The following is a 57,671-nucleotide window of genomic DNA, read 5'->3' as shown; positions in this document are numbered from 1 at the left end:
AACTACCAGGAGTGGGTCTTCCGGCTCGCCAACGCGATCGGCACACCCAACGTGGTCGGTCCCGCCCACGTGTGCTTCTACCCCCGCGTCATGGCCTCCGTCCTGACGTACGGCGGATTCACCTTCTGCGACTACGAAGGCGACCCGCACGTCATCCTGCTCTGGGGGAGCAACAAGCCCACCACCCACTCCGACGGCGTCATCGGGATCAAGCTCCTGCGCGCCGTCGAGCGCGGCAGCCGCGTCATCACCATCGACCCGCGGCGGACCCGGACGGCCGCCCGGTCGAGCCTCCACCTCGCCGTCCGCCCCGGCACCGACGGCGCCCTGGCGCTCGGCATGATCAAAATCGTCATCGACGAGGGCTGGTACGACCGCGACTTCGTGGCCGCGCACACCACGGGGTTCGACGCACTCGCCGACCACGTCCGCGCCTACGACATCGACACCGTGGCACGCGTCACCGGCCTCGCCCCGGACCACATCCTCCAGGCGACACGCGCCTACGCCCGCGCGGAACGCGCGTGCATCGAAGCGGGCACCGGCGTCTCGCAGAACGAGAACTGCTTCGACACCTACCGCTCGATCGCCATCCTCTCCGCCCTCTGCGGCAACCTCGACGCCCCCGGCGGAGACCTCATCTGGGACCCGATGCCGATCGAGGGCCGCCGCGCCTTCCCGCGCACCGACCTCCTGACGGACGACCAGGCGAAGAAGCGGATCGGGGGAGACAAGCACAAGGTCCTTTCGATGTCCGGCTGGGTCGCCCCCGGAGACCTCCACGAGGCCGTCCTCAGCGAATCCCCGTACCGGATCAGCTCCCTGGTGCTCTTCGGCAGCAACGTCCTGGCCTCGTACGAGAACACCGAGGCGGTCCTGAAGGCGATGGCGAAGCTCGACCTCATCGTCGTCTGCGACCTCTTCATGACACCGACGGCCAGGTTCGCCGACGTGGTGCTGCCCGTGTCGAGCTGGCTGGAGCGCGACCAGATCGTCGAGTTCAACTCCTACCTCGCGGCCAGGCGCAAGGTGGTGTCCGTCGAAGGCTGCCGTTCCGACGAGGAGATCATCCTCGCTCTCGCCGCGCGGCTCGGCCTCGGCCGGCACTTCTTTCCGACCGTGGAAGCCGCCCTCGACGCCAAGCTGGCGGGCATCGGACTCACCTGGGACCAGTTCAAAGAAGTCGGCTACATCCGCAATGAGAAGCGCTACTTCAAATACCGGGCCGACGGCTTCCGCACCCGTTCGAAGCGAGTTGACCTTGTCAACAACGCATTGCGTTCTATGGGTTACCAGGAACTGCCGGGATTCAAGGATCCGCCGGCCCCGAGCCCCGATCTGCCGTACATCATGACGAGCGCGCACGCGCGCCAGTTCTACAACAGCGAGTACCACCAGCTGCCGACCACGTCCCGCAGTCAGACCGCGCCCCGGCTGACCGTGAATCCGCGGACGGCGGAGCGCGAAGGCCTCAAGGACGGCGACGAGGCGGAACTGTTCGCACGGCCCGGGGGACGCGGGGTACGCATGGCGGTCAAGGTCTCTGACGACGTCGAACCGCACGTGGTAATGGCGGATGCCTGCTGGTGGTATCCCGAAGAATCCTCGATCGAAGCGTCCCTGACGTCCTCCGTCAATCTGGTGACGAGCAACGATCGAACCGACGAGCACATGGGGAGCGCGACGATGAGAGGCGTACCCGTAGGAATTCGGCGAGTCGGCGAACCGTCCGGCCGGACGACGCGAGCCGACCATGAATAGCGCGCGAGGCAGCGTCGCAGGCCGCGTTCCGGAGACCGACGAAGGGCTGCAGGGCGACGACATCGCCCTCAAGTACGACGAGATGCAGCGGCACATCCGCGACCAGGGCTGGCTCCAGGAGAAGGTCGACGACGTCCTGCGGGCGGACATCACCTCCGGGTCGGTCCTGGAGGTCGGCTGCGGCCCGGGCTACCTGGGCCTGGAGTGGATCAAGCAGGTCACCGGGACCGTCCGCCTCACCGGCGTCGACATCTCCCCGGCCATGCTCCGCCGCGCGCGCGGGAACGCCGACGACTACGGCGTGGCCGACCGCTGCGCCTACGCCTGCGGCGACGTACTGGCGCTGCCGTACGAGGACGGCAGGTTCGACCACGCGTTCAGCGCCAGCTCGCTGCACGAATGGTCGGATCCGGTGCGTGCCCTGTCCGAGATCCACCGCGTTCTCAGGCCCGGCGGCCGGTATTGCGTCATGGATCTCCGCCGGGACATCGACCGGACGACCTTTCAATTCATGAAGGCGAACATCGCGGCCGACATGCGGCCGGGTTTTCGCTCGTCGATCCGCTCGTCCTACATCAGGAGCGAGGTCGAATCGGTGCTCCGGGAAGCGGCCCTCCCGACGGCCGCCGTGACGGAAGTCCAGATGGGCATCGTCATCGCCGGAAGGAAGGAAGCGTGATGGGATCGATCACGGAGAGCTGGCCGACGATCTCCGCCAGCCGCGACGGGCGCTTCCCCAAGCGCCCGAGCTTCGACACGGCCTGGAAGCAAATCCTGGCGGCGTCCGAAGCATGGCAGCAGGCGGACTGCGCGGAATACATCAGGGGCTGGTGCGGACACGCACCGGACCACATCATCGACAAAGTCGCAGGCGTCAACCACGTCGGCATCTACATGGGCGACTACGAACGCGACGAACAGATCCTGGACTGGAACGCCTATCTGAGGGTCCTGCAGAAGTCCGCGCACATCGCCACCTTGGAGATGGGCCCCTCGTACATCTCCCCGCGGCAGTACGGCACACCGGGCTGGTGGAACGCGCTGGTCCTCCCGGACGGCCGCTCCATCGAAACGTTCGCCTGCATGGAATTCGGCCCCTGGGCCGACCGGGCCGTGGACGAGCGACGGCGCCTCATGTCCCACGTCGCCGTCGACACCCGGACCGAGGACGGCGTCCGCTACGTCCTGGACGCCCTCGAACGGGACGTCGAGAGCCTCGAAGTCATCGCGTTCACCGAGGCCGACGAACTCGGCCACACGTACGGCCACGTGCGGAACAACGCCGACATGTCCGTGCTCGAAATCGTGTACCAGGCGCCGCGCGACGAGAGTGAACAGCCCCATGGGAGTCATTGACATCACGCCGTTCTCCGGCGACCACTGCGAGTCCACGGCCCTGGTGAACATGCTCCGCAACCGCGGCATCGACCTCAGCGAGCCCATGGTCTTCGGCCTGGGCCAGGGCCTGTCGTTCCTCTACTGGCACTCCAAGCAGATGCCCGCCCCGTTCCTCGCCGGGCGCGTCAAGCCGGACCAGCTGATGCGCAACGCGGCGCGGGCCCTGGGGCTCGACCTGCGGGAACGGCGGACGGCGTCCCGGACGAAGGCCGAGTCGCAGCTCGTCGACGCCCTCGACAACGGCGACGTGGTGGGCCTCAAGCTGGACCGCTACCACCTCGACTACGCGCACGAGGACCACCACTTCGCCGCCCACTACGTGGCCTGCGTCGGATACGAGGACGACAGGTTCGTCGTCGTCGAGACCTCCTCGCTCGGCATCCGGTCGACGTCGCGGCAGAGCATGGCCGAGGCCCGCGCAGCCAAGGGACCCATGAGCTCCCGCAACCTCTCGTTCGTCGTGGGGCCGGACGGATACGACGCCACGACACTGGCGGACAGCTGCCGGTCCTCGATCCGCACCACCGCGCGGGAGTTCCTGCGGCCGCCGATCTCGAACCTGGGCTTCAAGGGCATCGCGAAGACCGGCTCGGTGATGCGCAAGGGATGGGACCGCCTGGACAACCCCGGCCACGTCCTGACCCTCGTCGGCAACAGCATGGAGGACGGCGGCACGGGCGGCGGCCTCTTCCGGACGCTGTGGGCCCGGTTCCTCGAAGAGGCACACGGCCTCACCGGCGTCGCGGCCTACGCACACGGCGCGAGCGAGTACCACCGCATCTCGGAGCGGTGGACGGAGGTCGCGAACCTCCTGCGCGACGCCGACGACTCCACCGCGCCCGCGGCACTGGACGAGGCGGCGGCCATCGTCGACGAGCTCGCGACCGAGGAGCAGAAGGCGATGGCCGAGCTGGAGGAGGCGTCCCGATGACCACTCTGGCCCGCCCCTCCGGCCACGACGCGCGCGACCGGCTGCGCGACGTGCTGCGCTCCCGCGTCGACGTCGCACACCACGTGGCGGAGGTGACGTCGTTCGACAGGCAGGCTCTCGACTCCTGGGTGCGCGAGGCCCTCGCGGCGACCGTGGCGCACGCCTGCCGCAACTCCCCGTTCTACGCCGCCTTCGTCCCGGCGCACCTCGCGGGGGCGGCCGCGGACGGCGACCCCGGGGCGTTCGGCGCGATCCCCTTCACCACGCGCGAGCACCTCTCCGCCGCCTACCCCCTCGGCATGCTGGCCGTCCCGCGCAGGGACGTCATCCGGTTCGACGAGAGCTCCGGCACGGGCGACGGGCGGCCGATCGCCGCGTTCTTCACGATGGCCGACTGGCTGGAGAACAACCTGACGGTCGCCACCCTGCTCTCCTCCGTGCTGGACGAACGCGACGTCGCGGCCATCGCCGTGCCCTACGAACTCGCCGGTGTGGGGCAGGACCTCGACCGCGCCATCGAGATCCTGGGCTGCACCATCGTGCCGCTGGGAGCGGCCTCGCCGTCCTGCACGCCCGACCGCATGGTCGACGCGCTGCACCGCTCGGGCGCCACCACGCTCGTGTGCTCGGGAACGCGCGCCCTGTACCTCGGCGAGATCGCCCGGCGCGGCGGGCTCGACCCACGCGTCGACCTCCAGGTCTCGAAGATCCTCATGGCCGGTGAGGGGGCGTCGCCCGCCAAGAAGCGGCGCCTCGCCGACCAGTGGGACGCCACCGCCTACTCGATGTTCGGCATGACCGAGACCAACACGCTCGCCATGTTCTGCACAAGGCGGGAGCTGCACCTCGTCGAGACGCGCACGTACTTCGAGATCGTGGACCCGGCGTCCGGCGAACCCCTGCCGGACGGCGCCGTCGGTGAGCTCGCCCTGACGACGCTCGCGAGCAGGGCCATGCCCCTGCTGCGCTACAAGACCGGGGACGTCTGCCAGATCGAGGCCGCGCCGTGCGGCTGCGGCTCGCCGCTGCGGCGGCTGCGCCACCGCGGCCGGATCGGCGACCGGATCCGGATCGGCGAGCGGGGGACGTCCCAGCTGGAGATCGAGGACATCGTCCTCGGCGGCATGAGCAGTCCTCCGTACTACTTCGCCTTCCGCGTCGACGGCGGCGAACTGGAGGTGGCCCTGCCTCCGTCGAGCGTCGACGACGACGCCACCAGGGCGGCCGTCGCCGACGGCGTCCGGGACCGCCTCGGTGCGCGGACCGGCTTCCGCCGGCTCGACGTCTCCCGGTTCGAAACCGCGCTGCGCACCTCGGCCAAGCCGACCATGCGCAATTTCAGCGCGTACCAGGAAGGGGGCTGAGGCGTGCCGACCGAACTGCCGCTTCCCACCCGCCTCCCGCTCGCGGGGCGGTTCGCGATCGATCAGACCTGCATCGACTGCCGTCTCTGCCAGGACCTCGCACCAGAGAACTTCGAATGCGACGTCGACAACGACGTCCACTACGTCTGCAAACAGCCCGAGACGATGGCTGAGCTCGAATGCGTGATCGACGCGCTGGAATCGTGCCCGACCGAATCGATCCGGTATCTGGCTGGGGCTACGGAGGAGTGATGGCGGAATGTCAAGCCTAGAACATCCGGGGCGGGCCGAAGCGGGTGCTGAAGGCGCCGCCGACGGGCGGCGGACGACCGCACTCGGACCGGTGGCCGAGAGCTACGACCAACTGCACCGCATCGACCTCCTGGCCCTGGCGAGGGAGTCGCGCGGTGTGCCCCAGGCGTCGTACGACTCGTTGGTGTGCGCCGTCTTCCAGGCCGCGGAGGTGTGCCTGCTCAACCTGGTGCGGATGGCGGCGCGGACACAGGCGTGCGTCGAGGCCGCGGACATCGCGGGCGCGTCCCGCCACGTCCAGTGGAGCAACGGGTTCCACCGGTTGCTGCGCAAGCTCGGCTCGGTGATGTTCGACCTGCGCAGCATCTTCGGCGCGAGCAGCACCGCCGGGACCACGAACATCAGCATCGCGGATTCCGCCGGGTACGCGGCGTACGCCGACGCGCTGCGCGGCCTCGAAGAGACCGTGAAAGAATCGCTTCTGCTCGGGGCGCCGGACGTGGCCCGCGCGACGATCGCGTCCAAGAGCATCGACGACTCCCTGTACCGCGTGCTGCACGGCATCAGGATCGGCTGTCACGACGCGACGAAGTGGGAGGGCGACCTCACCGGGATCCCGGTGGAGACCCGCAGCAGTGTCGACGAACTCCTGTCCACCGAGATCCTCGCGAGGGCGGTCGCCGCGACCGAGCTGAACGCGCGCACGCTGCACGGCGAGTTCGTCGCGCTCCACCAGATCCCGGAGATCCTGTGCGCCGAGACCAATGACCACCTCGAAGTCGCCGTCCGGCAGCTGCGCGCGGCGTCCCTGAGCGAGTCGGCGCAGCACCTCGCGGCCTGCCGGACGATGCTGGAGCCGATCGTCGAGGCGCAGCGCGTCATGGCCGAACACCTGGCGACCGGCGAGTACCACGAGTTCCGGACCAACCTCGGCCCGGCGAGCGGCACGCACTCGCTGGCCATCAAACAGCACATGTTCAAGGACCTGTTCAAGCACCTGTGGAACGACCTGGAGACGTGGCTGGGGTCGCTCGGCGCGCCCTCCCTCGACGAGGCCGTCCGGGACATCGACGAGCGCCGGCACGAGGACTCCGCGGCCTGGCTGCGGCACAGCGTGGTCGACCAGGCCTTCCAACTGCACTTCGCCCACCAGGAGTGGCGGCACGAGCATCTGCACATGCCGCGGAACTGCCTGGGCAGCGGCGGGACGAAGTCGATGATCGGCATCCCGGACGGGCCGCAGGCGGTCTACAAGATGCGGGAGGCGGCGAACTCCCAGAGCGCGCTCGCCGCGATCCACCGCGCCCGGCGCGTGAGCCTGTCGAACTCCGCGCCGGACTCCCCGCTCGCCAAGCTCATCGCGGATCCGGCGTCGGTCGACTCCGAGCTGATGCGCGTGGTGGGCGAGGCGACGCGCGAGTACTTCCCGCAGGTGCAGGAGCAGAGCTACCAGCCGTTCCGCTCGGGTGCGGCCGAGCGCAACCCCTAGGAGTGCTGACGGTGACGACGGCAGAACCGAGGGCCTCCGACGCCGCGGGGCCGGGCAACGACATCGAGATCCTGCCGGGCTCCCCCGGGGGCGCGTGGCGAGGGTCGGACTACACGGCCAGCCTCCGCGACAAGCGGGAGGTCTGGTCCGACGGACGCAGGGTCGACGTGACCGCTGAACCGCGGTTCCGGCCGATGCTGTCCACCCTTGCGGGCCTCTACGACGACCAGCACGCGCCGGGACGCGCGGACGAGATGCTCTACCGGTCCGACACCACGGGCAGACTGGTCAGCCGCTCCTACCTCGCACCGTCAAGCCGCGAGGAGCTCACCTGGAAGTGGCGCAACTCCCACCGCTGGGCGGAGAGTTCGGGCGGTCAGCTCTCCCGGGTGCCCGACTTCATGGCGAACGTCGTGGTCGGGCTCTACGACTACCGCTTCGAGCTCGCCAACGTGGATCCGGAGTTCGGCCGCAACGCGGAGAACTACTACCACTACTGCCGGGAGAACGACCTGTCGCTCACCCACGGCCTGGGCGATCCGCAGATCGACCGGTCGTCGAGCCCCGTCGAGCGTCCCGAACTCGGACTGCGCGTGGTGCGGCGCGGCGCGGACGGCATCGTCGTACGGGGCGCGAAGCAGATCGCGACCCTGGCCCCCTATGCCCACGAGGTGCTCATCTACCTCTCACCGGCGAACTACCTCCGACAGGATCCGAGCTACGTCTGCTGGTTCGGGATCCCCATCGGCACCCCGGGCCTCCGCGTCCTGTGCCGGAAGTCGTACGTCGACGAATCCGGCGGCCTGGCCTCGCGGTACGACGAGCAGGACGCCATGCTGGTGTTCGACGACGTGTTCGTGCCGATGTCGCGGGTGTTCCTGCTCGACGACTCCGGCGTGGCCGCCCGCGGGTTCCACGAGCTGAACAAGTGGTCGCTCTACACCGGCCAGCTCCGCTTCTACTACCGCCTGCGGACCATGCTCGGCGTGGCGTCGCTCCTCGCCCAGGCGATCGGCGTCGACAAGTTCCGCGAAGTCAGCAATCTGCTGGGTGAGTTGACGTCGTACGTCGAGGTCGTGCGGCTCGGGCTCGCCGCGGTGGACGCCGAGTGCGCACAGACCGCGTCCGGACTCGTCGCCCCCGGCTCCACGGCCGCGCTCGACGCCGTCGCGGGCGGCTTCTCGACCCGGGCGTCGGCGATCGTCCGGCAGATCGGGGCGTCGGGACTGATCATGCAGCCCACGCACGGCGACCTGGGCGCGGCCGAACTGCGCGGCGTCCTGGACACCTACATGTGCGGGCGCGACATCGGCGTGGACGAGAAGGCCCGGATCTTCGGCCTCGCCGCGGATCTCGTCGTGGACCGCTTCGGGATGCGCCAGGAGCTGTACGAGTCCTGGAACCGCGGCGACCCGGCCCGGGTCCGCTCGATGCTGTACGCCACGTATCCGGACCTGGAGCGGTGCGAGAGCCAGGTCCGCAAGCTCATCGCAGGACGGAACGGCAGTCATGAGTGTTGACAGCATTGTTCTCGAGGGAGTGTCCACCCACAATCTGAAGTCCGTCGACGTCTCCTTCCCGAAGGGAAAGCTCGTCGTCGCCGTCGGAGTCTCGGGTTCGGGGAAGTCGTCCCTCGTCATCGACACCCTCTTCGAGCACTCGAAGTCGCTGTACTTGGGTGCCCTGTCGAGCAAGTCCCTCGACATGGGGGACGGGGACTACCAATTCGACCGGATAGCGGGCACGCAGCCGCCCGTGGCGTTGCGCCAGCGGGACGGCGGCCTGTCGAATCCGCGCTCGACCGTCGGCACGCTCACCGGTCTCGACGGGCTCTACCGCCTGCTGTTCGGGGCGGGATCCAGGCCCGTCTGCCCGGCCTGTCTGGGTGCGACGAAGCCCGACCTGTTCTGCGACGACTGCGGCTGTTTCGCCGAGCCGCACACGGCGAGGCACTTCAGTCCCAACAGGAAAGAGGGCAAGTGCCTGCACTGCGACGGGGTCGGTGAGATCGTCGACTTCTCACTGGAGAAAATCATCCCCGACCACTCGAAGACGCTCAGGGAGATCTGGGACAACGCGGATCCGGGCACCTTCGCGATTCCCAATGTCCGCAAGGTCTTCGAGGCGATGGCGGCGGACATCGGCCTCGACCTCGACACACCGTATGAATCATTGAATTCGGAACAGCTGGAGCGGGTGCTCCACGGCTCGGACACGGTGTACACGATCAAGGTCCGCAAGGTCACGAACGACTTCCGCTTCGAAGGCATCCTGGGATTCCTCCAGCGTTCCTACAAGAACACGACGTCCGCGTCGCGGCGCAACGCGTTCACGAACTACCTCGGAAAGGAACCGTGCTCCGCGTGCGCCGGCGGACGGCTCCGGCCCGAGTCGCTCAAGGCGACGGTCGCGGGGCACGCCTTCCACGACTTCCAGAGCGACGAGCTGTCGAACTCGGTCGTCCGGTTGCGCGCGAGCCTGTCGTCGGGCGGTCTGCCGCCGCAGGTCCGCGAGCTCGCGGCCGCGATCGTCAAACAGAGCGCAAACATCGTGGAGGTCGGCCTCGGCCATCTGCACCTGCAACGGCCGGTGGCGACGCTGTCCGGCGGCGAGCTCCAGCGGCTGCTCCTCGCCCAGCACCTCGCCAGCGATCTGACCGGCGTCATGTACGTCCTGGACGAGCCGACCGCCGGTCTCCACGAGAGCGACACCGGCAAGCTCCTCACCTCGCTGCGCCGGCTCAGGGACCTCGGGAACACCGTCATCGTCATCGAGCACGACGAGACCGTGATCAGAGCCGCCGACTGGATCGTCGAGCTGGGCCCGGGCGCGGGTGCGCGCGGCGGCGAAGTCGTCTTCGAAGGCCGCTTCGCCGACCTCCTCGACGCCGTCCAGTCGCCGACGGCGGCCGCCCTGCTCTCGTCCGCGCCGACCCGCACCAAGGCCGACCTGGGCGACGGGGGCTGGCTCGAGGTGCGCGACGTCTCGCGCAACAACGTCGTACGGCAGACCGCGAGGTTCCCGCTCGGCGGCCTCACCTGCGTCTCCGGGGTGTCGGGCGCGGGCAAGAGCTCACTGGTGGCGGGAGTCCACGACGCCGTGTCGCGCGCCATCGCCCGGCGCGTGGCGGGGGTGGCGGACGACAGCGCCGACGTCGCGGGCGCGGACGCCCTGGACGAGGTCATCCACGTCGAGCAGCGCGCCATCGGCAGGTCGAGCCGCAGCACCCTCGTCACCTGCATCGGCATCAGCGACCACCTCCGGGACGCCTTCGCCGCCAGCGCCGACGCGGCCGAACGCGGCCTGGGCCGCGCGCAGTTCAGCCCGAACGTGCCCGGCGGCCGCTGCGAGGCCTGCAAGGGGCTCGGCCTCTCCGAGATCGAGATGACCCTCTTCAAGAGCGAGTTCGTCGTGTGCCCGGAGTGCGAAGGGCGCAAGTTCCAGGACCACGTCCTCGACGTGCGGCTCGGCGGCAGCAACATCCACGACGTCCTGTCGATGACCGTCGAGGACGCGCTCGACTGGTTCGAGGCGCAGAGCCGCCCCAAGGCCGTGCAGGCCCTCACCGTCCTGAACGAATTCGGCCTGGGCTACCTGCAACTGGGGTGCGCGACGACCACCCTCTCCGGCGGCGAGGCGCAGCGGCTCAACCTCGCAGGCGAGCTCCTCAAGCAGCGCCGCAGCCGCACGCTGTTCATCTTCGACGAGCCGACGCGCGGACTGCACGCCGCCGACATCCGCCACCTCCTGACGCTGTTCGAGCGGCTCCTGTCCACGGGCAACACGATCATCGTCATCGAGCACGACACGAAGGTCATCTCGATCTCGGACTGGGTCGTCGACCTCGGCCCCGGCGCGGGCGGCGACGGCGGACGCGTCATCCACTGCGGCACCCCGGAGACCCTCGCCGACAACCCGGACAGCAGCACGGGCCAGTACGTACGCCGACTGCGGGACGACGTCGGCGCACCGGTCCCGCGGGCGGCCGATGCCGACCTCACGGCCGGGCGGGCGGAGCACGCCCCGCAGGGCGCCGCGCCCGACCTGCGGGGCCTCGCCGAGCTCCTTCCGCTGGCCATCACGGTGGTCGCGGGGACGAAGCGGCACTCCGAGCAGAACGGGTCGACGCCCTACGGCCTCGTGATCGGCTCGCTCACCGTCGTCTCCGAGGAACTCGCCCTCATCGGCTTCCTGGTGAGGGCGCGCAGCACCAGCTGGTCGGCGATCGCGGGCGAAGGGCGGTTCTGCGTCAACGTCCTCGACGAGCACCAGACGGACGTGGCAGCCGCGCTCTCCCAGGGCAGGCCCGACAGCCGCTTCGAGGACCTGTCGTGGACCCCGTCGTCGAACGGGTGCCCCCGGCTCTCCGGAGCCTTCGGGACCATCGACTGCAGCTTGGAGTCCGCGTACCAACTCGGCGATCACGAATTCGTCCTGGCGAAGGCCGTGAGCGTCGACATGAACCCCAAGGAGGACCAGCGGCCGCTGCTGCGCCCGGGCCCGGCCGACAGCGCCCTCGACGCCTACGGATGGCGCAGGTACGACGACGAAGCAGGGGTGAGGTGACCATGTCCGAGCCCACATCGCGGCTCTACGAGCGCTTCCTGGAGCTCCTGACACCGGGTGCAGGACCGGACGGGCCGGCCCACCGGGCCGGCGGCCGCGAACCGGCCCGCGCGCGCTACGGCGAACGGGTCGACGGCGAGGGGCGCACGCACCCCGTCCTCATCACCCGGGACGCGTGGATCCTCGACCAGATCGACCTGGCCCTGGCGTTCGACCAGCTCCTGACCGCGGACGACGTCGTGGTGGTGGCGGCCCCGTACGAACTGTCCTTCGTCGGCGCCGGAGTGGACCGCGCCATCGAGATGATCGGCGCGTCCGTCATCTCCGTCGGCACCAGCAACACCATCTGCCCGATGCCCCGGCTCCTCGGACTGATCGAGGAGTACGGCGCGACGGCCCTGGTGTGCTCGCCGAGCCTGGCCGCGGAACTGGCGAGCCTCGCGGGCGCGTCGGAGCGGCCGCTCGACCGGTCGTCCGTCCGCTCCGTGATCTGCGTGGGGGAGGCCTGTTCGCGCGAGCGCCTCGACCGGATCGGCGCCGCGTGGGCGGCGCGGGCCCGCGCGCTCTACGGGACGCCGTCGGCTCCGACCGTCGCCGTTCCCTGCGCGCACGGCGCGCTGCACGTGTGCGACCACCGGCTGCGGGCGTCCGTACGGGACGTACCGGGCGGCCGGACCGCCCCCGAAGGGCCCCGCGACGGCGCGCACCCGGGTGCCGTCGCCCGCGGCGAACTGCTGCTGACCGCCCCGGACACGGACCCGGCGGGCGACGGGCCCGGCGCGACCGGCGAGCTCGTCGAGCTGGGCGGGGCGGACCGCCCGTGCCCCTGCGGCGAGAAGAGTGCCGTCCTGACACCGCTCGGCCGCGTGACCGAGGCGGTCCCCGCCCGCCGCGGGCCCGTCTCCGCGGTCGACGTGGAGCGCGTCGTCTTCGACCGCCCCGACCTGGCGCCGCACTTCGCCTGCCAGGTCCGGAACGGCGGATTCGACGTGACGTGCGCCGTCACGGACGGGGACGCGGTCCGCGACGGCGAGGTGAAGCGGTCGCTGGAGAAGCGCGTGCGCGAAGAGCTGGACGTCGACGTCGAGGTCAGGATCGTCGCCGTGGACGACTGGAACACCGCCGTGTCCTGACCTTCTCCCGACGGCGGCGAAGCCCTCGCCGCGGTCGGTCCACCGGTGGCATCTCGAGGAGACGAGACGTATGAGGGTAGCGGTAGTACAGACCCGCTGGGCCGACGATCACGACGAAGGCCTGCAGAGCGCGTACAAGGCGATCGAGGAAGTCTGCGCCGGCGGCGACGTCGACATGGTCTGCTTCCCCGAGTTCCTGCTCGGCCCGCCGTGGTACATGCCGGGCCAGGACGGCTTGAAGGGGCGCACCGACACACCGATCCCCGGGCCCGTCGTCGACGGCTTCCAGTCCCTGGCCCGCAAGGCCGACACGAACATCGTCCTCGGCTCGATCGTGGAGGACCTCCAGGACGGGATGTACCGGAACACCTCGCTCGTCATCGGCAGGCAGGGAGCCGTCACCGACCGCGCCGTCAAGGCGCACGCGTTCGGCAACGAGATGGTGGTGTGCCGCCAGGCGGAGTCGCTCGGCGTCATGGACACCGAGTTCGGCCTGATCGGCGTGGCCGTGTGCTCGGACTTCTGGATCCCGGAAGTCATCCGGCTCCTCGCCGTCGCCGGAGCGCGCACGATCTTCGTCCCGGGCGGAACGCTCCGCCAGAACCAGGCCCTGATGGTGAACGCGCTGCGCACCGCGGCGTACCTGAACGACGTCAACATCGTCTACGCCAGCTCGGTCGGGGTCGTCAGGGGCGTGCGCGGGGACCGTCTCGTCGAGATCCACTTCGCGGGCACGAGCCTCGTCACCACCCCGGGCGGCATCGTCGCCCAGGCGGGCAGCGACGAGCCGGAGGTGCTGGTCGTCGACCTCGACGCCCCGGCCGACGGCACCGCGCCCGCCGCGGGCGACGGCCGGCGCTGGCAGGAGCTGCGCAGGCCCGGCGCGTACGGGGCGCTCCTGAAGCCCTACGTCGGAGCGCGCCGCGACCTCGCCGCCGAACTGCGGTCGACCATGGCCGAGGCGCGCGGCGCGGGAGCGGCGGAGCGGGGCCGCCCGGTCGGGTCGGCCCCGGCGAGTGAGGGGACGGGCTCGTGACCATCTTCGTAGCGCAGCACGCGCGGCGCCCGAGCGTCGAGGCGACGGCCGAGGTCGTCCTGGACGACCTGGACAGCTGGGTGACCCCCGAGGCGCAGTTCGTCGTCCTGCCGGAGAACGTGTTCGGCGACGACGGCTCCGCACTGCCGCCGCGGCTGCGGGAGCGGTGCCTGGAGCGCCTGACGGGCCTCGCGCGCAGGCGCGGCACGTACGTGCTCACCGGCTCCTGGACGGAGGAGCACCCCGACGGCAAACCCGTGCGGGTGACCCGTCTGCTGGACCCGGGCGGAACCCTCCGCGCGCAGGTGGAGCGGGCGATCCTGCCGGACGGGACGACGGGCACCGGGGACGACTTCCCCGTCGTCGAGACCGAGTTCGGCCACGTCGGGGTGTTGCTCGGCCCCGACTTCTGGCTGGTCGAGCCGCCGCGCATCGAGTGTCTGGCCGGTGCGGAGCTGCTCCTCGTGGCGGGCTCCCTCGACGGCGCGGAGCAGGCCGCGCAGCGGGCGGCCGTCTGGGGCATCGCGACGCTCAACACCGTCGCGGTGGCCTTCGCCAGCTCGCTCGGCGACCGGTCCGGCGGCGGCAGCGCCGTGGCGATGCCCGAGGGGTTCGTCGCCGAGGGGGACACGCACGAGTGCGTCCTCGAAGCGCCCTGGGACCTCGCACGCGTCCGGCACCTGAGGGAACCCGACCTCCGCTTCCAGCAGACGCTGTGGTTCGGACTGTGGGCACGCCGACCTGACCTGTACGCCGCGCTCGTGGACGGCCAGGAGCCGATCGCGCGGACGAGCAAGGCGCGGGTGAGCTGACATGCGAACCGACGGCATTCCCGCAGCCGACGTCCGGCGCCTGATCGCGGCGGAGCTGGCGGACGACGTCCCGTGGAACCGCGTGCTCAACTCCATCTGCACCGAACCGCACCCCCTGGGCGTGGAGATGTCGGCCGCCGCGGCCCACACCAACCTCGGTGACGTTCGCATCTTCCGCGGCGCCAAGCGGATCGAGCGGAAGGCCGTCCAGCTGCTCCTCGACCTGCTCGGCAACCCCGGAGGATCCGGCAACCTGGTGTCCGGCGGCACCGAGGCGAACCTCATCGCGATGCTGGTGGCCCGCGAGTCGGCACGCGCCCGCGGGCGGCTCACGGACCGACCCGAGGTCGTCGTCAGCAGCACCGTGCACTTCTCGTTCACCAAGGTCTTCGGGCTCCTGGGCCTGACCCCGGTCGTCGTACCGGTCGACGAGGCGCTGCGCCTTCCGGCCGACGAGGTGGCACGGCGCGTCAACGAGCACACCATCGCGGTCGTCGCCACCGCGGGCAGCAGCGAGTTCGGCGTGGTCGACGCCGTCGACGAGATCAGCCGCGCGGTGGCCCCGTACGCGGTCCATCTGCACGTCGACGCGGCCACGGGCGGCTTCATCATTCCCTTCGCCCGTGAACTCGGCCGCGATCTGCCGCAGTTCGACTTCACGGTCGAAGGCGTGGACTCGATCACGATCGACCCGCACAAGTACGGGCTCGTCAGCGTCCCCGCGGGCGCCCTTCTCTTCCGGGGAGCCGAGGACGCCGGGAAATTCGCCTTCGACTCGTTCTTCATCGACACACCGACCCACCACACGTTCCTAGGTACGCGCCCCGGCGGCGCCGCGGTGGCGACCTGTGCCGTTCTCGAACACCTGGGACATTCGGGATTCCTGGAGATCACGCGCACCAACTACGACGTCACGAGCCATCTCGTGACCGGACTCCGGGCGGCCGGGTACGAAATATTCATCGAGCCGGAGCTGAACATCGTCGTCGTGACGCTCCCGAACGCCTCGAAGATTTCGGAACGGCTCGAATCGTGGGGCTGGATCGTCTCCACGTCGAAGCGATTCGTCGAGACCCTGCGCCTCGTCGTCGCCCGGCACGTTACCCGGGAAATGGTCGACGAATTCATTCCGGTGCTCGACCGGGCCCGGAAAGAAGTAGAGGCAGAGGTGGCGGCGCGGTGATGTCAGCGATCCACGCGGCCGCCGGGCGGACGGGAGTCGTGCGATGAGCCTGTTCCGCGGCCCCGCCACGCGCCTCGCCGCGATCCAGATGTGGATCGAGCCCGGAATGCGCGAGGAGAACCAGGCGCGCGCGGCCAAGTTGCTCTCGGTCGCGGCGGAACGGAAGGCGGACCTCGCCTGCCTTCCGGGCGCGTTCGCGACCGGAGTCAACTTCCCCACGCTGCGTGCGGACGCCACCCCGAGCGACGGCCCCGTGGTGCGGTTCCTGGCGGACCAGGCCCGCGCCCTGGGCATCCACATCGCCGCGGGCGTCCTGGTGTCCAGCGGCCGCGACGTCTTCGACGCGGCCGTGCTCGTCGGACCCTCCGGCGACACGCTCGGCTGGTACCACCGCGCGTGCGTCTGGGCGGGCGAGGCGGAGTACGTGACCGCCGGGGCGCCGGGCACGGCCATCGACACGCCCGTCGGACGCATCGGACTCCTCGTCGGCTACGACATCCGCTTCCCCGAGGCCAGCAGGCAGTACCTGCTCCAGGACGTCGACCTCGTCGTCTGCGCGGCGAACCTGTTCGCGCCGTACTCGCACCCGGTCCGGTCGATCTGCCGGGCGCGGGCCGCGGACAACGAGTGCGCGCTCGTCCTCGCCAGCGGCATCGGCGAGAACCGGTTCGCGATGATGCCCTACCTCGGCCGCAGCATGATCGTCGACGGTCTCGTGCAGGACGCCCGCGAGGACCCCGAGGCGGACGTCCTGGCCGAGGCCGGCGCGGGCACGCGGGACACCGTGATCGACGCGGTCGTGCACCTGCGGCAGCGGCGGAAGCTGCGCGCGGGCCTGCCGTTCCACGACGACGCCCGCGCGACCTGGGCCACCGTCTACGGAGGGCGGGACCGATGAGGACAGGCCGCATGCGACCGCACCGCGTGCGATCCGAACGGTCCGGCTGGCTCGCGGACGTGACCGGGCTCGTCGCCATGGACCTCCGGCAGTTCGTCGACAACCGCCTCTTCGCGGTGTCGACGCTCCTGACGTCCGTGTCGATGGTCCTCGCCTTCGGCGCGGCGACCGACCAGATGGTGAGCCCCTCCGACTCGGCCACCAACTACTTCGGGTTCGTCTTCCCGGGCATCGTCGCCTCCGGCATCATGTTCAGCTGCACGTACACCGTCGGCTACACGATGATCATCGATCGGAACCGGAGGACGATCGAGGACCTCATCCTGTCCCCCCTGTCGTACTCGGGATTCCTGCTCGCCCGGCTCGTCGGCGTCGTGCTGAAGTGCCTCTTCCAGTTCATCCTGGTCCTCGTTCTCGGCGTCTGGGTATTCGACGCCCGGATCGAGTCGATGCCGCTCTTCGTCCTGGGATTCCTCGCCACCTGCATGGCGTTCGCCGGACTCGGAATCATGGTCGCGACGTACACGAACGAGATTTCCTTTCCGGGGGTCGTGAACATCATCGTGATCCCCCTCATGTATTTCGCCGGCATCTTCTTTCCCCTGCGGAATCTCGGAACGCTCGGATCCGTCTTCGAAAGGCTGCCGCTCGCGGTGCATGTCGAGGTCTTCCGCGCGGCCACAGGAGAAGGCCCTTCGGTATCGGTCTTGTCCCTCGTTCTGGCCGTCACCTATGCTCTTCTGGCGGTCGGTATCGCCTCGTTCGCATTCCGCTGGAGGATCGGCCATGGCTGATACGGGAAGGGGCGCCGCGCCGCCCGTGCTTTCGGTCTCGAAGCTCGAATACCGCGTCAGTCCGAGCTTCGCACTCCGCCGCATCGCATTCTCGGTCACCGCCGGTGAAGGCGTCGCCGTCATCGGCACCAACGGTTCCGGAAAGACCACGCTCATCCGGCTCATCGCGGGTCTGCTGCGCCCGGGCGACGGCACGGTGGAGATCTGCGGCACCCCGCCGCGCCGCTGGGGACAGGTCAGCCGGCACATCGGCTACGTCCAGCAGACGAAAGAACTACCCGACGGCGTTTCGGTCGAGACATACGTCAAGCACCAGCTCAAGCTCCGCCGGGCCGACCCCGGTCGCTATGAGGAGCTCATCGCCCTCGCGGACCTCGAACGCCACAGCGACCAGTACGTACGCAACCTCTCCGGGGGAAGCCAGCGCAAGCTGCACGTCATCTGCGCGGTCGCGCACCGCCCCGACCTCCTGATCCTCGACGAGCCGACGACGGGGCTCGACCCGGCGGCGCGCGAGACGCTCCTCGAACTGCTGCGGAGCCTGAAGGGGGACGGCGTCGGCGTCGTCTTCGCGAGCCACCACCGGGACGAGCTCGTCGCGCTCGCGGACTCCGTCGTGGTGCTCCACGAGGGACGCCAGGTCAAGGACGCCTCACTGGCGGCCGTCACGGGGTCGGGCGAGCGCTCGAGCCTGGTCCTTGAGGCGTTCGCGGACGCGCAACTCGCCCAGCTGCGGTCCTGGGCGGCGAGACAGGTGATGACGAGCGGCCTGATCCGGTCCGCCCACGACGTCGAGAACGGCGTGCGGATCGCACTGAGCGAGGGCGACCACCGGAACTCACTGGCGGAGGTGGTCGCCCGGGCGCACGCCGGGGGCATCGCGCTCCGCTCCGCTTCCTACTTCGAGCCCACTCTGGCGGACGTCGTCCGATCCATCGTCGAGCAAGTCGAATTGGAGCAACTGGTATGAGCATCACCACGACCAGCATGCCGTTCTGGAAAGAGTATCCCGAGCGCGACAACGAGTGGGTGCGGCAGTACCCGACGAAGCACGTGCCCGTCGTCGAGGAAGAAGTCTTTCGCCGCAAGCCCATGGGGGCCTACGTCCACATCCCGTTCTGCAACCGCCTGTGCTTCAGCTGCCCCTACATCAAGCACCAGACCGACCGTGACCTGACCCGGACCTATCTGGACGCCCTGAAGGCGGAGATCACCAACTACGCCGGGCGCCCGTACGTCCAGGACCACGAGATCACCCTGGGCTACATCGGCGGCGGCACGCCGACCGCGCTCACCGCACCGCAGCTCGACGACCTGCTCGACCACCTCTTCGGCAGCCTGCACATGGCCCCGGACGCCGACTTCTCCATCGAGACGACGCCCGTCGACATCACCGAACGCAAGGCCCGCGTCCTCCTCGACCGGGGCGTGCGGCGCATCAGCCTCGGCGTGCAGACCTTCGTGGCGGAGGAGCTGAAGAACCTGGGCAGGCCGAACGACCCGGAGATGCTGAAGAACAGCATCCGGCTGCTCCGGAAGTGCGGCTTCGAGAACATCAACATCGACCTGATGCACGGCATCAACGGCCAGACGATGGAGAGCTGGGAGTACAGCCTCGACGTCGCCATCGAACTCGGCGTCACCTGCGTGTCCTTCTACACCTACATGGAGTTCGCACAGGTCTCCACCAAGCGGCGCAAGCTCCCGCCCGTGCCCGACCGGGCCGTCGTCGACGACATGTTCCTCTTCGCCGCCGACAAGCTGACCCGGCACGGCTTCCTCGGCTACTACGGCGACTGCTTCGCCAAGCCCGGGTTCCAGCCGAAGTACGGCGAGACGTCGTGGAGCGAGGACGTGCCGATCATCCCGCTCGGCCCGACCGCGACCGGCCACCTGCGCGACTACTGGTACTTCAACGAGCCCGACATCGGCCGCTACATCCAGACCGTGACGGCAGGTCGGTTGCCCATCGCCATGGGCAAGCACATCACCAAGTCGGAGGCCATCCGGCGCTCCATGGTCCTCGGCGTCAAGGCCGGACGCGTCGACCGGGAGACGTTCCGCAGGCTGCACGGCGTGGACTTCGTGGAGATGTTCCGCGCCGAGATCGACGACCTCGTCGACAAGGGCCTGATCACCGTCGACGACAGGGGCATCGAGGTCACGGGACCCAAGGGCTGGTACTACCTCGACAACATCTCGAAGGCGTTCTACTCGCAGGAGTACCGGCGCTACCCCCAGCACCTGGGAGCCGACATCTCCCACTTCATCTCGTCGCGCTCGCTGCCCCTGGAGATCATCAACAGGCCGTCGGCCGAGGAGGCCTGCCATGACCACTGACACACGGCTGCTCGACCTGGACGCCCGGGTGCCGCAGACGGCGCCGTACGCCGACATCGAGGGCGTCCGCGCCTACGACCTCGGCATGCGCCGCTCCGCGCTGATGGCGTACAAGCGGCCGACCGACCGCATCATGGCCAACATCCGGGACGGGATGACCGACCTCGTAGAAGTGGGCTTCAACACCGGCCTGTTGTCGCTGCACGTCGCCGGGAAGCTGCCGCACCTCGCGGTGTCAGGGGTGGAGGAGAACCAGAACCTGGTCGACGTCGCCGAGGACAACCTGACGCTCGCCGTGTGGGCGAACACCGAGGGCGACGTCGAGTTCGAACTCGCCAAGCTGAGCCGGCTGCCGTTCCCGGACGACTCGGCGGACATCGTGTTCTCGTTCTCCTCCCTGCACCGCTGGCGGCGGCCCGTCGAGACGCTGAAGGAGTGCGCCCGGATCTGCAAGCCCGACGGCGTCGTGATCATCGAGGACATCAACCGGCACGCCGAGGAAGGGCACATCACCTTCATCCTGCAGTTCGTGAAGGAGGGCGGTGACGAGTTCATGAGGTCGCTGCAGTCGGCGTACTGCCGTGAGGAAGCCGTCGAACTGCTCGACCAGGCCGGTCTCCAGGACTGGCACGTGGTCGAGGAGGACCTCGGCCTCGTCATCTCCTCGCGCCCCATCGAGCCCGTGAGCATGTGATGTCGACGGTCACGATCGCGGTCGTACAGATGGAGTCGAAGCTCGGGCGGCACACCGCGAACATGCGCCGCGCCGAGCGGTACGTCGCCGAGGCGGTCGGGCGCGGAGCCACCCTCGTCTGCCTGCCCGAGGCCTTCCTGACGTCGGGCAACATCCTCGAAGTCGCGGAGGTGGCGGTCCCTGTCCCGGGGCCCGAGACCGACCGCCTGGGCCGCCTTGCGGCGGAGGCGTCCATCCACCTCGTGGCCGGTCTCCTGGAGCGCGGCGACGACGGCAAGTACTACAGCACCTCGGTCCTTTTCGGCCCGGACGGGAAGCTCATCGGCCGCTACCGGCGCGTGCACTGCCACGAGCTGGAGAGCCGCTATCTGTCGAGCGGGTCGGAGTACCCCGTCTTCGACGTCGAGTTCGGGCGCGTCGGCCTCCTCCAGGGATACGACATCAACTTCCCCGAGGTCGCGCGGGAGTACTACCGCCGCGGCGTCGACCTGCTGGTGTGCTCGGCCCTGGTGCCCGAGATGTTCGGGTACGTGGCGAACCTGCGCCTTCCGGCGCGGGCCGTGGACTCCGAGTGCGTCATCGTCTTCGCGTCCGGAGTCGGTACGAACCTCTACGCGGGATTCGGCTACATGGGATGCAGCCAAGTCGTGGCGGACCCGCTGTTCCTCGAAGCGGAGCAGTTCGACTTCGTGGACGGCGACGAACGCATGGTCTTCCTGGAGAAGGGCGAAGGCGTGGGCGTCGTCGAGGTCGACCTGGAACGCATGCGCCGCTACCGGAAGTCCGCCACCCTGCGCGCCGATCTCCAGCCGGCCACGTACTGGCGGGCCCTGGAGGGCGCGGGCGCTCCCCACGCGGGTGCCCCCCACGCAGGCGCTCCCCACACGGGCGAACGGGAGTGATGGCCCCATGCGAGTTCTCCTCATCTCCACCAACAAGATCCGGGTGCCGCGGCCTGCCCTGCCGATCGGCATGGCGTACATCAGCGCCGCGGCGAAGCGAGCCGGGCACGAGGTCGACGTCCTGGACCTGCTGTGGGAGTCCAGGGAGCTGAAGGCGGTGCGGGAGCGCCTCACGACCCAGTCCTACGACGTCGTCGGCATCGCGGTGCGCAACCTGGACAACCTGACGTTCATCGACCCCATCTTCTTTGGCCCGATGACCGAGAAGATCGTCCGCTGCGTGCGGAAGTACACCTCGGCCAAGGTCGTGCTCGGAGGCTCCGGCTTCTCCGTCGAGCCGCTCTCGTTCTTCGAGTACGCGCAGCCCGACTACGGGATCGCCGGAGAGGGCGAGGCGGGGATCGTCCAGCTCCTCCAGTACCTGGAGACCGGCGGATCGCTGGGCGACATCTCGGGCCTGTGCTACCTCGACGGGGACGGCCGGTTCTGCCAGAACCCGCCGAACGCCGCCTTCGACCTGGGCGCCCTGGAGCCCGACCGCAGCGTCTACGACCCCCGGTACTTCGAGGAGGGCGTCTCGGCGGCCTCCGACCTCACCCGGGACACCCAGCCCGCCATCGAGACGCTGCAGACGAAGCGCGGCTGCAAGCTGTACTGCTCGTACTGCATCATCCGCAAGACGGAGGGCAAGGGGAACCGGTTCAAGGAGCCGGTCGAGGTCGTCGCGGAGATCCAGCGGGCGATGCGGGAGAACCCCGCCGTCCGGGAGTTCGAGATCGTCGACGCGACCTTCAACTACCCGCTCGAATACGCGGTCGAAGTGTGCGAGGAGATGGTCCGCGCCAAGCTGGACGTGCCCTGGTACTGCCAGCTGACCCCGAACGCGATCACGCCGGAGTTCGTGGAGCTGCTGACCGCGGCCGGCTGCATCAGGGTCGACCTGGGCACCGACGCGCTCACCGACGAGGCGCTCCAGGACCTCATGAAGGGCTTCGACATGGCCCGGGTCCTGGAGATCGACCGCCTCTTCACGGCCAGCCCGATCGAGCACACGCACTGCATCTTCCTGGGCGGCCCGGGGGAGACCCCCGCGGCCCTGAAGGAGTCCATCAGGTTCACCGAGCGGTTCCTGAACCCGGCGCAGATCTACGCGAACCTCGGCATCCGCGTCCTGAGCGCCACCAAACTGGAGAAGCAGGCCGTCAAGGCCGGGATCATGAAGGAAGGGCAAGGGACGTTCGTCCCCGCGTTCTACGTCGAGCCGGAGATCCTCGCCAGCCGGGAGACGCTCGACTTCGTGCGCGACTCCTATCTGAGCCACAAGAACTGGTACCTGTGGTGGGGCCTCGGCGGCCAGGACCTCACGAACCGGTCGTCCGACGCGATCCGGACCGTGGCCGAGATGCAGCGGGAGTACGAGTACGTGATGCGTGACAAGCCGCGGCTGGAGCGGGCACCGAAGCCGACGGGCCCCAAGCCGGTCTCCCTCACCATCGGATCGGTCTAGTGGACGTGGAAGTCGCTTCCCCGTCGTCCTTGATGGCTCTGCGTCAGGAGGGAGAGCGGTGAACCCGGCAGGCCGCTATGTCCATCGGCGAGGGATCCACTGCGAGTCGGCCTGCCAGTGCGGCATCCTCGCCGCGGGGGGCTTCGAGGTGGACGAGGAAGTGGTGTTCGGCCTGGACGGGGGCTTCGGCTTCTCGTTCTTCCCCGCCAACGGGAACGCGCCGGACATCGTGGTCGGCAAGCAGGCGATCATGCCGCTGCGCGCCGCTCGGCTGATGGGCGTCGAAGTCGCCGCGCACACGCCGAAGTCCAGCGCGGCCCTCGCGAAGCTCCTCGCGGCGGCGCCCGCCGTCATGACCCGGGTGGACCTCGGGCTCCTGCCGCACTGGGGCCTTGAAGGCCGCTCGTCCTTCGGCGGGTACTTCGTCAACGTGACGCGCGCCCTTCCGAACGAGGCCTTCGAGGTGTCGGACCCGGCTTTCGACGAGCCCGTCGTCGTCAGCGCGGCGGATCTCGACGCGGCCCGGTCCAGCCGGAACTCGCCGCCGGTGAACCCGGACCGCAAGGTGTACGTCTTCGGGCCGCGGCGGAACTCCCCGCGCCTCGGCCTGGTCGGCCCGGTGGCCGTGCGCAACCTCTGCCGTGACGTGCTCAAGCCGGGGAGCCGGAGCCTGGGAGTGCCCGGCATGAAGCGACTCGTCTCCACGGCGACGGCGTGGCCGCGGTCGAAGCAGGGCGAGGTCGAGGACGTGGACCTGGAAGGACGGGTCATCCGCACCGACGCCCTGGCCCGTCAACTGCTGCACCTCGGGCGGCAGATCGAGTCGTTCGGCACGGGCGGAGGGCTCTTCCGCCCGATGCTGGGCCGCTTCCTCACGAAGGTGGCGGCGGCCACGGACGACTCCCGCTACGCCGCGTCGGCCGAGCTGTTCTTCGAGAGCGGCCGCCTGTGGCAGAACCTGGGATCCACGCTCCTCGCGCGCGGCACGGCGGGCTCGCGGGAGGATCTCAAGTCGCTCGTGGACGGCGTGACCGACACCGTCCGGTCCGCGATGGACGTCGAGAAGCGTGCGCTCGGCGCGCTGACCGCTCTGCAGGCGCGAGGTTGAGACATGCCCACGGTGGACGAATCCGTACTGACGCAGGGTCCCGAACGGTGGAACGAACACGCTCGCCGACGCCGGGCCGAGGGCCCGTTCCGCCCCGATCTGCGGGCCGCGCGGCTGCACGGCGCCGATCTGCGCGGGGTGGATCTCGTGGACGCGGACCTCACGGGAGCCGTGCTGACCGAGTCGTACCTGATGACGGCCGACCTGCGCGGCGCGATCCTGGAGGGCGCGGATCTCTGCGAGGCCTATCTGATCCAGGCGGACCTGGCGAACTGCCGGCTCGTCGGGGCGAATCTGGAAGGCGCGGACCTCAGCGGCGCGGACCTCACGGGCGCCGTGCTCGACCCGGGCTTCCAGCGGTCGGCGGTGATCTCCGACTACCTCACCATCTGGTCCTAGAGGAGCCGGTCCCAGAAGGCCTGGCGGGTTCGTCGGAAGGAGGCCCCGGTGACGACCCCTGCGCTTGCTGACGAATGGGGCGTGAAACAGCTCGACCTCGACGCCTACTTGAAACGGGTCGGCCGACCCGATCTGAGCCGCGCGCGACCGTGCGGGCGGACGTTGCGGCTGCTGCACCGCGCGCACGTGGAGACGATCCCGTTCGAGAACATCGACATCGTCCTGGGGTGCGAGGTCTCCACGTCGGTCGCGGACATCCAGCACAAGCTCGTGGCGTCCGGCCGCGGCGGCTACTGCCACGAGCACGGCCTGCTGTTCGGCGCGGTGCTCGACCGGCTGGGCTACCGCGTGGAGCGGCTCCTCGCCCGCCCCAGGGAGCGTCCAGGGCGTCCCTGGCCCCGTACGCACCTGACCCTGCACGTGCACGGATCGGACGGCGAGTGGCTGGCCGACGTCGGGTTCGGGTCGGGTCTGCTCGAACCCCTGCCGTTCGCCGACGGCGCGTGGTGCGCCCAAGGGGAGTGGTCGTTCCGCCTCGCCCCGCACGACGAGGGGTGGCAGCTGCTCGAAAGGGCCGGGGCGCTGGAGAACCCCATGTACGCGTTCTCGGGCCACGGCCAGCGCGCCGCCGATGTCGACGCGGCGCACTACTACACGTCCACGCACCCCGATTCGCCCTTCACCGGCCAGCTCGTGGTGATGCAGCGGCTCGGTGGGGAACTGCGGCGCCTGCTCAACCGGGAGTTCTCCCGCGTCCGGTCCGACGGCACCTGCGAGAAGAAGTCACACCTGGACGACGGGGACCTGGCGAAGGTCCTGACGGACGAGTTCGGACTGACGCTCAACGCACCCGACATGCGCGACCTGCTGGCGCGGGTGGCCGACGTCCGGTCGAGTCTGGCCCCCCGCACGGGCTGAACCGCGCACCCAGGTCAGGCGCCGTTCCTGGCCTGGGCACCGGCGTCGCCCGGCGCCACCGGGGTGTACAGCACCGACCGCTGCCGCTTGTGGCGCCGGACGCGGCCCTTGGCGACCAGGGACTCCAGGGTGTTCCGGACCACCTGCGGGGTGGGAGTGCGGCCCGGGTGCCGCACCAGGAGCTCGTCTCGCAGGTCCTTCGCCGAGCGGGGCTCGTCGTGGGCGGCGAGCAGGTCGAGGAGCAGGTCACCGAGCAGCGGCTGGCGCGACGGCTCCTTCGTGCCGCTCGTCGCGCCGGTCTTCGTGCTGGTCTTCGTGCTGGTCTTCGTGCCGCGCTTCGCCTGCGCGACCGCGGGTTCGTCCTGCGCCTGCTCCGGCAGGCGCGTGGCGTCCGCGAAGCCTTCGTAGCGTTCGGCGAGGGTGAGGATGTCCGTCAGGAGGGTCTCCTCCTGCTTCAGCAGCTCGATCTTCTTCGCCAGCTCTTCCTGACGCCTGCGGTTCTCCGCCAGTTCCGACGCGACCTGTTCCACGTACCGCGACCGGAGCTGGGCGGCTGATCGGCTGCTCACAACCGTTCACTCCCTCGATATGGATGATGCAGCGCATCGTACCCACGTCGAGGGGGTGGCAGGGGCCGTGGTCACACGTGTGACCACGGCCCGGCCGGGTGCGTCATACGGTCACGGCGGGCGCGGTCTTCTTCCGCGCGCGGTAGGCAGCGGCCTTGATCTTGTTGCCGCAGGACTCCATGCCGCACCACTGGCGCCGCATGCCGCGGGAACGGTCGACGTAGACCCGGGTGCACTCCGGGTTGCCGCACTCCTTGAGGAGCGGGACGTCCGGGCCGCTGAGCAGCTCGACGGCCTGCCGGGCGACGGTGGCGAGGGCCTGCGCGGGGGTCGCCTCGTTGTGCCGACCGGTCAGGGAGAGCTGGGGCGTCACCGGGGTCTCGCGGGCCGCGCCGTTGAGCACGGCGAGCGCCTCGCGGTCGAACTCCTCGCCGAGGCGGCGGTTGGTGATGAGCCGGTACACGGCCTCGCGGACGGTGATCGCCGCCCGGACGTCCGCGTCGTCGCCGGGCGTGATCGTGTCCACCAGGCCGGACTCCAGGTACCAGGCGTTGAGCCGCTCCGGCGTCACGAACATCTCGAACCGGGTCGAGCGCCGTGCACGGAGGGTGGCCGCGAAGTCGAGCGCCGGGTGTCCGCATACGAAAACGTGGTCGAGATTCACATCACCATCCTGGCAGGTGACTGTCAGGAGGCGCAAGAATCGTCACCGCGCCGGGCCGCGTCCCCCGGTCAGCACCTCCGCTCCAGGCGGATCTCGCGGCCCTGCCACCGCCGGCGCAGCCAGCGGTCGTGGCTCGCGAGGACGATGGCGCCCGGGCCGCCGGTGAAGGCCTCCTCCAGTTCGTCGCACAGGCGTGGCGAGAGGTGGTTGGTGGGTTCGTCGAGCAGGAGGAGCTGGGGCGGGCGGGCCACCAGGAGGGCGAGGGCGAGCCGCCGCCGCTGTCCGACGGACAGTCGGCCGACGGGGGTGTCCAGGTCCGCCGCGTGCAGCAGACCGAGCGAGGCAAGCGGCACCTGCTCGGCCCGTGCCGGGCCCAGCGACAGCGCGTAGGTGTCACGCGCCGTGCGGTCGGGCCGGTCGAACACGGTGTCCTGGGCGAGCAGCCCCACCGTGAGGTGCCGTCGCCCGCGCACCACGCCCGCGGCGGCGAGCCGTCCGGCGAGCACGGCGAGCAGCGTCGACTTGCCCGCGCCGTTGGCGCCCGTGACCAGCAGCCGGTCGGTCGGCGACACCTCCAGGGCGTCGAGGGCGAGCCGGCCCGGTACGCGGACGTCCCGCAGTGTGATCAGGGGCCGGGGGTCCTCCTCCGCCGTCGCGGCCAGCGCCCCGGCCGCGAACCGCAGGGGGAGCGGCGGCTCGGCGACCCGGTCGCGCTCCAGCTCCGCGAGACGCCGGGTGGCGTTGCGTACGCGGCGGGAGATCTGGTTCTGCACCCGCCCGGCCCGGTGGCCGTAGCCCATCTTCTCGTGGTCGCGCCGTCCCCGGTCCGGCGCGACCACATGGGCGCTCACGCCCGCCGCGTGCCGCAGCCCGTCGAGCTCCTCCTGCTCCTCGGCGTACCGCCGCTCCCAGCGCCGCCGCTCGGCGCGCTGCTCGCTCAGATACGTGCTGTAGTTGCCGCCGTAGCGCACCGGGCCTGCCACCGCCGGGTCGAGGTCGACCAGGTCGGTGCAGACGGCGTCGAGGAACGCCCGGTCGTGGCTCGCGGCCACCACGGTGCCGGGCAGCGCGCGGATCTGCTCCTCCAGGAAGGCGGCCGCGTCGTCGTCGAGGTGGTTGGTCGGCTCGTCGAGGAGCAGCGCCGACGGCCGCCGGACGAGCAGCGCGGCCAGGGCGAGGCGGCCGCGCTGCCCGCCGGAGAGCGACCCGAGCGCGCGATCGTGCCCGAGCGCGCCCAGGCCGAGGCCGTCCAGGGCCAGGGCCGCGCGGCGGTCGGCGTCCCAGGCCTCGCGGTCCTGGGCCCGTTCGAGGCGCCCGGCGTAGGCGCCGAGGAGTTCCCGGTGGCCGGGGGCGTCCTCGGGGACGCGGGCGAGTTCCTCGCCGAGCCGTTCGAGCTCGGCGAGGTCCGCACGGGCCTCGCGCAGCGCCTCGTCGAGGACCGCGGCGACGGTCGAGTCCGCGTCGAAGGGCATCTCTTGGTGCAGGAAGCCGAGGTCACCGGGGCGCGAGACGCGTCCGGCGTCGGGTTCGTCCGCGCCCGCGAGGAGCCGCAGCAGGGTCGACTTGCCGACGCCGTTCTCCCCGATCAGGCCGATGCGGTGGCCGGGCGATGCGATCAGGGAGACGCCGTCGAGGACGCGTCGGCCGCCGAGGACGCGGACGAGGTCATGGGCGAGCAGGGCGGGGTGAGAGACCGGGGCTGAGTGGGGTGCAGAGGTTGGTGGGGACACGGGTGTCAGTCCTCCGACGTGGTGGGTGGTCGGCCCGCCGGGCGCACGGCCGCGGCGCGGGCCACTGCACACGTCGGGGCTCACACCTCCGGGGCCCCGGTCTCCTTGAGGCGTCCGTCGGCGAGCCGCAGCCAGCGGTTCACCCCGATCTCGGCGAGGAACCGCTCGTCGTGGCTGATCACCATGAAGGCGCCCTGGTAGGAGTTGAGGGCGCTCTCCAGCTGGCCCGCGCTGACCAGGTCGAGGTTGTTGGTCGGCTCGTCGAGCAGGAGCAGGTGGGGGGCCGGTTCGGCGCACAGCACGCAGGCGAGCGTGGCGCGCAGCCGCTCGCCGCCGGAGAGCACCCCGGCGGGGAGGTGGGCGCGCGGGCCCCGGAAGAGGAAGCGGGCGAGCAGGTTCATCCGCTCCGCCTCGGGCCGTTCGGGGGCGAACGCGGCGAAGTTCTCCGCCACGGTGCGGTCCAGGTCCAGCAGGTCCAGGCGCTGTGAGAGATAGGCGATCCGGCCGTCGTTGCGCGTGATCTCCCCGCTGTCCAGGGCGAGTTCGCCGGTGACCAGGCGCAGCAGGGTGGTCTTGCCGGCGCCGTTGGGGCCGGTCAGCGCGATGCGTTCGGGGCCGCGGACGCTCAGGTCCACGCCGCCGTCGGCGAACACGGCCCGGTCGGCGTGGTGGACCTGCATTCCCTCGCCGAGGAAGAGGTTGCGCCCGGCGGGCACGTGGGTGTCGGGCAGTTCGAGGGTGATGCGCTGCTCGTCGCGCAGCGCCCGCCCGGCCTCGTCGAGCCGGGCCTTGGCCTCGCTGACCCGGGCCGCGTGCATCTGCCCCGCCCGGCCCGCGGACTCCTGGGCGCCGCGCTTCATGTTGCCTGCGAAGATGCGGGGCAGACCGGCGTTCTTGAGGTTGCGGGCGGCGTTGCTCTGCCGCCGTTCGGCGCGCTCGCGGGCCTGTTGCAGCTCCCGCTTCTCGCGCTTCAGCTCCTGCTCGGCGTTGCGGATGTTCTTCTCCGCGACTTCCTGCTCGGCCCGTACGGCCTCCTCATACGCGGTGAAGTTGCCGCCGTAGAAGCGCAGTTCGTCGCTGCCGAGTTCCGCGACGCGCTCCATGCGGTTGAGGAGCGCGCGGTCGTGGCTGACCAGGAGCAGGCAGCCGGTGAAGTCCGCGAGGACGTCGTAGAGCTTGTGCCGGGCCTGGAGGTCGAGGTTGTTGGTCGGCTCGTCGAGGAGCAGTACGTCGGGGCGCTTGAGCAGTTGGGCGGCGAGGCCGAGGGAGACGACCTGGCCGCCGCTGAGCGTGCTCAGGCCGCGGTCCAGGGTGAGGTCGGCCAGGCCGAGGCGGTCGAGCTGGGCGCGGGTGCGCTCCTCGATGTCCCAGTCGTCGCCGATGGTGGTGAAGTGCTCCTCGCTCACGTCACCGGACTCGACGGCGTCGAGCGCACGGATCACGTCGGCGACGCCGAGCACCTCGGCGACCGTGAGCCCGGCGGCCAGGGGGAGGCTCTGGGGGAGGTAGGCGAGCGTGCCGTTGACGGACAACGAGCCGGTGGCGGGCTTGAGTTCACCGGCGATCAGCTTCAGCAGGGTGCTCTTGCCGGAGCCGTTGGGCGCGACCAGGCCGGTGCGACCGGTGGCCACGGTGAAGGACAGGTCGTGGAAGACGGGGGTGTCGTCGGGCCAGGTGAAGGAGACGTTCGAGCAGACGACAGCGGCGTCGGACATGGAGGTGACCTCGAAGAGTGGAGGGCAGACAGACCTCTGCCCTGGGCAGGGTGGGGAAAGGGGTACGACGAAGAGGGCCACGGAACCGGCGCTCGTACAGCGCCGCCCGACGGCCGCTCACAACCGGGTCTCACCCGGAGATGTCGTCGTCACCCGCCACGTCTATGACTCCTCGGTCAAACGGTCCAAGTCGCGCCCAGCGTAGCAGGTGTCGTCGTGCCGGACCGCGACACGTGTCGACGTATGCGCAGACGTATGCGCGGACGTATGCGCGGACGTATGCGCGGACGTATGCGCGGACGTACGCGCGGACCTAGAGCCCGTTCCCGGTGAACCTCGGTTCGCCGGGAACGGGCTCGTCGTGCATCACCGAGCCGTCACCCCTATCGTCACTGGTCTAACCGGTGATACCTTCGAGAAGGCCCGCACACATGTGTCGCCGCCCGCACGCGCACACCTACTTCCTCGGATGGGACAACCCATGAGACGACTTCTGACGGTCCTCGCGGCCGGTGCCCCGCTGGCCGCTTCGGTGTACCTGCCGTCCGCGGCCGCGGCCCCCTTAGGGAACTCCGGCGCCCCGAGAGCCGCTTGCGTCGCGCCGTCCGTGAAGGCCCCGGCCGGTGCCGAGGTGGAGTCCGTGACGGCGGCCCGCAGGCCGGGCGGCACCGTGCACGGCAGCGGGGTCCTGGGCGGCACGGTCACCGGTGTCCCCGCCTACTGCGAGGTGACGGTCACCCTCACCCACCCCGGCGCCGACGACCACGCCAAGGTCCGGACGTGGCTGCCCGCGGCAGGCTGGAACGGCCGCTTCCAGGCGTTCGGCGGCAGCGGCTACGCGGCCGGGGACAACGGCGTCGGCCTGGCCACCGCGGTCAAGAACGGCTACGCGGCGACCACCACCGACGCGGGCGTCGGCGACGTCCTCGACGTCGGCTGGGGGCTGCGCGCCGACGGGCGGGTCAACACCGCGCTCCTGAAGAACTTCGCCTCGCGCTCCCAGCACGAGGCGGCGGTCGTCGGCAAGCGGTCCGTCGCCGCGGTCTACGGCAGACGGGCCGCCTTCTCCTACTTCAACGGTTGCTCCACCGGCGGACGCCAGGGCTACATGGAGGCCCAGCGCCACCCCGACGACTACGACGGCATCCTCGCCAACGCGCCCGCCGTCCACTGGGACGAGTTCGAGGTCGCCACGCTGTGGCCGCAGGTGGTCATGAACAACGAGAAGACCTACCCGTCATCCTGCACGTTCAAGGCCTTCACCGACGCCGCCGTCAAGGCCTGCGACCCGCGCGACGGCGTCGAGGACGGCCTGGTGAACGACGCGGCCCGGTGCGACTTCGACCCGCGCCGGCTGATCGGCACCAAGGTGCTGTGCGACGGCAGGGAGTTGACCGTGACGGCGGCCGACGCGGCCGTGGTCCGCAAGATCTGGGACGGCCCGCGCACCGCGTCGGGCAAGAAGCTGTGGCCCGGCGTGCCGGTCGGCGCCGACCTGACGGGCCTGGCCGCCGTCACCGAGCCCGACGCGCACGGCAACGTCAAGGGCGAGCCGTTCCCCGTGCCCCGGCACTGGGTCGCGACCTGGGTGAAGAAGCAGCCGTCGTACGACGTCGCGACGATCACCTACGACCGGTTCACCCGGCTCTTCCGGCAGTCCCAGGCCGAGTACGACAAGGTCATCGGCACCGACGACCCCGACCTGTCCGCCTTCCGCAAGTCCGGCGGCAAGCTCCTGAGCTGGCACGGCCAGGCCGATCAGTTCATCCCCGTCCAAGGCACGGTCGAGTATCGCGAGCAGGTCGAGCGGACGATGGGCGGCGCGGAGCGCGTCGACGACTTCCACCGCCTCTTCCTCGCCCCGGGCACGACGCACTGCGGCCTCAACAAGGGCAACGGAGCCACCGACGACCTCGGCGCGCTGCGGACCTGGGTCGAGCGCGGCAAGGCCCCCGATGTGCTGCCCGCCACCCTCGTCAACGCCCAGGGGCGGAGCGTCACCCGCGACCTGTGCGCCTACCCGCAGGTGTCCCGCTACCGGGGGCACGGCGACCCGGACGAAGCCTCCAGCTTCCGCTGCGAGCCGCCCCGGACCGGTCAGGCGGACGGCGTCCCCGGGCCGTCGAGCAGCTCCTGAAGAAAGCCGTCCCAGTTCAGGCCGTCCAGCTCCGCCGCGGCCGGGACGACGCGGTAGGTGGCGTCGAGCCACCGTGCGAGCCGCGCCGTGGGCACCTCGAACAGGGCCTCCACCTCCGGTGTTTCGAGGAGCAGCCACGACGCGGGCCGTGCCCCCGGCAGCGTCGGCCACATGCGCACCTCGCCGTGGCCGCTCATGGACGTCAGACCGCCGCGCAGGAGCTCCCGGCCGATGCCCCACTGGCGCACCGGGCCTCGTTCCGCCCGGAACTCGGCGTCGATCACCGCGGGCGCGGCCGGGTCGAAGCGGAACGCCGCCCGCATCGGCTGCCGAGTGAACTCGTCGAGCATCAGGTCGACGTCGACGAGCAGCGACGGCACGGGCCCGGGCGCCGAACGCGCCCGCAGAGGTGACTGATCACGGTGCACGACTGAGTTCCCCTTCGTGGTGCGAAGTCTGCGCCTCCCACTCTTCGCCACGGGCCGGAGCCCGCACATCAGTCACTTGACGGCCAGTCATGTGGCGTACGGGCGAGGAGACATGCCGCCGCATGTGGCGCGGCCACCGAGGTCGCCGCGGCCACCGCGGCCACCGAGGTCGCCGCTCCGTGCCTGCGGCTTCGACCACCCTTCCCTTCCATGAATGGAGAGACATGACGATCGACCGACGCCTTCTTCTGCGGACGAGCGGCGCCGCCGCGGCCGGTGCGCTGAGCGCGGCCGCCCTTTCGGCCACGGCCTCGGCCGCGGAGCCCGCCGCAAGCCCCGCCCCTCGTCCCACCGGGGACCCCGACCCGACCGGAGGGGTCACCCGTACCCTCCTCCAGGACCACCCCTCACCCGCGAAGGGGTGGAAGGCCGTGCAGACCCTCGTGGAGATCCCGCGGCACAAGGAGTCGGGGCGGCACAGCCACCCCGGAGTCGAGGTGGGCTACATCATCCGGGGTGACGTGCTGATGGTGTTCGACGACAGGCCGCCTCTCCGCCTGCGCACGGGCGACCCCTTCTTCATCCCCGAAGGGGCCATCCACAATGCCCGCAACGTCGGCAAGGTGACGACGATGATGCTCTCCACGTACGTCGTCGACGAGACGAAGCCCCTGGTGACCACCTACTAGAGCCCGGCCCCGAGCACCGTCCGCCGTCAGTCGGACGGTGCTCGCGGACCGGTCAGGAGCTCCGCGGTGGTGGCGGCCCAGTCGACCTCGGAGAGCTCCTGACCGGCGGGTACGAGCTGGTAGGTGTGCTCCAGCCACTCCGCGAGGGGCGGTGCCGGAAGTTCGAAGAGGGCCGCCATGTCACCGGAGGCCAGCTGGAGCCACGCGGTCGCCCGGTTCTCCTCGCGCGACGGCCAGATCTGCACGTCGCCGGTCCCGCTCCTGGTGCGCAGCCCCTGCCGGAGCAGATCCCGCCCGATGCGCCACACCACACGCGGGCCGCCCTCGACGCCGAACTCCGCGCACACGGTCAACGGGGCCTCCGGTGCGAAGTCGAACGCGGCCCTGACCCGTCGGCGGTCCCGGACGCCGAGCACCCGCTCGACGTCCAGGGTGAGCTGCGGAAGCCCGGGCCGTGCCGTTCGGCAGGCCGGGACACCTGGGGGGTGGCCGCTCATGACGGGTGGATCCTTCCCTGCGGCGGAAGCTGGCCCGATTCACTCTCGTTCCCCGCGGGGCGCCGTGCGTACGTAAGTTGACCGTCGAGTTCCGCCCGCCGTGACGGAGCTGCGCGGCGGACTGAGGACCGTCATTAAGTCATTCGACTGTCGTCCCCGACCTGCGCTTGAACGATGCTGGAGCGGCCGCCGCCGCGCCGGTGCCGGATGGCCGTCATGCTCGGAGGAACCCCGCCGTGAAACGTACTCCCGTCGTGTTCATCCATGGCCTGTGGCTGCACGCGCTGTGCTGGGAGTCGTGGGTGGAGCGCTTCGCGAGCCGGGGGTTCCTCGCCTCCGCGCCCGGCTGGCCGGGGGAGCCCGCCGCCGCCCGGGACCTGCGCGCGGCGCCGGACGCGCTCGGCCGCATCGGCCTGGACGCGCTCACCGACCACTACGCGGGAATCGTGCGGTCCTTCGACACCGCGCCGGTGATCGTCGGACACTCGGTCGGCGGGCTCATCGCCCAGCACCTCATCGCCGCCGACGTCGGCCGCGCGGCGGTGGCCATCGCCCCCGCCCCGATCAACGACATCCCGCTGCCCGCCTCCTACGCACGGCTGCTGCCCCGCGCCCGCAGCGGACCCGCGGGGGCGGCGGTGTCTCTGTCCCTGCCGCAGGAGCGGTTCCGCCGGATGGTGGCGAACACGGTCGCGGCGGATGAGTCCCGGCGCCTCTACGAGCGCTACGCGGTGCCGGCCCCCTTCCGACTGCTCACCGACCTCGGCTGCGGCGCGGGGCGCCGCAGCCCGCGCGCCGTGGCGGACGTCGGCAACGCGGACCGCGGCCCGCTCCTCCTGGTCTCCGGACAGGAGGACCGACTCGTGCCCGACGCGGCCACGCGAGCGGCGTACAAGCAGTACGGCGACACCACGGCGGTGACCGACCTGAAGCAGTTCGCGGACCGGGCCCACTCGCTCGTCATCGACAGCGGCTGGCGCTCCGTCGCCGACCACGTGCTCGGCTGGCTGGCCGAACGCGGTGTCCGCGCCCGCCCCCCGGAGGGCTGAGTGTCACCCGTTCCGGTCGTCGGGCAGCTTGCCCAGGGCGTCGCGCAGCGCGGCGCGGGAGGTGATGCCGAGCTTCGGGAAGACGCGGTAGAGGTGGGAGCTGACGGTGCGCGGCGACAGGTGCATGCGCGCGCCGATCTCCTTGTTGGTGAGGCCGCCAGCGGCGAGGTCCGCGATCCGGCGCTCCTGCCACGTGAGGGCCGCGAGCCGCGCCGTGGACGTGGGGGCGGACGCGCCGGAGGCACGGAGCTCGGCGCGGGCCCCTTCGGCCCATGGGGGCGTGTCGAGCCGCTCGAAGGCCTCGGCGGCGAGCGTGAGGGTGGCGCGGGCGGCCTGGCGTCCGTGGGTGTGCCGCAGCCGGATGCCGTGCGCCAGACGGATGCGGGCGACTTCGAAGGGGAAGCCGGCCGCTCCGGGGTGCGTCTCCGCGCGGTGGTACAGGGCGTCGGCCTCGGCGGCGTCGGTGGCCGTCATGGCGAGGGCGCCGTAGGTGACGACGGCGAGGCGGGGCGAGACGGCGGGGAGACCGGCGTCCTGTGCGGCGCGGGCGTGGCGGCGCGCCTGCTCGGTGCGCCCGGTGTGCAGGGCCGCCTCGACGAGGTCGAGGAGCGTGCGGGAGGCCTGATGGGCGTAGGGCGTGAAGGTGCCGGGGGGCGTGATGCCGATGGCGTGCAGATACGCGGCTTCGTAGTCGCCTTCGGTGAGGGCGGCGGTGGTGCCGATGGCGTCGGCGATCTGGGTGAGGAAGCCGACGCCGCGGGGGCGGGCCCAGGCGTCGACGGCGGCTTGGAGCCGGCGTGCCTGTTCGGTCCGGCCGCGCAGCGCGGCGAGCAGTCCGAGGTACGCGCGGGTGTGGTGGGCGAACAGCGCGTTGCGGTGCGCCGTCGTCAGGTCCAGGCTGCGCCTGCCGGTCCGTTCGGCCTCGTCCCACTCACCGGCCGCCATCTGGTCGAGCATGATCAGGTGCAGCATGGTCATGGCCGACCCCATGGCCCCGGTCTCCAGCTCGCGGTCGACGGTGCGCTGGAGGTGCGGCCGGTACCGGCTGAGGGTGTCCACGTGGTAGGCCGCGACGCTCAGCCGGGTGATTTCCCACGGTTCGAGTCCGCGCGGGTCGGCCAGGGCGTGCTCCACCCGCTCGTGCACGCCGGCGCCGCGGCGCACCACATCGCTCCAGGCGTCGTGGTAGGTGCGGGAGTTGGGGGACACCCGGTCGCCCAGGGAGGCGAGCAGCGCGTGCGCCCGCTCCCACGACGCGCTGTCGCTCGCGTACTGGCTGATGGCCAGGAGCAGGTTGACCAGGCGGGTGAGCACCTCGTCCGGGGCCCGTGCGCCGCCGTCGCGGATGCTCTCGATCGCTGCGAGGACCTGGCGCTGCGAGATCCGCACCTCCCCGTCCTCGTACAGCGCGCCGTAGGCGGAGGCGAGCACCGAGGCCGGGGACGCGCCCGGGCCCGACGCGGCGTCGGAGCCGACCAGTTGCTGGGCGCGGTCCAGCAGGCCCGCCTGCCCCGCGATGAACGCCGCGCTGGCCAGCCTCCGGGACCGCTCCTCGTGCCGCTCGCTCAGCTCCGCGGCGCGGGTCAGCCAGGACACGGCGGCCAGCGAGCCGCCCCGCAGCGTGGCGGAGTCGGCCGCCGCCTCCAGGACGGCCGCGACCCGCTCGTCGGGGTCGACCGTCGAGGCGGCCAGGTGCATGGCGCGTCGTTCCACGTCGTCGCGGTGCACGTGGGCGAGGGCCGCGTGCGCGGCGCGCCGCTGGTTGGGGGTCGCCGTCTGGACGACCGTCGACCGCACCAGGGGGTGCCGGAAGACGAAGTCGCCGCTGAGCGGGTCGATGTCGAGGAGTCCGCAGGCCGCCGCCTCGTCGGCGTCCAGCATGCGGTAGCGGGTGCCGCGGCCGGGTCCGGTCACCGCGCCGGATCCGACGCCGTCGAGGGCGCCGCGAAGCAGCTCCGCGCGGACGGCGTCACCGAGTGCCGCGATGCGGGCGCCGTACACGTGCTGGAGGCGCAGCGGCAGCGGGATGCCGGTGTAGCCGGGTATCTCCTGCCGGTCGCCCATCGCCCGGTCGCCCATCGTCCGGCCGCTGCGCAGGACGTGGGGCGGCAGTTCGAGGAGGGCCAGCGGGTTCCCCTGGGCCTCGGCCAGGATCAGCCTGCGGATCCGGGGTTCGAGGCCGGGGCTGCGCAGGTCGAGGAGGTGTTCGGAGGCCTCGTCCGACAAGGTGGGCACGGGCAGTTGGGGCAGCGCGGCCGTGTCGAAGCCGGAGGGCACGTCGGAGCGCAGGCCGACGACGAGCTTGACCGAGCTGCCGGTGAGCCGTCGCCCCACGAACCCGCACACCTCGGTGCTGGAGGTGTCGAACCACTGGCCGTCGTCGAGCGCGAGGAGCAGGGGCTGCCGCGACGCCGCGAGGGAGAGCAGGTCGAGCACGGCGATGCCGAGCGTCATGACCGAGGGCGGCGGGCCGCCGCCCCTGCCGAAGACGACGTCGAAAACCTCGCGGTGACCGTCGTCGAGCCGATCGGCGAAGGGGAGCAGGGGATACAGGAGCTGGTGCAGACCGGCGAACGGCAGCGCCGACTCCGCCTCGACACCGGCCGCCCGCACCACTTGGTGGCGCGCGGCCGCGGCGAGCGCGGTGACGTGGTCGAGCAGGGCGCTCTTGCCCACGCCGGTGTCGCCCCGCAGGACGAGGGCCCGGCCCCCGGCGGCCGTCACGAAGTCGGACAGCGCCTCACGCTCGCGCTCGCGGCCGACCATCGTGCCGTCGAACGACTCCATCGTCCCCCACTCCGTTCCCCGCTGTTCCGTCGGTTCCGTGCCCCGTGGTTCCGTGCCCGTGGTTCAGTGCTCCGCGACTCCGCGACTCCGCGGAACCGCGCGTGTCCGCCGCGTCAGGGCGTGCCGAGCCCGTGCAGCAAGGTGTCGACGACGATGTCCGCCGCCTGACCGGCACTCAGCTCGGGCAGGTGCCGTGTCACCAGGTGCATGAGCTGGGGCAGGAGGACGCTCGCCCACCCCTCGGGCTTGTCGCGGCGCAGCAGGCCGTCGTCGGTGGCCCGCCGCAGGAAGGCGTCGACCTCCTGGACGGACGCGTCCCTGCGGCGGCGGACGGCGTCGTCGGTGAGCATGCGGGCGAGGTCGACGGGCCAGGTGCGGTTGACGGTGATGACGTTCTCGACGTAGCGGTGCAGGGCGACGGCGACGGGCGCCTCGCGCAGCCGGGCGTCCTCGATGGCCTGCTCGACGGCCGTGAGGCGGGCGTCGTAGATGGCGGCCAGGAGGTCCTCGCGGGAGGCGAAGCGCCGGTAGACGGTACGCCGGTCCACACCCGCCTCGGCGGCGATGTGCGCGATGCTGGCGCCCGGGTCGGTGGCGAGCACGCGGGCCCCGGTGGTCAGGACGGTTTCCAGGTTGCGCGCTGCGTCGGCTCTCACCCCAGGGAGTGTAGTCGTGGAATGGGGAGCCTGGGGCGTCTAGCGCCACAACGGTGTGCACCTTGACCGCGGAGCCGCTGCACCGGCGGGGAGCGTGAGCCGACGCCGACGCGGGCTCAGAGGCGGTCGGCGTCAACGACCGCCTGGGCGAAGGCGGTGGGCGCTTCCTGCGGCAGGTTGTGGCCGACGTCCGCGATGGTGCGGTGCTCGTAGGGCCCGGTGAAGTGATCGCGGTACGCCGAGCCGTCACCGGGCGGGGTGAAGGGGTCGAGGGCCGGGTCGAGGGTGACGGTGGGCACGTGGATGGCGGGCCGGGCGGCGAGCCGCTTCTCGTAGCGGTCGTAGCGGGGGTCACCTTCGACGAGGCCGATGCGCCAGCGGTAGTTGTGCAGGACGATGGCGGCGTAGTCCGGATTGCGGAAGGCCCGCGCGGTGCGCGCGAACGTGGCGTCGTCGAAGTTCCAGTTGGGCGAGACGAGGGTCCACACGTAGCGGCAGAGGGCGATGCGGTCCTCCGCGTTCTCCATGGTCTTCTTGCCGCGCTCGGTGGCGAAGTACCACTGGTACCACCACATGTGCTCCACGGCCGCGGCGGCGGGCTCCCGCTGCGCCTTGACGTCGGTGATGAGGTAACCGCTGGTGGAGACCAGGGCTTTGACGCGTTCGGGCCACAGGGCGGCGATGACGTCGGCGGTGCGCGAGCCCCAGTCGAAGCCGGCGAGCACCGCCCGGTGGATCTTGAGCGCGTCCATCAGGGCGATGACGTCGAGCGCGACGGCGGACTGCTCGGCGGTGCGGGGCGTGCGGTCGGAGCGGAAGCGGGTGCTGCCGTGCCCGCGCAGGTAGGGAACGACGACGCGGTAGCCGAGACCGGCGAGCAGCGGCGCGACGTCGACGAAGCTGTGGATGTCGTAGGGCCAGCCGTGCAGACACACGACGACCGGGCCGTGGGCCGGTCCCGCCTCGGCGTAACCGACTTCGAGGGCACCCGCCTTGACGTGCTTCAGCCGGGCGAACTCGGTGTGGGTACCCGGGGCGACGACGGGCAGGGCGGGTGCGGCGGACGAGGCGGGTGCGGCGGACGCCTGGGACGACATTCCGGGCAGTGCGGTGGCCGCGACACCGGTGCCCAGGCCCACGGCCTTGCTGAAGGTACGCCTGTTGATCATCTGAACCCCTCCGTCATACGTGCATAGGTGCATACGTGCATACGTGCTCAGTCGACGCGGTGACACTCGCACAAGCGCCGTCACCAGTCAAACAGGTGACGAGTGGAAAGGGTGAAGGTCGGGTGACAGGGCCGAAGGTCGGGCGCTGCGTGACGCCGCCCCGCGGGTTTGACCTGCGAGACACGCACCCGGCATCCGTAAGTGCTACATTGATGTGACAGTTAATGAATATGTGCGAGCGAACCGAGTTCACTGGAAGAGGGATGACACATGATCACCTACGGTCGGCTCTTCATCGGAGGCTCCTGGGTCGAGCCGAGCGACACGGAACTGCTGGACATCACGTCGCCGCACGACCGGTCGGTGATCGGCCGCGCCGCCCAGGCGCGGCCTGCGGACGTCGACCGGGCGGTGTCCGCGGCACGGGCGTCCTTCGAGGCGGGCGCGTGGCGGCTGACCCCGCCGGCTGAACGGATCGCGCGTCTGCGGCAGTTCAACGCCCTGCGCGAGGAGAGCGCGGCGAGGATCGCGAGCCTGATCTCGCTGGAGAACGGCTCGGCGGCATGGTTCACCCGCGCCGGACAGCCGGGCCTGACCCGGCAGGCGAACGCCTGTCTGAAGGCGGCGGAGGAGTTCGGCTGGGAGGAGGAGCTCGTCCCCTCCGACCCCGACTCCCCGGTGCGCAGCGTGGTGCGCCGTGAGGCGATCGGCGTCGTGGCGGCGGTCATTCCCTGGAACTCACCGTTCTCCTCAGCCACTTCGAAGATCATCCCAGCGCTGGTCGCGGGAAACTCCGTGGTCCTCAAGGTGTCCCCGGAGAACTCGCTGAGCATGGGCTTCCTGGCCGAGCTCCTTGAGCGGACAGGCCTGCCCGATGGTGTGATCAGCGTCCTGCCCGCGGACCGCGAGACCAGTGAGTACCTGGTGTCGCACGCGGACGTCGACAAGATCGCCTTCACCGGCTCGACGCGGGCGGGGCGCCGCATCGCGTCGATCGCGGGCGGGCAGCTCAAGCGGGTCAGCCTGGAGCTGGGCGGCAAGTCCGCCGCGATCATCCTCCCCGACGCGGACATCGAACGGGCCGTGGCGGGCGTCAAGTTCGGCTCCCTGCTCAACAACGGCGAGTCGTGCATCGCCCAGACCAGGATCCTGGCGCCGCGCAGCCGGTACGAGGAGGTCGTGGCCGCGCTCAAGGAGCTGGTGGAGTCGCTGAAGGTCGGCGACCCGGGCGACCCCGACACGTTCATCGGCCCGATGATCCGCCCCGACCAGCAGCAGCGCGTCCGCGACTACATCCGGCTCGGCATCGAGGAGGGCGCACGGCTCGTCACCGGTGGCCCGCAGGTCCCCGAGGGCCTGGAGCGGGGCAACTACGTCACCCCCACCGTCTTCGCCGACGTGGACAACTCCATGCGCATCGCCCAGGAGGAGATCTTCGGCCCGGTCCTGGCCGTCATCGCCTACGACGACGAGGACGACGCCGTCCGCATCGCCAACGACTCCGAGTACGGCCTGTCCGGTGGCGTCTGGTCCGCCGACGAGGAGCACGCCCTGGCGGTCGCCCGCCGCGTCCGCACCGGCACCGTCACGGTCAACGGTGCCTCCGTCGGCTTCGACGGCCCGTTCGGCGGATTCAAGGCCAGCGGCATCGGCCGCGAGTACGGCGCGGTCGGCCTCGGCACCTACACCGAGTACAAGACCATCACCGTGTGATCCGCCGTGGCTACGCCGGGACCACGCGGTAACTCCGCGCCGCCCAGGGCAGGTCGGACTGCGCGAGGGACCCGGTGGCCCAGGCGGAGGTGCCCGTGCAGCCGGTGCCGGGGTACAGCACGACGGACGCGGAGCCGGAGACGACCTGGACGGAGCGGGACGGCGTCGACAGGCTGTGGCACGTGCCGAGGTCGTCGAGGTCGACGGGCGACACCGTTCCCGTTCCGTGGGCGCCCGAGTAGAGGTACGCGCCCTCCTTGAGCGGCGGCCAGTCGGCGGCGTTCGCGGCCCCGGCGCCGAGGCCGATCAGGGCCACGGTCACGCAGGCGGCGGCAGCGGTGGTGCGGAGCTTCGTCCTGGAGGTGAACATGCGGACGCCTTTCGTGGGGGACGAGGTCTGTCGCGGTCGTACGTGCGGACCTGTCGCGGTCGTATGTACGACGAGGCCGGTGGCGAATCCTTGCACGCTCAACCACGCGTGGGTGAGGTGAAATCTGGTCACACGTGTGGGGGGTTGGCTGAGTGTGATGCGGCGATCGTCGATAAGGGGTGGAAGGCTGACGCCGCGGGCCGTTACTGGTTAAAGGCCGGCAGGGCTTGTGGGGCCGGACTAAGCGTCGGCGGGCTCAGTTGCGGGGACGGTGGGGACCGACGGGGCGGGTGTGGCGGGCGGGGCCTCGACCGGGCGGGCCGCACGTGATCTGGGGCCGGTGCGCCGGACCCGTACCGACGTCCTGGACATCGCCTATCACGACGTCGGCCCGGCCCGCGGCACACCGGTGATCCTCCTGCACGGTTGGCCGTTCAGCCCCGTCGGCTCCTACGCCGAGGTGGCGCCCGCGCTCGCCCGGCGCGGATACCGCTGCTACGTCCCCTATCTGCGCGGCCACGGACAAACCCGCTTCCTGCACCAGGGCACCTTCCGCTCCGGCCAGCAGGCGGCACTCGGCGCGGACCTGATCGCCTTCATGGACGCCTTGCGCATTCCCCGGGCCCTGTTCGCCGGATACGACTGGGGCGGGCGGGCCGGTGACGTCGCCGCGGCACTGTGGCCGGAACGCTGCACCGGCCTCGTCTCCGTGAACGGCTACCTCATCCAGAACCTCGCCGTCGCCCAGGAGCCGCTGCCCCCCGCGCGGGAGGAGGGCTACTGGTACTTCTTCTACTTCCTCACCGAGCGCGGACGGAAGGGACTGCGGCGCGACCGGGAGGGCCTGGCCCGCGTCGTCTGGCGCCGCAACTCGCCCGAATGGCGCTTCAGCGAGGCCGAGTTCGCGGAGGCGGCGGCGCTGTGGTCCAACCCCGACTACGTCGACGTGGTGATCCACGGCTACCGGCACCGCATGGCGGCCGCCCCCGGGGACCGCCGGTACGCGGGCCTGGAGCGGAGACTGCTGGACCAGCCGAAGATCACCGTCCCCGCGGTCACTCTGGACGGGCAGGCCGACGGCGTCATCCCGCCGACCGACGGCAGCGGATACGCCGCCCACTTCTCGGGCCCTTGGACGCATCACGTCGTGCCGGACGCCGGTCACAACCTCCCTCAGGAGCAGCCCGCGGCTTTCATCGACGCCGTCCTCGAAGTCGACGCCATGCGCTGAACGTTGCACCGCGCCGCAGCACACACCCACATCGACGATCTTGCACACGTATCGTCTGCTGACGCGTTTTCAGCAGTCACACGTATCTCCTTCGGTGCGGCCTGAACGCGGCTCGGCGAAGCAGCCGTTGAAGTCGTTCAAACTGACGTCCACCATCACCATCACCATCACCGCTGTCGCTGTCGCTGTCGCTGTCGCTGTCGCTGTCGCCGGAGCCGCGCTGCTCCTCTCGGCCGGACCGGCGGCCGCGGACAACCCTCCGTGCAGCGGCTGCCCAAGTGGGCACTCTGCCTCGAAGTGGGGCCTGAAGGCCGACTACGCCTTCGGGACCCCCAACGCGCACCTCAACGACAAGATCTCTTCGCTCCGGTTCTACTGCCCGTAAGTCCGCGCCTACGCGTGCTCGTCCGCCCGGATCGTGGGCCACAGCACGGACACGACACGGTCCGTGTGATCGGTCGGGGTGCTCGCCCCGGTCTGCAGGTAGTCGCCGAAGTAGCTGCCGAAGCACAGGGCGACCACGGTGTCGAGATCGGCGTCCGCACGCACCGCGCCGGCGTCCTGGAGTCGCTGGAGGGTCTGCATCAGTTCCGCGCAGCGCGGCTTGTTGCCGTGCTCGCGCATCTGCTCGAACAGTTCCGGCTCGCGCTCGGCCTCGCTCATGAAGTTGCCGTGCAGCTCCATCGCCCGCTCGTTGTGGTAGCGGGGGTCCAGGCGCCGGACTGCCTCGGTGAACGCCTCCACGGGCGTCATCCCCTCCACGTCCAGGGGAGGGTAGGCCTCGCGCTGCTTCGCCAGGCCGTAGTGGAGCGCGTCCACCACCAACTCGCGCTTGTTCGGCCAGCGTCGGTACAGGGTCGGGCGCGTCACCCCTGCGTCCGCCACCACGTCGCCGATCGTCATCCGCGTGTACCCGTCGGTGGCCAGGCGTGCGCGCGTGGCCTGAAGGATCGCCTCCTCGATCGCCGGGTCGCGCGGCCTGCCGCCGGGGTGCGGGGCGCGCTCCTGCGCGGACGCGCGCGGCTCCGCCCCGGCCTTGCGCCGCGGACGCCGCGTGCCGCCCACGCCTTTCTGGTCCTTGCTGCTCACAGCGTGTTGTCCCTCCTTGTGGGCATCCACCCTAGCCAGACCGGGGTCCCTCTCGATCGGTTTGGTTACAGTTAGCAACTGTAATGGAGGGGTGCGTGTGGACTGCCGCTGACCGGAATCGGGCAGGTCTCGACTGGCACCCCTACGCAGCCCGTGGACCGTCGGGCGACTGCTCAAACAGCCACCGCTGGTCCGTCCGTACTGCCCGGAGTGCAGGTGTACGGCATCTGCCCGCCGGACCGCGGCCCCCGGGTGAGCGAACCGTCACTACCTGGCTGCCCGACCTGGTCGACGCGCTGCTGGACGAGACGGAATTCGAGCCGCCCTTCGTGTTCTTCGGGCACAGCTTGGGAGCACTGGTCGCCTTCGAGCCGGAGGCACGTCGGCGATGGCTGACGGCACCCCGCCGCCGGAAGGTCAGACCCCGCGCCTGCGGCGCCACGCCACGGCCGCGCCCAACAGCCCCCCGGCGACGACGGCGGACCCGGCGCCGACCGCGACACCCCGGCCGAACCCCGAACCGTCGTCCCCGTCCCGGTCACTCCCGCTCCGGTCACCCTCGGATCCGGCGACGGTCACCTCCTTGCGCAGGACGATCGCCGGGTAGTCGCACGTGTAGTCCTCCTCGCCCTCGCCCACGCAGTCGGCGTCCTTGTGCCGGAGGGTGAACGTCACCGGGTACGTCCCCGGCCGGACGCCCTTCTTGACCCGGCCTGCGCCGACCCAGGCCGCGCCCGTGTCCCCCATGGCCGTGCCCTCGTCCAGGGCGGGGCTCGACACCTTCACCGCCGTCGGCCGGGGGTTGCCGGGGCGTTCCTTGACCGTGAGGTCCACAAGACCGCCGGGCGCGGCCGGGCCGCCGACCGAGGCGTAGCCCCGCCCGGGGAACGGGAGCCGCTCGGCGTGAGCCGGGCCCGACACCCCGATGACCAGGGCGAACGCGGCGGACGCGGTCAGCACGGCGGCTCCCGCTCGCCCGGGCGGCCCTGTGAAGTTGCTCATAAGAGGCTTTACCTTCCCTTGGTGCGCGGTGGCCATACGATCTTGGCCGACCTTGACGCAGTCACGCCATATCGGGTGACAGGCGTCTCATTCATGTGGGGGGAAACAACCATGCACGTGCGCAGAGCGCTGGGTGCCGCGGCGGGAGCCGTGGCCCTCATCCTGCTGCCGGGATTCCCGGCGCAGGCGGACCCCGGCGATCCGACGCCCACGGCGGAGGCCACCGACGCGGCACCGGCGACCGGGCCCACGTCGGAGGGTAAGCCTCCGGCACCGACCCGCGTACCGAAGCGCAAGGGCGCCGCGCTGAAGGACGAGGCGCCGAAGGGCGCGCCGAAGCCCACGAGCTCGGCCCCGACGGCCACGCCGAAGGACCCGACCGCGCCCCCGACCCCCGTACCGGCGGGCGGTGACAACGATGCCCGCGCGTTCACCCCGGCCGACGCCGACGACTACTGGACGCCCGCCCGCATGCGCGCCGCCGAGCCCGTCGAGGAGGACACGGCCCGCGAGCCCGGGTCCACGGCCCCGCGGCGGTTCGCGCGCTCGGCCAGCAAGCCCTTCGAGGGCCTGCCGATCGTCGGCACCTTCTTCTGGAACGACGGCACCAACACCGGCCGCTTCTGCGGCGGCACGGTCGTCAAGAGCCCCGGCAAGAACATCGTGATGAGCGCCGGGCACTGCTTCGACGACCAGGACGCGCGCAAGAACCTGACGTTCGTCCCGCAGTACGACGACGGCAAGAAGCCGCACGGCGCCTTCACCGTCAAGCCCGGCCGCATCTACGTCGACAAGCGGTACCTGTCCAAGGGCCCGGACGCCGCGGCCGACCTGGACTTCAACTTCCTGGTGCTCGAGCCGCGCGGCGGCAAGAACGTCGAGGACGTCGTCGGCGGCGCCGAGCTGAAGATCAACGCCGGGTACGACCACAATCCGGTCCGCCTCATCGGCTACCCCGCCAACCAGAAGCGCCCGCTGGACTGCACGGACAAGACGGTCCGCTACAACAGCACCGACCCGAAGATCCCGGGCAGCTTCCTGCGCATCGCCTGCGACAAGTACTCCGGCGGTGCCTCCGGTGGCCCGTTCCTCATCAAGCAGGGCAGCGGCTTCGGCATCATCGGCGTCATCGGCGGCTGGAAGACCGGCGGCGACGTGGACGACATCTCGTACAGCTCCTACCTGGACGGCGACGCCAAGGCGCTGTACGACGACGCGGTGAACAACAAGCCCCCGGCCGGGCGCGGCGTCCTCGGCAAGGCCGAGACGTGGAAGCACGCCGAGGTCATGGCCGGCGGCTACTTCACCGACGGCAACGCGGGCACGTGGGACTACTCCGACCTGGTGGTGCGCTGGTCCGACGGCGAGGTCAGCCTGTACCGCGGCGCCGGTGAGGACAACGACAACTTCGACAAGGAGATCCGTCTCACCGGTCCCAACGGCACCTGGAAGCACGCCGTCACCATGGCCGCGGGCGACTTCTCCGGGGCCGACACGGACGACCTGATCGTGCGCTGGTCCGACGGCGAGCTGACGCTGTACCCGGACGTCGACGCGGCGGGCTTCCACGGCGAGGTGCAGCTCCAGAAGCCCAACGACCTGTGGAAGCACGCCACCTCCATCACCGGAGGCCGCTACACCACCGACAACAAGTGGACCGACGACCTCGTCGTCCGCTGGAGCGACGGTGAGGTCACCCTCTACACCAACCTCAACCGTGACGGCTTCCACGGCGAGAAGAAGCTCGCCGCGCCCAACGGCACGTGGACGCACGCCTCGACGATCACCTCGGGCGACTTCACCGGCAACGACCAGCACGACCTCATGGTGCGCTGGACGGACGGCGAGCTGACGCTCTACAAGGACATCGACCAGAACGGCTTCCACGGCGAGGTCCAGGTCAAGAAGCCCAACCGGCTCTGGACGCACGCCACGGTCCTCGGTGCGGGCGACTACACCGAGAACAAGCACCCGGACGACTTCCTGGTGCGCTGGTCCGACGGCGAGGTCTCCATGTACCCGGACGCCGACGAGACCGGTCTGAACCGGGAGATCACGCTGGTGTACCCGCCCGCGTAACGGCCACCGGGCCGCGCGGCAGCAGGTAGAAGGGCCCCTCCCCGCCGGGGGAGGGGCCCTTCGCGTGCCGCGCGCACAATCCTTGGGGTTGCCCTGCTGCGGATAAAGGTTTCTTTACGCAGAGGCTGCTGACACGGGCGCGGGTATGACAGAGGATCTTCAGGTGCGCAGGGTGCGTTGACCACCGCCCGCGCCTTCGCACCAGGGGGAATCACCACGAGGACGCGCGTTGCGCCTGCCCGGCGCCGCGCCTCGTTTCCACGCGCACGGCGGCCCGTCGTCGGGTCCCGCGCGCCCTCTTGTCGCCGTGCACCGACGTGTACCGGCGTGCACCGACGTATCGACCGATGACCAGGAGCCGTCATGCCGCCCGTCCCGGACACCGACCGGACCCGCCCGTTCTCCGCCGAAAGCCGTGACGAGACGGCCGCGTTGCTGACCAAGGCCCTCCACCTGGGCCTCGACTTCAAGCTGCAGGCCGAGGTGTTCCGCGAGCGCGTCCCGTCCGCCGTGGCGCGCGACCGCCTGGTGACGGAGCTGCCCGAGGGGCCCGCGAGCGTGGAGACGGCACTCGCCGAGTTCACCGACACCATGCTGCCGTTGTGCAAGAACGAGGCCAGCCCGCAGTTCCTCGGCTTCGGCGACACCGGCGACGACGTGGGCGCGCTCACCGGCGGCGTCCTCGCGCTGCTCACCCAGCAGAACCTCATCAACCAGAGCTTCGACTCGCCGAGCGGCACCTTCGTGGAGACCACGGTCCTGCGCTGGCTGCGCGAGCTCATCGGCTTCACCAACCCGCCGGTCGACCGGCTGAAGACGGTGTTCGACGTGGGCGGGATCATCACGCACGGCGGCACCATGAGCAACTCCCTCGCCATGATGCTGGCCCGTGAGCACAAGGTGCCGGGCACCATGGAGCACGGCGTGCGGGACCCCGGGCAGTACGCGATCGTCGTGCCCCGCGACATCGGCCACTACAGCGTCAAGAGCGCCCTGAAGTGGATCGGCCTCGGCTACCAGGTCATCGAGGTCGACACCGACGGTTTCCGCTACGACCTGAAGGCCCTGGAGCGGGCGCTGCGCGAGCACGCGGGCCGGGTGATGTCCGTGGTGGCGTACGCCGGGGACAGCCGCACCCAGACCGTCGACGACCTGCGCGGCGTCCGCGACGTGGTGCGCGCCGCCGACGCGAGCATCTGGCTGCACGCGGACGCCTGTTGGGGCCTGCTCTGCGCCTTCAGCGACGAACTGCGCGGCCTGATCGAGGGCATCGCCGACTACGACAGCGTGACCGTGGACCCGCACAAGGTCATGGGCGTGCCGCACAGCCTCGGGGCGGTCCTGGTCAGGGACCCGGAGAGCCTGCGGGCGATCTCCAGCCACTCGGGCCTCATCATGGGCGACGACTTCGACTTCGGGCAGGTCACGCCGTTCGTCGGCACCAAGGCCTGGCTGTCCCTGAAGCTGTGGATGATGATGCGCACGCGCGGCCGCTCGGGCCTGGCCCACCTCGCCGAGGACCGGGTGGCCACGGCACGGCGGTTCGCCGACCTGGTCGACGCCCGCGAGCGCCTGGTCCGCCTGCATCCCGTCGACATGATGGCGGTCACTTTCCTGTACGTGCCCGCGGACGTCGACGTCACCGCCCCCGACATCGAGCGGATCAACGAGGCCAACCTGCGCATCCACGAGCGCATGCTCACCGACGGCACCTGGCACCTGCACCACTTCGGCCTCCCCGACGACACCGGCGTCCTCAAGCACGGCGCGACGCTGTACCCGATGCGGTTCATGGCGGCCAACCCGCGCATCGAGGAGCAGCACATGACCGGCGTCCTCGACTACGTCCTGGAGCTCGGCGCCCTCTTCGACAAGGGGGAGCTGTGATGGAGCGTCACACCGCAGGCGCCGTACGGGAGTTCCGTACGCTGACGCCGTTCCGCGCCAGCCCGGTCGCGCACGACCCGCGTGACGTACTGCGCCTCGCCCTGTCCGAGAACCCCCTCGGCGCCTCGCCGAAGGCCATGGACGCGGCACGCTCCGCCCTCGAACACGCCCACTGGTACCCGCACTCCGACGGCGAGCCCCTGCGCGGCCGCCTCGCCGCGCACTACGGCCTGTCCGGGCACCAGGTCATCGTCGGCAACGGCGTGGACGAGATCATCCTGCTCGTCGCCCTCGCCACCTCCGGCGCCGACCGCCCCACGGTCATCACCGCTAACACCTTCGCCGGGTACGCCGCCTCCCTGGAGACCGCGGGCCACACGGTGACCACGGTGCCGCTGGCCGGAGCGGACGGGATCGACCTGCACGCGGTGTGCGAGGCGGCGCGCGACGCGGCCTGCGTCGTGGTGTGCAACCCTCACAACCCGACGGGCACGGCCCTCACCGCCGACCAGATCACGACGCTCGTCGAGGCGTGTGCCGACGCCGGGGCCCTCCTCGTCCTGGACGAGGCGTACGCAGAGTTCGCCGACGCCAGGTGCTTCGGCAGCGGCCTTCCGCATCTGGGGCGGCCGGGCGTGGTGGTCCTGCGCACCTTCTCCAAGGCGTACGGACTCGCGGGCCTGCGCTGCGGCTACGCCCTCGGCGACGCGGACCTCATCGCCGCGATGACCGCGATCCGCACCGCCCTGCCATACAACACCAACCGGGTGGCCCTCGCCGCCGCGGTCGCCGCGCTCGCCGATCAGGAGCACCTGCGGACCGTGGTCGACGCGTGCACGACGGCCCGGCGGGAGCTGCGGGCCAAGCTCGCGGACCTGGGCGTGGAGAGCCTGCCCTCGCAGACGAACTTCGTGCTCGCCCGCCTGAGCGACCACGCCGAGCAGGCCGGGCGCGTCATCGCGTGCCTGGCGGAGCGGCACGGCATCCACATCCGGGACATGGCGGGCCTGGGCTTCGCGGGCTGGGCGCGGATCAGCGTCCCGCGCCCCCACGACGTGCCGCCGCTGACCGCCGCGCTCCGCTCCGCCCTTGCGGGGCCGGGCGCGACCGGCTGACCCGGGGTCCGCCGTGTCAGCTGTGTCCGCCGTGTTCAGCCCCTACCGGAAGATATTCGCCGCGCCCGGCGCGGCCTCGTTCACCGCCGCGGGCTTCTTCGGGCGCATGACGCTCTCCATGATGGGCGTCGGCGTCATCACGCTCGTCTCCCAGGTCACCGGGCGGTACGGCCTCGCCGGAGCGCTGGCCGCGACCTTCGCGCTCGCGGCCGCGGTGATCGGCCCGCAGACGTCGCGCCTGGTGGACCGGCACGGCCAGGCGAAGGTGCTGCGCCTGGTGACGCCGGTCGCCGTCGTCGCGGCGGCGGGGCTGCTGCTCTGCCTGCGGCAGGACGCCCCGGAGTGGGCCCTGTTCGGGTGTGCCGCGGGCATCGGGTGCGCGCCGAACGTCGGCTCGATGGTCAAGGCCCGCTGGGCCGAGGTCCACCGCGGCTCGCCGCGCGAGCTGCACACCGCGTACGCGTGGGAGGCCGTGGTGGACGAGGTCTGCTACATCGTCGGCCCCATCGTCTCCATCGGCCTTTCCACCGCCTGGTTCCCGCAGGCGGGCGTGGTGCTCGCGGGCGGATGCCTCACCGTCGGCGTCCTCTGGCTCACCGCCCAGCGCGCCACCGAGCCCGCCCCGCACCCACGGACGGCCGACGGCACCGGCCTGGCGCTGCGCTCCCGCGGCCTCCAGGTGCTCGTCGCCACGTACGTCGCCATCGGGGTCATCTTCGGCTCCGTCGACGTGGTCACGGTGGCGTTCGCGGAGGAGCGCGGCCACAAGGGGGCGGCGAGCCTGGTGCTCGCCGCGTACGCGGTGGGCTCCTGCGTCGCGGGGATCGTCCTCGGTCTGGTGCACCTCAAGGGCACGCCGTACGGGAACTGGCTCGCGGGGGTGTGCGCCATGGCCGTGACGGTGCTTCCGCTGCTGTGGGCGCCGGGCCTCTGGACCCTCGCGGCGCTGCTGTTCGTCGCCGGTCTGTGCATCGCCCCGACCATGATCACCGCCATGCCGCTCCTGGAACGGCACGTGCCCCCGGGCCAGTTCACCGAAGGCATGTCCTGGACCGGCACCGGTCTCGCCATCGGCCTCGCCGTGGGCTCCTCGGTGTCCGGTTGGGCCGTGGACGCCTCGGGCGCCGACGCGGGATACGCCGTGCCGTGCGTGGCCGGGGCGGCGGCCGTCGCGGTGGCCCTCGCGGGCGGCCGCCGGCTGCGAGGGTAGGCCGGCACGGGGCGGGAACGGCGTCCGGACGTCGGCGACAGGAGGACGGCGCCCGGAAGGGGCGGACGGACCGTGTTCGGTCCGTCCGCCCCTCCGGGGTGTTCGTTCGCTACGGAAGGCCGTGCACCTTCGGGCCGACGGCGTTCGACCACGCGTGGCCCGCCGTCGCGTCCCAGTTCGTCGACCACGTCATGGCGCCGCGCAGCGACGGGTACGTCTTCGACGGCTTGAAGGAGCCGCAGCCGGTGCCGCGGGTCAGGCAGTCGAGGGCGTTGTTCACGACCGACGGGGCGACGTAACCGCTGCCCGCGCCCCGCGTCGACGCCGGGACGCCGATCCCGACCTGCGACGGGTCGAGGCCGCCCTCCAGCTGGATGCAGGCGAGCGCGGTCAGGAAGTCCACGCTGCCCTGGCTGTAGACCTTGCCGTCGCAGCCGAGCATCGAACCGCTGTTGTAGTACTGCATGTTGACGACTGTGAGGATGTCCTTCACGTTCAGCGCCGTCTGGAAGTACCCGCCGGACGTGGACTGCATGTCGATGGTCTGCGGTGCCATCGTGAGCACCATCTTCGGGCCCGCCTTCGCCGAGAGCTGGCGCAGCGCCTTCGACATGTAGGTGGGGTTGATGCCGTTCTCCAGGTCGATGTCGACGCCGTTGAACCCGTACTCCTGCATCAGCGCGTAGGCACTGTTGGCGAACGCCGTCGCGGAGGCGTCACTGTTGACGGAGATGGTGCCCTTCTCGCCGCCGACCGAGAGGATCACGGACTTGCCCGCGGCCTTCTTCGCGGCGATGTCCGCCTTGAAGTCGGCGGTGGAGGCGTAGCCGACGGCCGGGTCCAGGTTGAAGGTGATCTGCCCCGGGGTGGGGGTGGCGTCGGCGAACGACACGGCGATGATGTCGTACTGCGAGGACACGTCCCGCAGCTTCTGCACGGTCGCGCCGTTGTTGAAGTTCTGCCAGTAGCCGGTCACCGCGTGCCGGGGCACCGTGCCGTCGCCGCCGCCGTCGCCCTTGGGGGTCGTCACGGACACCGCCGTCGACTTCGCCGACTCGCCCGCCGCGTTCGAGGCGCTCACCTGGAAGCTGTACGTGGTCTCCGGCGTGAGCCCGGTGACGGTCGTGGAGGCGCCACCGGCCGAGGCGACCTTCGTGCCGTCGCGGTAGACGGTGTAGCCCGTCGCCGTGGACGACGGCGTCCAGGACAGGTCCACCGACGTGGGCGTCGTCGTGCCCGCCGCGAGGCCGGCCGGGACGGGCGGTATCTCGACCGGGTCGGGGCCGCCGCCCCCGTCGGGCCCGAAGACGCTCACGTCGTCCACGTAGTACGCGCTCTGCCCGTACCAGCCGTGGGTGTACACGGTGACCGAGGTGGTGTTCGCGCCGGTGGTGAAGCTGGTGGAGAGCTGCTGCCAGGACGAGGCGCTCGGCGTCCAGGTCGACACGTCGGTGGTACCGGTGCCGCGGGCACCGAGGTAGGCGTAGCTGCCCTGCACCCAACTGCTCAGCTTGTACGTCGAGTTCGGCTTCACCGCGACGATCTGCGAGCACTCGGCGGTGCCCTGGCCGGACGGGGTGGCCTTGAGCGCCTTCGCCCCGCCGTGCACGGGGGTCGTGACGGCGGCACCGCTGTTCGCGGCACAGGTCCAGTTGCTCAGGTCCGCCTCGAACCCGGCGTTCTTGGCGACGTTGACGTCCGCCGCTCTGGTGCTCGCGGCCTTGGTGGCGGCCGCGTTGGTGTCGGCCGACTGCGCGGGCGCGGCGAGCGCGGTGACGGCGAGCGCGGCGGCCGCACCGACGGCCAGCGCCGCGCTGATCCTCCGGCGGACGCCGGGTCTGTCCTGACGCACACGGTCCACGGGGGGCCTCCTGGGGGCGAGGTGAAGCACGTAAGCGACGACGGTGGCCACCGCTGTTGCGCGCAAAGTTGGTCCAGACCAATCGAGTTGTCAAGACCTCAGGAGAGGGGAACCTGAACGGGCAGCGCGGGCCTTCGCTGTGCGTGCCGGGGGGTGGCTCTCCATGCCGCGGTGATCGTCGAGGCGGGTGCATCCCTCGCCGACGTCACCCCGCACCTCATCGGCCTTGCCGAACGCGGCAGCCAGAGCCGGCGTACCCGGGGTCGGGGAGAGGCGGAGCCGCCACGCTTGGACGTCGCGGTGGGTGCACCCGCGCGCAGGGGTCAACAGCTCCCGCCTTTTGTCTAAGGAATTTCACAGAACGCGCCCGCGGAGTCCTTCTGGTGAGTTATCGGGTCGGCGGCGAAGCTAACATCGAGATCGAGCCAGCCGGTGTAGCCGCCGACGACCTCGATGCATGGACTGTGAATCGATGGAGGAGTCTTGGTCGACGCCCTGCACCCCCCTGTGCCGCTGCCCACCAAGCGGAGCTGCCCCTTCGATCCTCCGGATGACTACACTCCGCTGCGCGAGCAGGAGCGAATAACGCGCATGAGTTATCCGGACGGCACGCCCGGGTGGCTCATCACCCGCCATGCTGAAGCAAAGGAACTCTTCACCCATAAGAGCTTCAGCGCGCGCCAGGAAGGGCTGATCTCCCCCGTCCCCACGGAGCTGGCGTACGACGGCCCGGCCGATCCGGGTGCTTTTGCGAAGACGGACGACCCGGTCCACAGCAAGTACCGCAAGCTGGTCACCGGCTTTTTCACGGTCCGGCGCACGCGTCAACTCACCCCCATGATCGAGCGAATCGTGCACGAGCAACTCGACGATCTGGAAAAGGCCGGTCCGGGCGCCGACCTGGTGGAGGTCTTCACCGAATCCGTTCCCGCCCGGGTGATGTGCGAGATGATCGGCGTCCCCGAATCGGAGCGGAAGAGCCTCCAGCGTCACGTGGAGACCCTCGGCCGGCTCTCCACGACCGTTCCCGCGGCGCTCGCCGCCGTGTCGGGGATGAGCGGGTTCCTGGCCCGCTTCGTCCCCAGCCGCATGGAGGACCCCCGGGACGACATCCTCGGGGACCTCATCCGCGGCGGGCAGCTCACCGAGCAAGAACTCATGGGCATCACCGCCACGTTGATCACCGGGGCCTTCGACACCACGGGCAACATGCTCGCCATGGGCGTCTACACCCTGCTTGAGCACCCGGACCAACTGGCAAAGCTCCAGGAGGACCCGGAGCTCATGGGGGCCGCCGTCGAGGAACTCCTCCGCTTCCTCACCATCTCCCACCTCGGGGCCAGCCGGTGGGCGCTCGAAGACGTCGAGTTCGCCGGTCGGACCATCAAGAAGGGCGAGGTGGTCACTGTCGCCCTCCCCGCCGCCAACCGCGACCCCGAGCGCTACGAGAACCCCGATCAGCTGGACATCGGCCGTACGGATCACGGGCACTTGGGGCTCGGCCACGGCGTCCACCAGTGTCTCGGCCAGCATCTCGCCCGCACGATCCTGCGCGTCGGCTACGAGGCCCTGTTCGACAGGTTCCCCACGCTGCGACTGGCCGTACCGGCTGATGAGGTCCCGATGCGGGACGACTGCGTGCACTACGGCCCCGGGTCGCTCCGCGTCACCTGGGACGACTGAACGAGACGTACAAGCGGTGAATGCGACGGACGGTGGGACGTTCTCCCACCGTCCGTCACCGTCATGCAAGAGGGCCCACAAGACGCAGACGCGTCGGCCCATCTCGAACGACAAGGTAGGACTGAGACCCGATGAGGATCACCGCCGACCGTGAGGTGTGCTGTTCGGCGGGCCAGTGCGCGCTGATCGCGCCTGACCTGTTCGACCAGAGCGACGAGGACGGCTCCGTCGTTCTGCTCGACGCGCGGCCCGACGCCGAATGGCTGGACGTTCTGCGCGAGGTCGTATCCCGTTGTCCGACCGGTGCGATCCGCCTCGAAGAAGACCCTGGCGCGTGAAAGCAGGGCCTGAGATTTCGGGCCCCGAATGCCGGCGGAGAACGTGACCGTGGCGAGGATCACACGGTTGGTCAAGCGCCGCTGAAACCAAATCCCCGGGAAACACGTCCGAGGCGTCAACCATGCCTGAGTGGGTTTCTAGGGTTTCCCTTACGGAACCAGGGCTAATGTGGCCGGTGTCCGTCTGGCAATGCGTGTTCTCGTAACTTTCAGGTCCGTTGCGCTCTTCCAGCGAACGACGCGTCAAGTGTGGAGTTTCTGATGCCTGCTGCATCCAACCAGAACAAAGCCGTTGAAGCGCTGCGCAAGTCGTTCAAGGAAATCGAGCGGCTCCGGCGTCAGAACCGCCAGCTGGTCAGTTCGGCCACCGAGCCCATTGCCATCATCGGTATGGCCTGCCGATTCCCGGGTGGAGTGAATTCCCCCGAGGCGCTGTGGCGCCTGGTCGCCGATGGATCGGACGCCATCTCGCCCTTCCCGACAAACCGCGGCTGGGACGTGGAGGGGATCTACAATCCGGATCCGGAGCATACGGGTACCAGTTACGTTCGCGAAGGCGGCTTCCTCCACGACGCGGATCAATTCGACTCCGCGTTCTTCGGCATCCCGCCCCGCGAGGCCCTGGCCATGGACCCGCAGCAGCGGCTGCTCCTTGAGACGTCGTGGGAGGTCATGGAGCGGGCGGGCATCGACCCCGCGTCGTTGCGTGGCAGCCAGACCGGCGTCTTCACCGGCGCCATGCACACCACTTACGCTTCCGAGGCCGCGCAGATCCCGGACGAGATCGAGCCGTACCTCCACAACGGCGCCACCACCAGCATCGCCTCGGGCCGTGTCTCCTACACCTTCGGTTTCGAAGGCCCCGCGCTGACGGTGGACACCGCCTGCTCATCGGCGCTGGTCGCCCTGCACCTGGCCGCGCAGGCGCTGCGTCAGGGCGAGTGTTCCATGGCGCTGGTCGGCGGTGCGACGGTCATGGTGAGCCCCAAGGGCTTCGTCACCTTCAGCCGCCAGCGCGGACTGGCCGCCGACGGCCGCTGCAAGGCGTTCGCCGACGCTGCCGACGGCACCTCATGGTCCGAGGGCATCGGTGTGCTGCTGGTGGAACGGCTGTCCGACGCGCGGCGCAACGGGCACGAGATCCTCGCGGTGGTGCGCGGCTCCGCCGTGAACCAGGACGGCGCGAGCAACGGCCTGACGGCCCCCAACGGCCCCTCTCAGCGCCGCGTGATCCGGCAGGCCCTCGAGAACTGCGAGCTGACCACCAGCCAGATTGACGCGGTCGAGGCGCACGGTACGGGCACGACGCTGGGTGACCCGATCGAGGCGCAGGCGCTGCTGGCCACCTACGGGCAGGACCGGCCGGAGGGACGGCCGCTGTGGCTGGGCTCGCTGAAGTCGAACCTCGGTCACACGCAGGCCGCGGCCGGTGTGGCCGGCGTCATCAAGATGGTGATGGCGATGCGGCACGGCGTGCTGCCGAAGACACTGCATGTCGACACCCCGTCGAGCCACGTGGACTGGTCCGAGGGCGAGGTCGAGCTGCTGACCGAGTCCAGGCCGTGGCCGGAGACGGGCGAGCCGCGCAGGGCCGGTGTGTCCTCGTTCGGCGTGAGCGGGACGAACGCGCATGTGATCCTGGAGCAGGCTCCGGAGGTCGAGGCGGCCGAGGAGCCTGTCGACGGCGGCGTCGCGGGTCCGGTGGCCTGGGTGGTGTCGGGCAAGAGCGGCGACGCGCTGCGGGATCAGGCCGCCAGGCTGCGGGAGTTCGTGGCCGAGCGCCCCGAGCTGGGCGCCGCCGATGTGGCGCTCTCCCTGGCGACGACCAGGTTCGCGTTCGAGCAGCGCGCCGTGGTGACCGGTACCAGCCGTGAGGAGCTCCTCGAGTGCCTGGAGGCGGTGGCCGAGGGTGTTTGTGTTCCCGGGTCAGGGGGCGCAGTGGGCGGGTATGGCGGTGGGGCTTCTGGAGTCCTCGCCGGTGTTCGCGGAGGCGATGGGTGAGTGTGAGACGGCCCTGTCGGCGTATGTCGACTGGTCGTTGACGGACGTACTGCGCGGCGTTGACGGTGCTCCCGGGTTTGACCGGGTGGATGTGGTGCAGCCGGTGTTGTTCGCGGTGATGGTGTCGTTGGCGCGGTTGTGGCGTTCGGTGGGTGTCGAGCCGGACGCGGTGATGGGTCACAGCCAGGGTGAGATCGCGGCGGCGTGTGTGGCGGGTGCGCTGTCGCTGGAGGATGCCGCGAAGGTGGTGACCCTGCGCTCGCAGGCGATCGCCGTCGGTCTTGCTGGTCGGGGTGGGATGGTGTCGGTCGGGCTTCCGGTCGACCAGGCCAGGGAGCGTATCGCCGCTTGGGGCGGTGCGATATCCGTTGCGGCGGTGAATGGCCCGGGTTCGGTTGTGGTGTCCGGTGACGCGGGCGCGCTGGATGAGATGGTCGCGCAGCTGGAGGGTGAGGAGATCCGGGTCCGCCGGGTTCCGGTGGATTACGCCTCGCACTCCGCGCATGTGGAGGAGATC

47 protein-coding genes and 1 pseudogene (1 of these 48 running past the window's edge) are annotated in these 57,671 nt (G+C 70.7%); 35 read left to right on the top strand and 13 right to left on the bottom strand.

Annotation, left to right across the window (positions count from 1 at the left end):
- The 23 genes from IG74_RS0132980 to IG74_RS0132870 all read left to right on the top strand — a co-directional run.
- A protein-coding gene (locus IG74_RS0132980; protein WP_078869217.1) for a molybdopterin-containing oxidoreductase family protein crosses the window boundary here: on the top strand, positions 1 to 1,761 show its 3' portion. Its footprint begins 321 nt before the window's first position; the window shows 1,761 of its 2,082 coding nt (coding positions 322-2,082); the start codon falls outside the window, past its left edge; it ends in the stop codon at positions 1,759 to 1,761.
- On the top strand, positions 1,754 to 2,440 hold the full coding sequence (locus IG74_RS0132975) for a class I SAM-dependent methyltransferase (RefSeq protein WP_030684667.1): 687 nt from the start codon (positions 1,754 to 1,756) through the stop codon (positions 2,438 to 2,440). The genes IG74_RS0132980 and IG74_RS0132975 overlap by 8 nt, the downstream gene beginning before the upstream one ends.
- Positions 2,440 to 3,117 (top strand): hypothetical protein, encoded by a 678-nt coding sequence (locus tag IG74_RS0132970; RefSeq protein WP_030684666.1) that lies wholly within the window; start codon positions 2,440 to 2,442, stop codon positions 3,115 to 3,117. The genes IG74_RS0132975 and IG74_RS0132970 overlap by 1 nt, the downstream gene beginning before the upstream one ends.
- Positions 3,104 to 4,090, top strand: a complete 987-nt coding sequence (locus IG74_RS0132965; RefSeq protein WP_030684665.1) for a BtrH N-terminal domain-containing protein — start codon at positions 3,104 to 3,106, stop codon at positions 4,088 to 4,090. The genes IG74_RS0132970 and IG74_RS0132965 overlap by 14 nt, the downstream gene beginning before the upstream one ends.
- Positions 4,087 to 5,454, top strand: a complete 1,368-nt coding sequence (locus tag IG74_RS0132960) for a phenylacetate--CoA ligase family protein (protein ID WP_030684664.1) — start codon at positions 4,087 to 4,089, stop codon at positions 5,452 to 5,454. The genes IG74_RS0132965 and IG74_RS0132960 overlap by 4 nt, the downstream gene beginning before the upstream one ends.
- A gap of 3 nt (positions 5,455 to 5,457) precedes the next feature.
- On the top strand, positions 5,458 to 5,706 hold the full coding sequence (locus tag IG74_RS0132955) for a ferredoxin (protein WP_037826444.1): 249 nt from the start codon (positions 5,458 to 5,460) through the stop codon (positions 5,704 to 5,706).
- A gap of 7 nt (positions 5,707 to 5,713) precedes the next feature.
- Positions 5,714 to 7,195: a hypothetical protein gene (locus tag IG74_RS0132950; RefSeq protein ID WP_030684662.1), complete on the top strand. Its 1,482-nt coding sequence runs from the start codon at positions 5,714 to 5,716 to the stop codon at positions 7,193 to 7,195.
- A gap of 11 nt (positions 7,196 to 7,206) precedes the next feature.
- Positions 7,207 to 8,715: a 4-hydroxyphenylacetate 3-hydroxylase N-terminal domain-containing protein gene (locus tag IG74_RS0132945; RefSeq protein WP_234334528.1), complete on the top strand. Its 1,509-nt coding sequence runs from the start codon at positions 7,207 to 7,209 to the stop codon at positions 8,713 to 8,715.
- Positions 8,705 to 11,761 (top strand): flavin reductase, encoded by a 3,057-nt coding sequence (locus IG74_RS0132940; protein ID WP_030684660.1) that lies wholly within the window; start codon positions 8,705 to 8,707, stop codon positions 11,759 to 11,761. The genes IG74_RS0132945 and IG74_RS0132940 overlap by 11 nt, the downstream gene beginning before the upstream one ends.
- Before the next feature lie 2 nt (positions 11,762 to 11,763).
- Positions 11,764 to 12,894 carry an AMP-binding protein gene (locus IG74_RS0132935; RefSeq protein WP_234334527.1) on the top strand — a complete coding sequence of 377 codons (1,131 nt, stop codon included), beginning with the start codon at positions 11,764 to 11,766 and terminating at the stop codon, positions 12,892 to 12,894.
- A 70-nt stretch (positions 12,895 to 12,964) separates the two neighbouring features.
- Positions 12,965 to 13,930, top strand: a complete 966-nt coding sequence (locus IG74_RS0132930) for a carbon-nitrogen hydrolase family protein (RefSeq protein WP_030684657.1) — start codon at positions 12,965 to 12,967, stop codon at positions 13,928 to 13,930.
- Complete coding sequence (locus IG74_RS0132925) at positions 13,927 to 14,742, top strand: carbon-nitrogen hydrolase family protein (protein WP_030684655.1); 816 nt, start codon at positions 13,927 to 13,929, stop codon at positions 14,740 to 14,742. The genes IG74_RS0132930 and IG74_RS0132925 overlap by 4 nt, the downstream gene beginning before the upstream one ends.
- Position 14,743: 1 nt before the next feature.
- Positions 14,744 to 15,925, top strand: coding sequence for a tyrosine decarboxylase MfnA (mfnA, locus tag IG74_RS0132920; protein WP_030684651.1), 1,182 nt, complete (start codon positions 14,744 to 14,746; stop codon positions 15,923 to 15,925).
- A 43-nt stretch (positions 15,926 to 15,968) separates the two neighbouring features.
- Positions 15,969 to 16,823, top strand: coding sequence for a carbon-nitrogen hydrolase family protein (locus tag IG74_RS0132915; protein WP_030684650.1), 855 nt, complete (start codon positions 15,969 to 15,971; stop codon positions 16,821 to 16,823).
- Positions 16,824 to 16,882: 59 nt separating this feature from the next.
- Positions 16,883 to 17,617, top strand: coding sequence for an ABC transporter permease (locus IG74_RS0132910; RefSeq protein ID WP_234334526.1), 735 nt, complete (start codon positions 16,883 to 16,885; stop codon positions 17,615 to 17,617).
- Entirely contained in the window at positions 17,610 to 18,587 is a 978-nt protein-coding gene (locus tag IG74_RS0132905; RefSeq protein ID WP_030684648.1) for an ABC transporter ATP-binding protein, read from the top strand. The genes IG74_RS0132910 and IG74_RS0132905 overlap by 8 nt, the downstream gene beginning before the upstream one ends.
- Positions 18,584 to 19,957, top strand: coding sequence for a coproporphyrinogen-III oxidase family protein (locus tag IG74_RS0132900; protein ID WP_030684647.1), 1,374 nt, complete (start codon positions 18,584 to 18,586; stop codon positions 19,955 to 19,957). Before IG74_RS0132905 ends, IG74_RS0132900 begins: the two co-directional genes overlap by 4 nt.
- Positions 19,947 to 20,651: a class I SAM-dependent methyltransferase gene (locus IG74_RS0132895; RefSeq protein WP_030684646.1), complete on the top strand. Its 705-nt coding sequence runs from the start codon at positions 19,947 to 19,949 to the stop codon at positions 20,649 to 20,651. The genes IG74_RS0132900 and IG74_RS0132895 overlap by 11 nt, the downstream gene beginning before the upstream one ends.
- Entirely contained in the window at positions 20,651 to 21,553 is a 903-nt protein-coding gene (locus IG74_RS0132890) for a carbon-nitrogen hydrolase family protein (protein WP_078869212.1), read from the top strand. Before IG74_RS0132895 ends, IG74_RS0132890 begins: the two co-directional genes overlap by 1 nt.
- Positions 21,554 to 21,560: 7 nt before the next feature.
- Positions 21,561 to 23,060, top strand: a complete 1,500-nt coding sequence (locus IG74_RS0132885; RefSeq protein WP_030684644.1) for a B12-binding domain-containing radical SAM protein — start codon at positions 21,561 to 21,563, stop codon at positions 23,058 to 23,060.
- Positions 23,061 to 23,118: 58 nt separating this feature from the next.
- Positions 23,119 to 24,168, top strand: coding sequence for a DUF4872 domain-containing protein (locus tag IG74_RS0132880; RefSeq protein ID WP_030684643.1), 1,050 nt, complete (start codon positions 23,119 to 23,121; stop codon positions 24,166 to 24,168).
- A 3-nt stretch (positions 24,169 to 24,171) separates the two neighbouring features.
- Positions 24,172 to 24,567 (top strand): pentapeptide repeat-containing protein, encoded by a 396-nt coding sequence (locus tag IG74_RS0132875; protein WP_030684642.1) that lies wholly within the window; start codon positions 24,172 to 24,174, stop codon positions 24,565 to 24,567.
- A 48-nt stretch (positions 24,568 to 24,615) separates the two neighbouring features.
- Positions 24,616 to 25,485, top strand: a complete 870-nt coding sequence (locus tag IG74_RS0132870) for an arylamine N-acetyltransferase family protein (RefSeq protein WP_030684641.1) — start codon at positions 24,616 to 24,618, stop codon at positions 25,483 to 25,485.
- A 14-nt stretch (positions 25,486 to 25,499) separates the two neighbouring features.
- On the opposite strand, the gene IG74_RS0132865 is transcribed toward IG74_RS0132870, so the two are convergent.
- From IG74_RS0132865 to IG74_RS0132850, 4 genes are all read right to left on the bottom strand, one after another.
- A complete protein-coding gene (locus tag IG74_RS0132865; protein ID WP_030684640.1) occupies positions 25,500 to 26,054 on the bottom strand; it encodes a hypothetical protein in 555 nt (184 codons plus the stop codon).
- A gap of 103 nt (positions 26,055 to 26,157) precedes the next feature.
- A complete protein-coding gene (locus tag IG74_RS0132860; protein ID WP_030684639.1) occupies positions 26,158 to 26,718 on the bottom strand; it encodes a CGNR zinc finger domain-containing protein in 561 nt (186 codons plus the stop codon).
- Positions 26,719 to 26,786: 68 nt separating this feature from the next.
- A complete protein-coding gene (locus IG74_RS0132855) occupies positions 26,787 to 28,448 on the bottom strand; it encodes an ABC-F family ATP-binding cassette domain-containing protein (protein WP_051855834.1) in 1,662 nt (553 codons plus the stop codon).
- An 80-nt stretch (positions 28,449 to 28,528) separates the two neighbouring features.
- Positions 28,529 to 30,163 (bottom strand): ABC-F family ATP-binding cassette domain-containing protein, encoded by a 1,635-nt coding sequence (locus IG74_RS0132850; RefSeq protein WP_030684637.1) that lies wholly within the window; start codon positions 30,161 to 30,163, stop codon positions 28,529 to 28,531.
- A gap of 481 nt (positions 30,164 to 30,644) precedes the next feature.
- Between IG74_RS0132850 and IG74_RS0132845 the strand changes: the two genes are divergently transcribed.
- Positions 30,645 to 32,300 (top strand): tannase/feruloyl esterase family alpha/beta hydrolase, encoded by a 1,656-nt coding sequence (locus tag IG74_RS0132845; RefSeq protein ID WP_051855831.1) that lies wholly within the window; start codon positions 30,645 to 30,647, stop codon positions 32,298 to 32,300.
- Here IG74_RS0132845 and IG74_RS0132840 read toward each other — a convergent pair.
- Positions 32,261 to 32,728 carry an SsgA family sporulation/cell division regulator gene (locus IG74_RS0132840; protein WP_030684634.1) on the bottom strand — a complete coding sequence of 156 codons (468 nt, stop codon included), beginning with the start codon at positions 32,726 to 32,728 and terminating at the stop codon, positions 32,261 to 32,263. The genes IG74_RS0132845 and IG74_RS0132840 overlap by 40 nt on opposite strands.
- Positions 32,729 to 32,952: 224 nt before the next feature.
- Here IG74_RS0132840 and IG74_RS0132835 point away from each other — a divergent pair, with 224 nt between their 5' ends.
- Positions 32,953 to 33,417, top strand: coding sequence for a cupin domain-containing protein (locus tag IG74_RS0132835; RefSeq protein WP_030684633.1), 465 nt, complete (start codon positions 32,953 to 32,955; stop codon positions 33,415 to 33,417).
- A 26-nt stretch (positions 33,418 to 33,443) separates the two neighbouring features.
- On the opposite strand, the gene IG74_RS0132830 is transcribed toward IG74_RS0132835, so the two are convergent.
- Positions 33,444 to 33,914: an SsgA family sporulation/cell division regulator gene (locus IG74_RS0132830; RefSeq protein ID WP_030684632.1), complete on the bottom strand. Its 471-nt coding sequence runs from the start codon at positions 33,912 to 33,914 to the stop codon at positions 33,444 to 33,446.
- Positions 33,915 to 34,150: 236 nt separating this feature from the next.
- Here IG74_RS0132830 and IG74_RS0132825 point away from each other — a divergent pair, with 236 nt between their 5' ends.
- Positions 34,151 to 34,963, top strand: a complete 813-nt coding sequence (locus IG74_RS0132825) for an alpha/beta hydrolase (RefSeq protein WP_030684630.1) — start codon at positions 34,151 to 34,153, stop codon at positions 34,961 to 34,963.
- Between the two features lie 3 nt (positions 34,964 to 34,966).
- Here IG74_RS0132825 and IG74_RS0132820 read toward each other — a convergent pair whose 3' ends face one another.
- The 3 genes from IG74_RS0132820 to IG74_RS0132810 all read right to left on the bottom strand — a co-directional run bounded on the left by IG74_RS0132820 (position 34,967) and on the right by IG74_RS0132810 (position 39,575).
- Positions 34,967 to 37,750 carry a helix-turn-helix transcriptional regulator gene (locus IG74_RS0132820; RefSeq protein ID WP_030684629.1) on the bottom strand — a complete coding sequence of 928 codons (2,784 nt, stop codon included), beginning with the start codon at positions 37,748 to 37,750 and terminating at the stop codon, positions 34,967 to 34,969.
- Between the two features lie 113 nt (positions 37,751 to 37,863).
- The gene (locus tag IG74_RS0132815) at positions 37,864 to 38,352 is read right to left on the bottom strand and encodes a TetR/AcrR family transcriptional regulator (protein WP_030684627.1); all 489 of its coding nucleotides are present in this window, start codon (positions 38,350 to 38,352) and stop codon (positions 37,864 to 37,866) included.
- A gap of 170 nt (positions 38,353 to 38,522) precedes the next feature.
- Complete coding sequence (locus IG74_RS0132810) at positions 38,523 to 39,575, bottom strand: alpha/beta fold hydrolase (RefSeq protein ID WP_030684626.1); 1,053 nt, start codon at positions 39,573 to 39,575, stop codon at positions 38,523 to 38,525.
- Positions 39,576 to 39,845: 270 nt separating this feature from the next.
- On the opposite strand from IG74_RS0132810, the gene IG74_RS0132805 reads away from it, so the two are divergent.
- Positions 39,846 to 41,288, top strand: a complete 1,443-nt coding sequence (locus IG74_RS0132805) for an aldehyde dehydrogenase (RefSeq protein ID WP_030684625.1) — start codon at positions 39,846 to 39,848, stop codon at positions 41,286 to 41,288.
- A 10-nt stretch (positions 41,289 to 41,298) separates the two neighbouring features.
- Here the strand turns inward: IG74_RS0132805 and IG74_RS0132800 are convergent, their stop codons facing one another.
- Positions 41,299 to 41,658: a hypothetical protein gene (locus IG74_RS0132800; RefSeq protein ID WP_030684623.1), complete on the bottom strand. Its 360-nt coding sequence runs from the start codon at positions 41,656 to 41,658 to the stop codon at positions 41,299 to 41,301.
- A 271-nt stretch (positions 41,659 to 41,929) separates the two neighbouring features.
- Between IG74_RS0132800 and IG74_RS0132795 the strand changes: the two genes are divergently transcribed.
- Complete coding sequence (locus IG74_RS0132795; protein WP_078869210.1) at positions 41,930 to 42,889, top strand: alpha/beta fold hydrolase; 960 nt, start codon at positions 41,930 to 41,932, stop codon at positions 42,887 to 42,889.
- Between the two features lie 393 nt (positions 42,890 to 43,282).
- Here IG74_RS0132795 and IG74_RS0132785 read toward each other — a convergent pair whose 3' ends face one another.
- A complete protein-coding gene (locus IG74_RS0132785) occupies positions 43,283 to 43,978 on the bottom strand; it encodes a TetR/AcrR family transcriptional regulator (protein WP_234334525.1) in 696 nt (231 codons plus the stop codon).
- Positions 43,979 to 44,395: 417 nt separating this feature from the next.
- A complete protein-coding gene (locus IG74_RS0132780; RefSeq protein WP_158857860.1) occupies positions 44,396 to 44,980 on the bottom strand; it encodes a hypothetical protein in 585 nt (194 codons plus the stop codon).
- 111 nt (positions 44,981 to 45,091) lie between these two features.
- Between IG74_RS0132780 and IG74_RS48205 the strand changes: the two genes are divergently transcribed.
- The 4 genes from IG74_RS48205 to IG74_RS0132760 all read left to right on the top strand — a co-directional run bounded on the left by IG74_RS48205 (position 45,092) and on the right by IG74_RS0132760 (position 51,271).
- Positions 45,092 to 47,059, top strand: coding sequence for a trypsin-like serine peptidase (locus IG74_RS48205; RefSeq protein ID WP_051855828.1), 1,968 nt, complete (start codon positions 45,092 to 45,094; stop codon positions 47,057 to 47,059).
- Between the two features lie 363 nt (positions 47,060 to 47,422).
- Positions 47,423 to 48,946: a pyridoxal phosphate-dependent decarboxylase family protein gene (locus tag IG74_RS0132770; RefSeq protein WP_063761310.1), complete on the top strand. Its 1,524-nt coding sequence runs from the start codon at positions 47,423 to 47,425 to the stop codon at positions 48,944 to 48,946.
- On the top strand, positions 48,946 to 50,061 hold the full coding sequence (locus tag IG74_RS0132765; protein ID WP_051855825.1) for a pyridoxal phosphate-dependent aminotransferase: 1,116 nt from the start codon (positions 48,946 to 48,948) through the stop codon (positions 50,059 to 50,061). Before IG74_RS0132770 ends, IG74_RS0132765 begins: the two co-directional genes overlap by 1 nt.
- Before the next feature lie 31 nt (positions 50,062 to 50,092).
- Complete coding sequence (locus IG74_RS0132760) at positions 50,093 to 51,271, top strand: MFS transporter (RefSeq protein ID WP_030684614.1); 1,179 nt, start codon at positions 50,093 to 50,095, stop codon at positions 51,269 to 51,271.
- Between the two features lie 109 nt (positions 51,272 to 51,380).
- On the opposite strand, the gene IG74_RS0132755 is transcribed toward IG74_RS0132760, so the two are convergent.
- Positions 51,381 to 53,132, bottom strand: a complete 1,752-nt coding sequence (locus IG74_RS0132755; protein WP_030684612.1) for a chitinase — start codon at positions 53,130 to 53,132, stop codon at positions 51,381 to 51,383.
- 591 nt (positions 53,133 to 53,723) lie between these two features.
- Between IG74_RS0132755 and IG74_RS0132750 the strand changes: the two genes are divergently transcribed.
- The 3 genes and pseudogenes from IG74_RS0132750 to IG74_RS46445 form a co-directional block, all read left to right on the top strand.
- Positions 53,724 to 54,815 carry a cytochrome P450 gene (locus IG74_RS0132750; RefSeq protein WP_051855842.1) on the top strand — a complete coding sequence of 364 codons (1,092 nt, stop codon included), beginning with the start codon at positions 53,724 to 53,726 and terminating at the stop codon, positions 54,813 to 54,815.
- 131 nt (positions 54,816 to 54,946) lie between these two features.
- Complete coding sequence (locus tag IG74_RS0132745) at positions 54,947 to 55,153, top strand: ferredoxin (protein ID WP_030684609.1); 207 nt, start codon at positions 54,947 to 54,949, stop codon at positions 55,151 to 55,153.
- 261 nt (positions 55,154 to 55,414) lie between these two features.
- Positions 55,415 to 57,671: pseudogene (locus IG74_RS46445) on the top strand (type I polyketide synthase); the annotation flags it as partial.

This window comes from Streptomyces sp. NRRL B-1347 (assembly GCF_000720325.1).
Lineage (GTDB): Bacteria > Actinomycetota > Actinomycetes > Streptomycetales > Streptomycetaceae > Streptomyces.
The sequence above is the reverse complement of the archived record's forward strand: the minus strand, read 5'-3'. Positions and strand labels throughout refer to the sequence as shown.

Excerpts from the sequence above, each read along its gene's own strand:
- IG74_RS0132800 (WP_030684623.1), bottom strand. The coding sequence starts at position 41,658 with ATGTTCACCTCCAGGACGAAGCTCCGCACCACCGCTGCCGCCGCCTGC.
- IG74_RS0132750 (WP_051855842.1), top strand. The coding sequence starts at position 53,724 with ATGAGTTATCCGGACGGCACGCCCGGGTGGCTCATCACCCGCCATGCT.
- IG74_RS0132835 (WP_030684633.1), top strand. The coding sequence starts at position 32,953 with ATGACGATCGACCGACGCCTTCTTCTGCGGACGAGCGGCGCCGCCGCG.
- IG74_RS0132950 (WP_030684662.1), top strand. The coding sequence starts at position 5,714 with ATGTCAAGCCTAGAACATCCGGGGCGGGCCGAAGCGGGTGCTGAAGGC.
- IG74_RS0132940 (WP_030684660.1), top strand. The coding sequence starts at position 8,705 with ATGAGTGTTGACAGCATTGTTCTCGAGGGAGTGTCCACCCACAATCTG.
- IG74_RS0132890 (WP_078869212.1), top strand. The coding sequence starts at position 20,651 with ATGTCGACGGTCACGATCGCGGTCGTACAGATGGAGTCGAAGCTCGGG.
- IG74_RS0132960 (WP_030684664.1), top strand. The coding sequence starts at position 4,087 with ATGACCACTCTGGCCCGCCCCTCCGGCCACGACGCGCGCGACCGGCTG.
- IG74_RS0132885 (WP_030684644.1), top strand. The coding sequence starts at position 21,561 with ATGCGAGTTCTCCTCATCTCCACCAACAAGATCCGGGTGCCGCGGCCT.
- IG74_RS0132745 (WP_030684609.1), top strand. The coding sequence starts at position 54,947 with ATGAGGATCACCGCCGACCGTGAGGTGTGCTGTTCGGCGGGCCAGTGC.
- IG74_RS0132850 (WP_030684637.1), bottom strand. The coding sequence starts at position 30,163 with ATGTCCGACGCCGCTGTCGTCTGCTCGAACGTCTCCTTCACCTGGCCC.
- IG74_RS48205 (WP_051855828.1), top strand. The coding sequence starts at position 45,092 with ATGCACGTGCGCAGAGCGCTGGGTGCCGCGGCGGGAGCCGTGGCCCTC.
- IG74_RS0132845 (WP_051855831.1), top strand. The coding sequence starts at position 30,645 with ATGAGACGACTTCTGACGGTCCTCGCGGCCGGTGCCCCGCTGGCCGCT.
- IG74_RS0132765 (WP_051855825.1), top strand. The coding sequence starts at position 48,946 with ATGGAGCGTCACACCGCAGGCGCCGTACGGGAGTTCCGTACGCTGACG.
- IG74_RS0132975 (WP_030684667.1), top strand. The coding sequence starts at position 1,754 with ATGAATAGCGCGCGAGGCAGCGTCGCAGGCCGCGTTCCGGAGACCGAC.
- IG74_RS0132965 (WP_030684665.1), top strand. The coding sequence starts at position 3,104 with ATGGGAGTCATTGACATCACGCCGTTCTCCGGCGACCACTGCGAGTCC.
- IG74_RS0132805 (WP_030684625.1), top strand. The coding sequence starts at position 39,846 with ATGATCACCTACGGTCGGCTCTTCATCGGAGGCTCCTGGGTCGAGCCG.
- IG74_RS0132770 (WP_063761310.1), top strand. The coding sequence starts at position 47,423 with ATGCCGCCCGTCCCGGACACCGACCGGACCCGCCCGTTCTCCGCCGAA.
- IG74_RS0132780 (WP_158857860.1), bottom strand. The coding sequence starts at position 44,980 with ATGAGCAACTTCACAGGGCCGCCCGGGCGAGCGGGAGCCGCCGTGCTG.
- IG74_RS0132900 (WP_030684647.1), top strand. The coding sequence starts at position 18,584 with ATGAGCATCACCACGACCAGCATGCCGTTCTGGAAAGAGTATCCCGAG.
- IG74_RS0132935 (WP_234334527.1), top strand. The coding sequence starts at position 11,764 with ATGTCCGAGCCCACATCGCGGCTCTACGAGCGCTTCCTGGAGCTCCTG.
- IG74_RS0132830 (WP_030684632.1), bottom strand. The coding sequence starts at position 33,914 with ATGAGCGGCCACCCCCCAGGTGTCCCGGCCTGCCGAACGGCACGGCCC.
- IG74_RS0132905 (WP_030684648.1), top strand. The coding sequence starts at position 17,610 with ATGGCTGATACGGGAAGGGGCGCCGCGCCGCCCGTGCTTTCGGTCTCG.
- IG74_RS0132875 (WP_030684642.1), top strand. The coding sequence starts at position 24,172 with ATGCCCACGGTGGACGAATCCGTACTGACGCAGGGTCCCGAACGGTGG.
- IG74_RS0132930 (WP_030684657.1), top strand. The coding sequence starts at position 12,965 with ATGAGGGTAGCGGTAGTACAGACCCGCTGGGCCGACGATCACGACGAA.
- IG74_RS0132810 (WP_030684626.1), bottom strand. The coding sequence starts at position 39,575 with ATGATCAACAGGCGTACCTTCAGCAAGGCCGTGGGCCTGGGCACCGGT.
- IG74_RS0132895 (WP_030684646.1), top strand. The coding sequence starts at position 19,947 with ATGACCACTGACACACGGCTGCTCGACCTGGACGCCCGGGTGCCGCAG.
- IG74_RS0132915 (WP_030684650.1), top strand. The coding sequence starts at position 15,969 with ATGAGCCTGTTCCGCGGCCCCGCCACGCGCCTCGCCGCGATCCAGATG.
- IG74_RS0132820 (WP_030684629.1), bottom strand. The coding sequence starts at position 37,750 with ATGGAGTCGTTCGACGGCACGATGGTCGGCCGCGAGCGCGAGCGTGAG.
- mfnA (WP_030684651.1), top strand. The coding sequence starts at position 14,744 with ATGCGAACCGACGGCATTCCCGCAGCCGACGTCCGGCGCCTGATCGCG.
- IG74_RS0132970 (WP_030684666.1), top strand. The coding sequence starts at position 2,440 with ATGGGATCGATCACGGAGAGCTGGCCGACGATCTCCGCCAGCCGCGAC.